The organism is Cyclobacterium sp. 1_MG-2023, from assembly GCF_030546805.1.
Taxonomy (GTDB): domain Bacteria; phylum Bacteroidota; class Bacteroidia; order Cytophagales; family Cyclobacteriaceae; genus Cyclobacterium.
In genome coordinates this window covers 1-40512 of sequence record NZ_JAUOPC010000023.1, presented here as the reverse complement: position 1 = coordinate 40512, position 40512 = coordinate 1, and the positions used below count along the sequence as shown (strand labels likewise).

The following is a 40512-nucleotide window of genomic DNA, read 5'->3' as shown; positions in this document are numbered from 1 at the left end:
AATTTCCCAACCCCGGAGCGGGTTGAACGAGTGAGTCCTCGAAACGGTATGTTCAACACCTTCAGTGTTGAGAGTAGGGTAGTTTCATCTTCCCGTAGGTTGCCACCCACAGTTATTATTGTTCAGATCTTTCAGGTCTGTTCTCTCCTTGGCGGCAGCGGGACTTCAAAAATTAGAAGTCATAGTTGGATTTTTATTTATTGCGCTGAGAAAGCGAAATAGTTTACTACAAAAGTTAATTTAGAAGCATCCAACTCTCCCTTTCTATAAAGGGGGCTAGGGGGATTTTATGAGCATATTCAATTTAAGACAAATCGATTTAGGCTGTTATTTCAGTAACTCTTTCCAGTGGCGGAACGAAGTCCAAACTGCCGGTGGCTGAGCGGAGCCGAAGCCATAGGTTAACGTGTCCATAATACCTACTCCTTCGGCTCCGCTCAGGAACCGGTTAAAGCGCTGACCGTGTGAAAAATAGGTATAAAAATGAAATTGAATTTATTACCCAGAATCAGATCAATCCTTAAAAAAAATCCATAATTCCCGCGGCTGAGCTATGTCGAAACCTGGTACTATTGCGAAATTGAATTCCGGCGGCTGAGCGGAGTCGAAGCCATAGGTTAAGGTGTTCATAATACTTACTCCTTCGGTTCCGCTCAGGAACCGGTTTCAGGTTATTGGATAGAATTGAAGTCGTCAAAGCAAGATCGTCAAAGCGAACCATTTTGGAGGGGCTGATCAGGGAAGGGGTGTGGCAATCTAAACTCCGCTTTTGGGATTTTGTTTCCTGTAAATAATAAAAAAAAAGAGTATAAAAGAAATCCTTTATTCTAATAAGGACCTTTTATACTCTTTGCATCAAATGACTAATGAAACGGAAAGTGTTGCAGCTTAAATTAGCAAACTTTTTTACTCCCAATTCAGACATTTCGTCATTTCAAATATTTACTTGGCATTGGCCAGCATGGTATTGAATATTTCCAGTTGTTCTTTCATGGCAGCTACCCTATCTGCAGGGGATGTGCGTGCTTCCAATAGAATCCAACCTTTATAATTCATGTCTGAAAACAACTTCATCAACTCTTGGTAAGGGTAATTCCCCTCATTTAACTCACGGATATGAACCGTGTCACCAAACCATTTTTTAACTGAGTTGAAGTTGGCTTCCAATCCCGGGGCCATTAAATCTTGGTCGTTAGAATTCCAGCAAACCTTCACACTTTTTTCAGTTACCTGATCAAATATAGCTTTCATATTGGGCAGTTGCTGGGTTAATTTCCCATGAACTTCCACCCGAACCAATTGTCCCAGGTCACTGGCTGTTTTTCCTACTTCGTTAAGGGATTGGGCTATTTGCGCAATGGTTTTCTCTTTGGAAACCTCTGCAGGCAATCCGTTAGGCTTTACCTTGATTCCGCTGGCACCAATGTCTTTACATAGTTGAAGATAATTTTTTGTCCCTTCGATGTTTTCTCTGACTTGAGCTTGGTCAGTATAGTGATAAGCATAGTTTGAACCATAGCCTAAACATTTTACAGGACTGTCTTTAAAGCGCTTTTTTACTTCCTTTCTTTCTTGAGCAGAAAGGCTTGTTTCTACGCCATGTGCATGTTCGGTACGTAATTCCACACCTAATAACCCGGCTTCTTCACAATTAGCCAGTAGGGTAGGGAGATCCCAGTCTTTTCCCCATTGATAGGTTACCAGGCCAAGATTCATTTTGGGTTTTTTGGCAAATACTGCAGCAGGTTCTAAAAAGGAGAGTCCTATACCTGCAGCAAGGCTTTTTTGAATAAAGCTACGCCTTGATTGATTATTATCCATTGGGATGAGTTAAGTATTAATGGTTTTTTGAATTACTTTTTAGCGTATTCATCTGCCAAAGCATTGATTTCACTTTCGCTAAGGTGTCCTGAAGTAACTATCAAACGGTATTTGAAAGTAGCTTTTTCTCCTTTTTTCAGGGAGTAGTTCAATTCATCCTTGCCATCAGAAAGTGCTTTTTGACCAAGGGTATTGGCTGAAAACAAACCATAGTCTCTGGCATGCCAGTAGGTAGGATAACCGGGGTTTTTTGGGTGATCGATGATGATAAGTGAAACATCTTCACCTTTAACTTCACTGGATAATTCCATCCACCTTGCTCGGGTTCCCCAAACATCCCCTCCTGTAATTCCTTCAGAACTTTTATAGTCGCCTTTCACGTAAGTATTGTCCATTTTGTCTACTTTGGTTGCAACTCCATGGGAATCCATTAAGGTAGTAGGTTTTTCTGATGGCAATTCAAGCTCTCGGGCAACCCTTATGGCAAACATACCTTCTTTATTATCTGTAAATTTAACCTCATCTACCAGCGCTTTTAATGTGGTGGTTCGGTCAATGATTCGAATATCTTTACCTGCAGTGAAGGTGAAAGTGGTTTTTTCTTCCAATAAAGAAGTGTTGTCCGGAGCGTTCCAAAGTGAGTTGGTTACCAAGGTGGCTTTACCATTTCCACCTTTTGCTTTTTTAATAGACTGGTGGGCAATTGCACCATAGCCATCTTTTTTTGAAGCAGGAATTGCTTCTGAATTGTTCCAGAAATCAAGTCCGTTCACATCTCCGTAATTCAACCAGATACCTACGTGATGAGGATGATCGGTTCTGTCCCCTTCTTTATTAATCATAGGATAACTTCTGGTTAGCATATTTCCGTCCGGAGAAATTACCGGCCAAAGAACGGGTTTCATCACATTGTCCGGGTAGATATATGAGGTGAAAAGCTTACCGTCCACCATTACATCTACTTTCTTCTCTGATTCGTTTACTTCAATTTCAATGGGTTCTTTGTCTTGTTGACCGAAGCTAAGAAAATTGCTACTCATCGCCATTATTGTTACTAATGCTATGTATTTCATTTGATAACTTTGTTTATATCTGAAATATTATTTTTATTCCCTTTACAAGAAAAACCTGTCAGGATAATTTTTCCTGGCAGGTTTTTCAAAAAAGGCAATCAATATTTTAATTTATGATTGTTTAAACCTTGTCTGGAACTTCAAAACCTGGTCTGTAATTACGTGTAAGCATGGCATCTGCTTCCGGATCATTGACAAAAGTCTCAGATTTTGGATTGAACGTCAATACACGATCCAATTGATAAGCTATATTTCCTAAGTGAGCCAACCCTGAAGACAGGTGAGCTGTTTCTACAGGGCCGTTTAGGATGGAAGCATCATGCTTACGAACTGCCTCAATAAAATTAGCAAAGTGACCGTCAGTTCCACCGGCTCCACGATCCATTTCTGAACCTGATTTTCCGCCATCGCTGCCTGATTTTCCAGGTGTTCTGTCTTTTCCAAGGAATGTTTGGTATTTATCGTATCCATCAACTACCAAATAACCTTTGTCACCATAGAAAATATTACCTACAGTAGCTCCATCTTCAGCATTGGTACACCATGGTCTTACTTCAAACTGAATGATTTTGTTCTCATCAGGATATTTGTACACAGATGTCAATACCTCCGGTACTGTTTTGGCATCATCCCATAGGAATTTCCCACCCATGGAAGTGATTTTAGTAGGTAGTCCTACATCCAATCCCCACATACAAAGATCTGTTTCGTGGATTCCTTGGTTACCAACATCTCCATTGCCATAATCAAAATTCCAGTGCCAGTTGTAGTGCACAAGGTTTTCTGTAAATGGAGTTTTTGGAGCCGGTCCTGTCCATAAATCATAATCCAATCCTTCTGGTACAGGAGAAAATCCTTTGTCACCAATGCTCGGTCTCCATCTAAAAACTAGTCCCCTGGCCATGTAAACATTGCCAATATAGCCATCACGGATCAGTTGAATGGCTTCCTGAACAGCAGGAGAACTTCGAAGTTGCACACCATGTTGTACGATACGATCGTATTTATGGGCTGCTTCTACCATTTTTCTACCTTCCCAAATATTATGAGACCCGGGTTTCTCCACATATACATCTTTCCCTGCTTGACAAGCCCAGATAGTAGTCAGTGCATGCCAGTGATTTGGGGAGGCAATACTGATAACATCAATGTCTTTGTCATCCATTACCCTGCGCAGATCCTGTTCAAGAACTACATCTGCATTGTATTTTTCTTTAAAGCTTTTTTGACGTTCCTTAAGAATATTCATGTCAGGATCACAAAACGTCTTGATTTGAACATTTTTTTGTGACATAAAGCCTTGGATATGGCTTTTCCCTCTACCATTTAAACCTAAAACTGCCGCATTAATCCTGTCATTGGCTCCAAATACACTTGAAGGTACAATGGTAGGTGCTATAAGGGCAGCTGAACCGGCTACTGCTGATTTCTTAATAAAGGATCTTCTTGATGATTCCTTATCCATATTCAAAATTGGTTTATTATTGAAGTTATAACTAATTAGACCCTTTAAATTAATAAATTCCCCTGACGAAATGATGACATCAGGGGAATTAATTTATTAAAGGTAACTTTTATTCACCAATGGCTCTCATAGGGTCCTCATTGGGAGCCCCTGCAGGTTGAACCACATGAACCAATGGTTCAATATTGTCTTCTGCACCATTGTAACCGGTAGTTTGGTTCAAGGTCGCATCCACATTACCTACTAGGTATGGCTGATAAACAGGCCAGTAAACATGCATAGGATCCATGGTGTATTTGGTGGTGTTATAAGTAGCCCATGGCACTTCATCTCTAAAGAAAGTGTTTTTTTCCATCATTCTGTCATAGTAAAAACTATCTGCTGAAATGGATTTTTCTATATCCGAACCTGAGATAGAGTAGGTCTTGCCATTGTAAGCCATTTTACCACTCTTGGCAAAAATCACTGAAATACGAACCAACTCATCGTGTCGGTATTCTTCACCGAATAATTCCCTGTTTCTTTCGTCGAGTACAGCACCAATTCCGTCTGTCTGAACATCAGCAACAGTATACATGTCGATTGCATTGGCTCTTTGGCGGATGGTGTTGATGTCTTCCGCTGCGCCGGCAAAATCGTCTTGCCATAAGCGTGCTTCAGCCCTTACCAAATAAGCTTCGGCAATTCTCATGATGTACATGTCCATTTTACCTCCATCTTGTCTGTCAGGCCTGTCTTGTTGATTTACAGAGTAGAATTTGTACCTCGGATAACCATACCAGCACCTGATGGTATCCTGGCAAGTTAAGTTCCCATTGTCATCATACAAACGAAGGGGCTCAAGATAATATTCACTTCCGTCTTCCAATAGAGAAGGGTTGTCGTACAAAACATCCTCCATTTCAAACCAGTTCAAGTCTTTGTGACGGTAATCTTGTTCGTCAATTTTCCCTTTAAAGTTCCAGATGTCATATTGAGAATAATTGGTAGGTCTGGCAAATCCTTGACCTCTACCCCATTTTTTCATCATTCTACCTCTTTCGTCGCTAGTAGATTGCTGTACATCAGTACCGGTTCTGGTAGTACCAGGCTCCCAAACCCCAAGGTTTGTACTTACAAAGTTTGGTCCCCATGCTCTGATTCTTGCAGATCTTCCTTGGGTACCTAAAATAAATGGTTCATTGACGACCAACCAGATTCCTTCAGGATTACTGGATTTTTGGGCACCTTTGTCCATGTGTAGGTAATTGACAGCATCTGCAGAGGCGTAACCACTTCTTCCAGGGAGAGGATTTCCTGTATTTGGGTTAACTGTATTGGCTACTTCTACTTCAGAAACATCAGATGGAATCATATCGTCTGTGAAAAGTTGTGATTCACCGCCATTGATTACATCATCCATTAATTGTTCTGCATCGGCAAAACGTAAGTTGAGCATATAGTACTTGGCCAATAGGATTCGTACAGCATCCTTAGGTGCTTGACCTATTGCAATCTGGCTTTTGGGTTTTACATGCTGTACCGCATATTCCAAATCCACAATCATTTGATCCCAAATCCCTTGCATATTAAAGGCTTTAAAATCTCTTCTTGCACCTTGGACAACGTTTAATGGGAAAGCTACATTGCCAAAGTCCATGGTCAATTGCATATAGAAGAAAGCCCTAAGAAAATAGGCAGAACCTAACAAGTGATTTCTCTCAGGATCATTGGCTCCACCGTCCCATTCCGGGATATCGATAAAATCAATTACAGTATTGGCTTTCTTGATATGGTCATAGTTGTCTGCATAAAATGACCTTGCACGACCGGCATCATTGTTTCTGCTATTTGTAGGTGTAGCGTACACACGTAAATCCACAAATGCATCCGGTTTATCAGTAGCAGAAACTACTGAGGCATCACTCATATTACTGTTGAACATCAGTTCTCTTGTGTCTCCATTCCATTGACTGAAAACCCCAAGATATGCACCATCTAGTGCAGTCTGCAATCCTGCGGGATCACTAAAGGTACTTTCTGGAATAAGAAACGACTGGGGTTCCTCATTCAGAAATTCATCACTACAGGAGAATGACAGTAATAGGAATACAGGGAATATTATTCCTTTTAATATATTTATCTTTTTCATTTTTTTCTTTTTTAAATTTGTTTTTCCAAAACTTCAAGTGTAATTGGTTTTAGAAAGTTACATCCAAACTAAATGAATAAGTTCGAGGCATTTCTCTGGCAGATTCAGGATCACCTAACTCTTTGATCCAAGGGGTGAAAACTGCTACGTTTTCAATATTTACTGCTAGTCTTACCCTATTTGCTTTTACTTTTTCCAAGATATTTTGCGGAAGGCTATAACCTACGGAAATATTTTGAAGTCTTACATAGGATTTACTCAACCATGCGCTACCACCACCTAAATTAATGGAGTTGATTCTGGCAAAGTCATTTTGCCCGTTTAGTGGAGTCCAATAAGGAATATCGTACCAGTTGTGGTTTTTGATGTACTGTTGTGAATTATTGAAAGGTTCAGAAGTCCCTCCTTTATAGCCTAGTCTGGCAAGGAATATTACACCCATATCAAAACCTTTGTATTCAAAGTCGTTTCTTAAAGTGATGTACCAAGGGTTGTTGGTTAAGCCAAGGAATACCTTGTCATCAATGTCAATGTCACCATCACCATCTTGATCTACAAACCTAAAATCACCTGGAAACAAACCATACTCTGCAGCTTCTGCTTCTTCTCCCAGTTGGTATACACCATCTAGTTCCCAATCCCAAATGATATCCTTGTTTTCACCTATAAACCATCCGTTTTGTAAATCGTCAGCTTCTTTCATTACTGTATTTCCTTCACTATCGGTAGTTTCAGTAGGGGCATTTCCTAAAGTAGTGATTTTGTTTGTCCGATAAGTAACATTAAATGCAGAAGTCCAAACAAAATTGGCAGTAGAAACATTGATGGAGTTTAATCCCAAATCAAAACCTCGGTTTTGTAAGTTGCCAATATTGGTTTTAACAGATTCAAAACCAGTTAGCTCAGGTAATTTTTGATCCAAAAGTAAATCTCTGGTTTCTGATTGATAAGCATCAAATGAACCGCTTAACCTATCACTGAAAAGCCCAAAATCTATACCTACATTAAAAGAACCTGTTCGTTCCCAAGAAAGGTTTGGATTAGCTATTCTGGTGATTTCTGTATAAGGTGTAGGAATATATCCGCCATCATAGTTTAGCATGATTCCATTATCTAATTTTGGATAAGCATTATATGCTTCCAAACCACTACTGTTTCCATTTACACCATAACTTAACCTTAATTTCAAGTAGTTAAGGGTTTTGCTCTGCATAAAGTCTTCATTACTAATGGTCCATGCAGCAGATACAGAAGGGAAATTACCATAGATGTTTTGCAAACCAAACCTAGAGTAACCATCCCTTCTGACGGACGCAGAGAAGTTGTATTTGTCGCTATAAGCATAACTTACCCTGCCCATTAATCCAGTTCTGGAATTTGTTTCGTCATAAGAAGACATGGTTGGGTTAAGTCCCAATTGCATGGCTCCATAGCCTAGAGCAGCTGTCGGTGAGAAATTGTTTGTATAAGCAACAGTTTGCCAGCTCTTACTTTGCTCAGCATTGTACAAGCCTGTAAAGTTGACCCTGTGTTCCCCAAAAGACTTGTCCCAATTTAAGGTAGTATTAGACTGCCAGGAGAAGAAATCATCGTATTGTCTCTCAGCTTTATCTACGGCCTCTTGAGGATTTCCTTTTTCATCTAGGTCAAATCTTTTATAAACATCAAACCGAGGAGTATAATCTGTCCTTAATGTAAAGTTTCCCGGTAAGTTAACAGAAGCATACAAGGTAGGATTAATCATAAACCTAGAATAACTTCTTGTATTCCAAGAAGGCGTTTGGTATGGATTACTGATGTTTGAGCCTGCAGCCTGATCAGTTAGGTTTTCTCTTGTTCTTGGCATGCCATTTTTCCATGGTTGGTCATAAGGAGAAAAAACCCTATAACTTCCACTGCCTACAGGTTCTTGACCTTCGTTTTGATAAGTAAAAGAAGCGTTTGCTCCAATGGTGAAAAACTCTGCCAAGTTGACATCCAAATTCAATCGGGAAGTGATGGTTTCAAATGATTCACCTATTTGAACGGACTCTCTGTTGCTATACCCCAAAGAGTAAAAATAAGACACCCTTTCATTTCTTCCGGAAACACTTACATCATAATCTTGTCTGACGCCTGTGTGAAACAAGAAGTCTTGCCAATCGTAAGAAACACCATTCTGGTAATTCTCAATTTCATTTTCCCAAAAACCAAAATTATTTACCCTAGCAAGATTGATTGCATTTGGGTCTGTCTCACCGGGGATACCATTAGCTGCCAACCAATCATCTTGGTATTGGGCATCAATGCTGTAATAATCCCTAAACCTGGTCCAAGGCTCGGTAATGGTATTGGTAATCGACTCATTCATATCTGTCAACCAATTCAATACGTCATCTCCTCCTTTATGGGTTTGCTGTCTTCTTGCTCCGGTTACCAGTCCAATTCTAGAACTAAAAGAAATTTGTGGTTTGCCATATTCACCTCTTTTGGTAGTGAAAATAACAACGCCATTGGTTGCTTGGGAACCATATACGGCGGCCGCACTTGCATCTTTCAAAACATCCACACTTTCAATGGTGTTTGGATTGATCTCTGCAAGGTCACCACGGAAAATTACTCCATCTAATACAATAAGTGGTTGGTTAGCCGCTCTTTCTTCTTCCTTGTCACCATCTCCATCCAAATCGGCTTTAATTGAAGCGTCTCCTCGCACATTGAAACTAGGAATATTTTTTGCACTAGTAGAGTAACCCACACTCAAACCCGGTACTGTTGTTCTTAAGATTTCAGAAACTGAGGTAGGTTTGTATTTCATTACCTCTTCGGCCTGCACGTTGATTACAGCTCCGGTAAGGTCTTTCTTCTTTTGCGTACCATAACCAATAACAACCACTTCATCCAAGGCTTGGGTACTCATGGTAAGGGTTACATCTATGGTAGATTGATTGCCAACTTCTACAGTTTGGCTTTCAAAACCAATAAATGAAATAACAATAGATGAATTGTCCGGTACGGTGAGGGTGTATTTACCGTCTAGATCGGTTGCGGTGCCTATGGAGGTTCCCGGAACAGAGACAGTGGCACCAGGAATCGGCTGGCCATTGTTGTCTAATACGGTACCTGATATCGTAACATCAAACAAGTCTGCTACTTTCGTTTTGCCTACTTTGGAAATAGAGGCAGTCGATAATGCGTTTTGTTCGATGTTTTTTAAGTTGTTGTCCAAACTTGTTTGCTGAGCCATTAAGCTCCCTGAAAACAAGCAGAACGATAAAGTCGCTAGTGATGATATCGGTTTCACCACTAGTCGCGTGAGTAGTTTTCTTTTCATAATGGATTATTGTTAATTGTTTTAGATTCAAATGGGAATCCTTACTTATATTTGGGTTTTGGGCAATTTTATTTATTTCATTGGCAAATAGTTTGGTGATGAACGGTTAAATATTTATATAAAGTAACAGATAAAAGTTTTGTTTAAAGCTTTGTTTAAGCTTTTAAGCAAATTATTTATCGTGTTTCTCTGTTTTTATACATAAAAAGACAGGTTTAACGTTCTATTTGGCTTATTTATAATTATTTTCATTATCGCATATTAAAAATTTTTTTCTCTTAAAAAAAATAATAGTTAAAATTTATATAAAAGCATTTTCGACCTTGATTTTCAAGTCAGATAAGGATAAATCTGGCCTATTTTCAAATGTAAGTATTGTCATTTTATTATTATTCATTCAAAATTGATGAGTTCATGTCATCGATATCACTTTTTGTTGATTTTTATGTCTGTTTTTGCAGGTGAAATTAATGCTGAGGTTCAGGTTTTTTGTTTGAGTATTTAGCTATGGTAAGTATGGATTGGCTTGTAGCGAATGGAGATTAATTTGGTTTATGTCTATAATACATGGGTACTTTCACAAGTGGATACTTGGTCTAGACACGGAAAATTTTGAGAATTCCTTCAGTACAGGACAGGTATTAAAATAAAATGTTCGAAGAAATCACCACCCTCCTAATAATGGAGTTAGGAGGGGGGTACTGTAGGTTTTACCAAAACCTAACACCTATGGTGGGATAGAAGGTGTTCAGGTTATTGGTGCCTACCAGACCTACTTGTATGGAAATGACCTGGCTGACTTGCCTTCTGTAGAAGGCTTTAATGGTGGTTTGGTCAAAAAGCTGGCTTTTCTCATCATTCAATAGGTAGCCAATCCCTATCATGTTTTTATTATTGGATTTCGGATTGAATAGTTCCCAACTGAATTCTGCATTCAAAAACCAATTGTGATTGACCGATACCTTGTTTTCAATTTTTTCCGGGAAAAAAACGGAATTGGTAATCGATGCTCCAATATCGAATTTTCTCCAGGATATTTTACTCCTAAACCCAATTTCGGGGGTAAAATAGCCTCCCGTATAATCTAGCCCTACAGGAAAGGTTAACTCTAGTCGGTCTGCATAAGGGACATAATTTTTTTCAATGTTGAGAAGCACCCTGTCCAGACTGGTCTGAGGGAATGCTTCGGCTAACCTATAGGTAATGGTTTTAAATTCTGGGAAATCAGTTGCCTTTTTTAGAATGGGTTTGAATTTTAATGTCAAATCCTCCGGATTGTGCTCCTCGGAATTGAATAATAACAAGAGTTTCCCTTGATTGGGCAATTCAAAAGCAAGCGAATCAGTAACCGGCCAATCTTCGTCCATCCAGTCTTGGGTGTTTTTGGGCAATTGGTTTTCTACATCCTGAGCAAGGATTTCAAATTGGATTGCGCATAGCAATGCCATTAAAGACAATTGGAGTAATCTTTTCATAACTTAAGAATTTAGAATATTAGTTTTTTGATTTATTGAATTTTACTTGTATTGTGGCCGTCGGGTAATTGACGTTTTCTACTTGTATTTTTTCTTTTCTACCAAAAGGAGAACCGCCTGATCTAGGTTTTTCCGCTTCCCAAGTGATTTTTACTTTATGGTAAGTTTTTATATTGTCTGCCATTGGCCGGTAGATACTTGCTTTGTCAATGGTGTGTTCTTTTTTTAGTTGGAACGGGCTCAATACAATTGGCGCTACCTCTATGGGTATTATTTTCTCACGTTTCAAAGGGGAAGAAATGGCCACCTTTGAAGGAGGGAGTTCATTCATTGTTATTTCTTCACTGGTCTTGGACAGTGGGTTTGAAGGTTTCCTTGTAGCCGAACCTTCAGGAGAAGTGGACACTGTTTTTTCTGTAAGCAAAGGTTTTTTTTCATCCACCTGAGCGGGAAAGAAATAAGCAATACCGGAAAAAAGCATGAACATGGCAATGGCCGCTGCGCCTAAGTAATACCAGATTACCGGCCTTTTCGGTTCCTCAAGCCTTTTTTCAATCTGTCCCCAAATCTCAGCATTAGGCTCCCTGATGGGAAGTTTTCTGCTATTTTCTTCCAGCTGTTTATCGAAGGTTTTCCTCTCTAAAATCTTATTCCAAAGCTCTGGGTTGGGGTTGTGTGTCTTCATGCCTTTAGGAGCTTAGTGATTCTACTTTTAAGTAATGATTTGGCATAATGCAACTGCGATTTTGAAGTGCTCACTGTGATACTAAGTAGGTTTGCCGTTTCCTTATGCGAATAGCCTTCCACTGTCGTGAGTAGAAAAACAGCCTTGGCACCTGAAGGAAGACTTAGTATGGCCTGATCCAAAATTTCTGCATCAAACCAAGAGTCGAAAGCTTCGGTGGTCTCCATATTTTGATTTTCTACCGGTTCAAAATAGATTCTCTTTTTGCTACAGTGTATCGCTTTGCGTACGGCTATGGTCTTCATCCATGAGATTAAGGCTTCAGGGTTTTTTAGTTTTCGAATGTTTTGAAAAACTTCTACATATACCTCTTGTAAGATGTCATGCGCCTCTTCCTCATTACCGATTATTCTGTAGCAAGTTGAGTACAACATGCCTTTGGTCATTTCAAATAACTGAAACTGAGCATTTCGATCATTTTGGTTGATCTTTTTTATTAGTGTCGCATCTGGCTTTGGTATACTCATTTTTCGTCCGTATGTATAAAAGAGTCAGAAACCCGGCAAAAGGTTGGAAACGGAAGGTAAAATATTTTATAATATTATTCTGAGAAGAATCAAGTTAACATTTTTCCCCTGAGGGTTCATTAACAAGGCTTTATAAAGTATCTTTTTTCAGAAAAAAGAACTTGTTTTTCGTATCACTGTTCAACCCCATCCGGGGTTGTGGTAAAGGTAGGTAACAGCTTTTCCGTGAGTTGCCACTCACGGTTATTATAGTTCAGGTCCTTCAGACCTGGGATTTGTGAGGTAATTGATGCTAACGCAATAGTTTTACAAACAAATTCAATCTTACGAATTCAAAGAAGCCTATAGGGCTTTAACAACAATAGCCATGGGTGCATACCCATGGACGGCCAATACTCGATTAATTCCTCAACCCCAACGGGGGTTGAGCAGGGTTCTTTCAATTTTTTAAAGTAACAGATGGTCTTCCGGATGTACTTTTTTTGATAATAAGGACTAGATGCAATCTACTCCTAGTAGGGTATAACTTATTGACCTAGACTGAGTGTAGGTACTATCATAATAAACAAGAAGTATCAGAAATTTTTTATCTTTACGGTACCGGAGAGGAAGCATACAGTGATCGTTCACTTGGATGTTTACCTTGTGTAGTGCCGACTTGATCGGCACTACTTTTTTCAGCTTTTTCAAAGCTGACCGGAGAGGAAAACACCAGCTCCTGTTCTATGGATATTTTTGGTTGAAAGTTTTCTTCAAAGGATGTGTTATTTTTCCATAAAGCAAATAGCGTGGTTAATATTTTCTTTTGAACAGCCACATAGCTTTTCATTTTCAAACCATGCTTTTCGAAAGTTCTACTGAAAAGATTGCAAAAAGGGTTGACTTGATAAGTGACAGCTTGGAATGCTGGCATAAACATCGCCCGTCTGATTCTTGAATTACCTTTTTTGGAAATTTTAGTTTTTCCGTTGTGTTTTCCTGATTGGTTTTCAACTACATCGTATCCTGAATAACTTACAAGCTGCTTTGAATTTTCGAACAACTCAAATCCATTGGTTTCGGCTAATACTATGGCTACAGTCAAAATCCCAACACCTTTAATTGAGCTGAGGTGTTGGACTTTTAACCATATTTCTTTCTCGCACTGGAGGTGTCTGTTGATTCCTTCCTCAAGCTGCTCAAGCTGTTTATCGATCATTTTGATCATTTTTTCCAATTGCTTCTCCACTGCCTTTGAAGGATACATGCAGTTTTTCATTGCATGAAGCTGATTTTTAGAAACTGTCTTTTGCTCCTGCAAGCTTTGATGGTGTCTAGTCATTGCTCTAAGCTCATAGAAAAATTTACCGAAAGGTGACCAATTACCTAGGCATTGCTCTGCTCCCATCTGCGCCAGTCCTTTTGCATCAATACTGTCATTTTTAGACTTGTTACCCAACGACCTGAGATAATTCTTTGCTTTATTAGGTAAGACTACAGACACTGCATATCCCGTTTCAAAAAGATTTAAAGCACATGACTCATGGTAATTCCCTGTCGCTTCCATGCAGATCACCAAAGGAATTTCTACTTCTTTTTTATTTTTTCTGATCCAAGTATCCATGGATTTGAAACCAGCTTTCGAATTGGAAAAGGTCTGAGTTGACTTTATCGTAACTTTTTGGCTGGTGTCTATACATGACAAACAGCCATTGATGAATTTACTGGAAATATCCAGCCCGACAGAATATTTTAACATGGGTTTTAAGGTTAAAAAAACAGGTTCCCCTCTTAATCTTTACTCATAGTTATGGAACATTGAAGGATTCCTTCATGCTTGGGTACTATTCAGACTCTAAGAGGAAAAATAAAGGTGTGCTTCCTACACCACAGTATCAGCATGGCTGTACTTAGTTTGCAAATCTGGCTACACCTTTATTCTGTTTTTGGTTCAGTTTAAAGATATGAGTTTGCAACTAAACTCAAATATTCGGCACTATTTGAAATTGGAAAAGTAGATTCAATCAATTCCTAGTGTAGTTGTGGGCAAAAGTGAACTTGTTTTTCGCAACACTGTTCAACCCCATCGGGGTTGTGGTAAAGGTAGGTAACAGCTTTTCCTTGAGTTGCCACTCACGATTATTATTGTTCAGGTTCTTCAGACCTGGGATTTGTGAGATAATTGATGCTAACACAATCGTTTTTCCAACAAGTCCAGTCTCACGAAACCAATGAAGCCTAAAGGGCTTCAACAACAATAGCCATGGGTGCAAACCCATGGATGGAGAATGCTCGATCAAATCCTCAACCCCGGCGCGGGTTGAACAGGGTTTTTTCAATTATTTTTTTGGTATGGGCACTACCTGAGTTGTAAATCCTATATTAAAAATACTCTCGGTCTATAATTCTTTTGTTTCCCTTAAAATCAAAAACTTCCAATCTGTTTACCTCTTCTGGTAAGGCTACTTTTCTACTTGATTGGGAAAGAAAACCTGAACCATAATAAAATTCATGTTTGCCGACTAAGCCTTTTTCACTATACATAAACATATAACTATCTTGGGGAGCCGGAGCAAACACGGGCCAATTTAATGATGTATCATGATGAGTAAAAACCCTTAGACTATCCCTATTTTGGGAGGAGACGTATAAAGGGACACCACTTTCTCTTGTTATTTTTACCAAAGCTTTGGCATCTCTGGGCACAATAAACCCACTCTCTACAGCGGATTTAACTTCAAATTGTCCACTTCCACTTCCCTTAAGCCAGAGGCCAACTGAGGCGTCATATCTTCCTGCAAAAACTTCATTGCCGTAATTATTCCCAACAAGTAAAATGTCCAGATTTCCATCCCTATCAACATCAGTAGGTACCATCCCATTTATTGGGGCTATCTGGGCTTGGATGGGTAGTTCCTGAACTCGGAATTTACCTCCTTTAAGGTTCTCTATATAACTGCTTTCCATCCAATTGGCTTCCAGTTTTATAGCGTCTTCTAATTCTTCCGGTTCAAAAACTTCATCCAGACCTGAATTTCCATAATCCTTAAAGTTGCTAAATCGCTTCCTGAAAATGGGGCTCTGTCCGTAGAGGTCATTCCAGAAATGTACAGGGAAAGGTTTGAAAGTGCCTTTCTGGTCTTTGAAATAGGCAAAAAGGACCGGGTCAATGCTCTGGTTTTTATCAAAATCTTTGGCGTAGAGGGTAAGTGGTTTGGACGGTGAAACACCATAAAAGTTATTTTTCCCCAAATTGCCTACCACATAATCGGTATCCCCATCTCTGTCAAAATCACCTGCAATTATACTGTTCCACCAACCTGTATGATTTTCCAAACCGGAACCTTCTATTTTTTGTAGGGAATTTCCTGTATGCTTAAAAACCTCAATGTTCATAAATTCTCCAACCACCATTAGGTCAATCAGTCCATCGTTGTCAATATCTGTCCATAGGGCATCGGTAACCATCCCTATGTCTTTTAGCCCGGGGGCTAAATCATCCGTGACATCAATAAAACCATTGCCTGTATTTTTCAATAAAAAGCATTCTCCGGGAAGTGGGTATTGTCCTTGGGCAGATCTTCCTCCAACAAATAGGTCAAGAAAACCATCTGCATCCATATCGGCAGCCCTGACCACAGTGCCAGAAACATGCATTTCGGGCAATGCATTTTCGAGAAGTTTAAAATTACCCTCTCCATCATTTATATAAAGCATATCCTGATAAACGGCTTCTCCTACTGCATATTCATTGCTACCACTGACCACATATAAATCCAAGTCACCATCATTGTCCATGTCGAAGAGCGATAAACCCATGTCTTCAGCGAGATTCTCTTCAGGATTAAAGGAAGGCTTTAGTTCAAAGTATGTCGCATCAGATTGCAAGAAAGCCTTTCGGTTGTAACCTGCCGCACCTCCAATTATCAAATCCTCCTGCCCATTTCCATTGATGTCTCCTACTGCCATACCAGGTCCAAATTGAGACAGTTTATGAGGTAAAGTTCTTTGTAGATTAAAATCTATTTTATCCCTTTCCTGATGTTTGTAAAGTGGGCCTGATTGCTGACTTATTTCTTCCAGTATCGGATTTTTTTTCGATGCAGCAAAGGGAAAGGCAAGTGCTTTGGGATCAATAGCTTTTGCCTGACGTATATCTACTGTTATCACTTGATTGACAGCGGGGTTTTCAATAGTTTCCAGCCTTTGATCTGGCCATAGAACTTCAAGACTGGCTATTTGATCTTTGTCTCCCAAACCAAAATGTACAAGATCCTCAACGGAGGACATGTATCCCCTGCCTATATATTGTTCATTGTAAAGAATGCTTCCATCTGCAAAAGTTAATTTAATTTTTGCGCCGATGCCACTAGGGTTTTGCGCTGTACCGGTCAATTTCACCCTTAGGTAATGGGGTGTCTTTTCAGAAGGCCTATTATTGAGCTGATTCTCAAAAATAAAGGCTTCTTGGTTGATATTGTTGACCACATAATCTAAATCCCCGTCCTGATCAAGGTCTACATAAGCCGCACCATTTGAAAATGATGGAATATCGAGCCCCCAGTTTTCACTTTCACCGGAAAAAGTTAGGTCACCGTTATTTTTAAAACCGTAATTAGGGATTTTCACAACAGGTATGGCATTCAATAACTTTTCTGTGCTAGCAGTATTTCCCATGTCATTCCGGAAATTGGTGAAATCCTTATCTGTGATATCTCTTGGATAACCATTGGTTACGAGCAAATCCCTGTGCCCATCGTTGTCCACATCTACCAATAGTGGAGACCAGCTCCAGTCGGTTTGGTGAATGCCGGCCATAAATCCAATTTCACTGAAAGGCAATCCATGTCCGTTGTTTAAATGTAGCATGTTGCGGATATACTGATATTGATATCCCCATTTTTCGTTGTTTATGTATTTCTGATAAGTATTTTGACTTATGGTCGTTTTCATTCTGAAATTGCTTTCGGCAAGCATATCCAAGGTTACTATGTCCTGCAAGCCATCGTTATTGATGTCTGCAATGTCCACACCCATGGAAAAGTGACTTTGGTGGCGGATATATTCCTCAATTTGGTTGGTAAAAGTTCCGTCTCCATTATTTAGATACAAAATATCATTAGAAAGGTAATCGTTACTGATATAAATATCCGACCATCCGTCTGCATTGAAATCAGAGATGGCCAATCCTAAGCCATAACCTTCCAATTTGATCCCTGCTTCCAAAGTCACATCGGTAAAAGTTCCATCTCCATTGTTTCGATACAACCTGTCATTGTTTCCAGCAGATCCATCCGTGATTTTGTCCCTGAAAACACCCGGAAGGGCGGTAACCAATATGTTGTTCAGCACATAAAGGTCTAAATGTCCATCGTTGTTATAATCAAAAAATGTGGCCGACATGCTGTACCCCATGTCATTGAGCCCATAAGATGCTGCCATCTCCTTAAAAATGGGTATTCCATTGTTATCCAGCCCTTGATTTACAAAAAGCATATTTGCCCTTTCCAAGGAATCCTTTTTTATTGCCGAGGTAACATAGATGTCCATCCACCCATCTTCATTAATATCCACTACCGCCACTCCCGTACTCCATCGATCTGCCGCAGCCATACCTGAAATATCAGTCACATCCCGAAATTTCATGCTTCCTTCGTTGAGGTACAACTTGTTGTTTACTTCATTTCCGGAGAAGAACAGGTCAGGTAAGCCATCATTGTTGAAATCTCCTACTCCTACTCCGGCACCATTGAAAATAAACTCTTCGGTTATGATGTTAAAGGAGTCTGTTTCCTGAATTATATTTGCAAAGTCAATGCCGGTAGATTCTGGTGCCAATTTTAAAAATAAAGTTTCTTTTTCTTTATTACAGGCAAAAAGAGATGAAAGCAATAGCAGGAAAATTAAGGGTTTTATTAATTGCTTTTTTGTAAAAACAGGTTTCATAAAGTGAAATTATAGCTGAACAGCAAATCCTACTGTTGGTTAAAATGGTAAATGACAATGAAATCTACAATCGAATAATATGAATTAAAAACTTTTTTAGTAATGTCAGTAGGCAAATTGAAACATTTTGAAAGTCTTTTGATGATGGGTAAAGTGGATGGCTCAATGTTAAAAAAAATAATTATGGTTGAAGGCCTACCTGTGCTGTAGGAGTATTCATTAATTTGGTTTAGACCGGGGTTCAGTTTAATGTAAAAAAGAGCCACAATCGATGTGGCTCTTTTATTATTCACTTTAAATTTGATCAATAACCTGTGTTTTGATCTGCATTGCTCAAAGCAGAGTTATTGTCTATTTCTACCAAAGGAATGGGAAGAAGGTCATTTTTGTCCTGGAAACCATTAATGGGTTCTGAAGGCAAGACCCCTTGTCTTCGCCATCTTCTGATGTCTCTATTTCTAATTTGCTCACCGGCCAATTCAACTCTTCTCTCATGCATGATGGCTAGCCTCATCTCCTCTTTACTTCCGGTAGGGTAGAGGTTAGTAGGGTAAAGCGGCATGTCCACATCTGCCCTTTCTCTAGTGCTATTAATATAGGGTAGGGCTGCTGCCGGGCCGGCCAATTCATTTTCAACTTCAGCCATCATTAATAACACATCAGCGTACCGAATAACCCTAAAGTTTATTCCGGATTGTACATCTTCATTTTCCCTTTTATAAATCATTTGGTATTTTCTCCAACTAGGACTTTCTGTATCACCTTGGACTTTTTCTTCGGTAAGTACACTTTGACCATTGTTATAGGAGTCGCCGATTCTGTAGAAATTGTACGACCCACGAGGGTCATCCTTTGCTGCACCATTCTCAACAGTCTCGAATTCGTTTACCAATGATTCGGAAGGAATAACATTTCTCCATGCGGTAGGGCCGTATTCCTGTCCACGAAAGGTGACTTCTGCAATGTTACTTCCATCACCATTCCATCCTCCTGCATTACCGAATTCTTCTGAAAATTGTACCTCCCAGACAGATTCATTATTGTTTTCATTCTCCTCTTCAAAGTTGTCCATGTATCTATCAACCAGGGTGTATTCTCCTGAGTTTATAACTTCCAAGAGAAAAGGCCTTGCAGCTGCAAAATCCGCTCTGAAAAGATGAGCTTTGGCAGCCAAAGCCTGAGCGGCACCCTTTGTAGCTCTTCCCACACTTTCACCACTATAGGCGCTTTTCAGGGGTAGTCGATTGATCGCTTCTTGTAGGTCACTAAAGATAATGTTGTATACTTCGTTTTCAGGTGATCTTTGTAAACCATCCGGAGATGTGGCTGAAGAAGTCATCAATGGGATTGGACCCCATAAACTAACCAATTCAAAATTGGCCAATGCTCTAAGAAAATAAGCTTCACCGATTACCCGGTTTCTTAAATCCTCAGTGATTTCATCTACGGCATTGTCGGCATTTTCTAAAACCAAATTGGCCCTATGGACCACCCTATACCAACCTCTCCAATTGGAATTAATTACCGAGTTGGAAGCATCAAAGACATGATTCAATACCTGAGCTCTTTGGGCTTCTAGTTGTGGACCACCTGATTGGCAATCATCAGAAAGCAAATCCTGTAAAAAGAAGTATTCTCTATTGTAAAGGTTATTTGCCTGAATGCTGGAATATACAGCATTGACTGCAGCTTCTAATTGGGGGCCTGTTCTGTAAAACGTTTCAATCCCTAATTGATTGGGGTTTGCCGGATTCAGTTTATCTTCATTGCAAGATACAAATCCCATAAAAAGAAATAAAGCACTTAAAATATATCTCGTTTTCATATTGTTTATCGTTAATTAGGTTTGATTAAAAAGTAAGTTGTAGTCCTGCCATTAAGGTTCTGGCTGCAGGAAACTGACCATAATCAATACCTGTTCCCAAGGTAGAATCCACTCCCGTTCTTACTGCGATTTCCGGATCATATCCTGAATAATTGGTAAGGGTAAATAGGTTTTGACTGGATAGATATACCCTTATATTGGAGATGTAACCTTTGCTAAATGACTCCAAAGCTTGACTAGGGATGGTATAACCTATAGATAGATTTTTTAAACGGAAATAAGAGCCGTCTTCAATCCACCTTGAACTTGCTCTCGCATTTCTATTGGGATCGCCTGAAACTGCACGTGGGAAATCATTGGTAGGATTTGTTGGAGTCCAGCGATCCAAAACACCCACTCCGGCATTGAAAAGCCTGGTCATACCTTCTGTATGAAACCTCAACAAGTTGAAAATTTCATTTCCCTGTACCCCTTGCATGAAGAGGGTCATATCAAAATTCTTGTAGTTAGCGGATAGGTTCAATCCATAGGTGAAATCAGGTAAATAATGTCCCAATTTAGTCCTGTCTGCATCTGAAATGGTGCCATCTCCGTTTATATCCTTAAACCTAATATCACCTGGTGAGGCATTGGGTTGTTGGCTAATATCATCACCTTGCTGGAAAATCCCATCCATTTCCCATCCGTAAAAATAAGCAATTGGCTGACCTTCTTCAGTAAATGTCATTTGATCACCTTGAAAGCCCGGGCCAAAGATGGTGTTTCCTGATCCCAATGAGGTAAGCTCATTGTTTACAAACCCAATGTTTCCGTCTATGGAAAATTGTAAATCACCTGAGTACTTCCTGTATCCGGCAGTAAGTTCCAAACCCTTATTGGACACATTTCCTACATTGGCAACTGGTGCACCATCATAGCCTAGTGATGGAGGAATGGGAACACCTAGAATCATTCCTTCTGTGGTGTTATCATACCATTCAAGGGAAAAGTTAACCTTGTCATTCAATAGGCCCAAATCCAATCCAATGTTTTTCATAATGGTGGTCTCCCATCTTAGATTAGCATTGGCAAGACTAGATATGGTGCTGCCTCCTTGTAATGAACCAGCAAAATTGTAAAAGAAGTTACTGTTGATCGTTCCCTGATATACATAGTCACCTATTCTATCGTTTCCGGTTTCGCCATAACTTGCCCGTAATTTCAAATCACTTACTGCAGTCATGTCCGCCATAAATGATTCTTCACTTAACCTCCAACCTAAGGAAAGAGATGGAAAAGTCCCCCATTTATTGGAGGGGCCAAATCTAGACCCTCCGTCCCTTCTTACAGAGGCACTAATTAGGTATTTTTGTCCATAATCATAATTAATCCTTCCAATATAACTTATTAAAGCATATTCTGTTTTGTTTCCACTTGTGGTTTGGTTTTGGATTCCTTGCAATACACGAACATCATTGGTTAAATAATTTTGACCGTTTCCTGTTAATCCTGATTGTTTAAAGGTTTGTTGCTCCAATACTGCCAATGCACTAATGGTATGCTTGCCAATCGTCTTGTCGTAAGAAAGTTGGTTACTGATCAAGGGAGATACAAAGGTGGTCCTATTTTGCTGAATGGATGCAAAAGGTTGGAAATTAAAATCCCCGGCATCAAACCTAGGGGTGTAAATATCCTGTGTGCCGATGCCAATATCCAGCCCCACCAAAAACTTGTATTTTAAACCGTCATAAAGGTCCACATTGATGTAGCCTGTTCCAAGGATTTTAAAATCTTGCTGCCGGTTGGTTTTAAGCTCTGCATTCAAAACAGGATTTTCGGGATCTGATCCATCTACCCTGTCAGGAGACCTGAATCCTCCTAATCTGCTTGCATCTCTCACCGGTATATAAGGAACTTGCTTTACAATATGCTCTATTTGACTTCTACCTCCTGAAAAAGGTTCATTGGCTCGGTCTGAATAGGCAAAGGTTAGGGTTTGACCGATACTGATCCTGTCATTAATATTAAAATCCGTATTGCTTCTAAAAGAAACTCGCTCAAAATCGGTTCCTCTCATGATGCCTTCTTGTTTGAAGTAGCCTACTGAAACATTGTATAATACAGATTCATTACCACCTGAAATGGCAATGTTATGGTCTTGAACAGGGGCGGACCTAAACATTTCAGCCTGCCAATCTGTGTTCACATTAGCGAATTCTCCCAGATCGTCAAATCTTTGAGGAGCAGGTTCACCTCCATTGGCCAAAAGGTCTCTACCAAAATCAAGGTATTGATCTCTATTGAGAAGGTCAAGTTGTTTCCAGGCTGTTTGTGTACCATAGTAGGAGTCTACAGTAACCTTTGCTGTACCTATTTGGCCTTTTTTGGTCGTGATTAATACCACACCATTTGCAGCCCTAGAACCGTAAATTGCGGCAGCTGAAGCATCTTTTAATACTTCTATGGATTCAATGTCTGCAGGGTTGATTTGATTGAGACCTCCCGCCGGCACCCCATCAATTACGTACAGGGGGTCGTTGTTTCCTACTGTACCGATACCTCTGACCCTGACAATGGGACTAGTTCCGGGAGCACCTGAATTGGTTACACTTACCCCTGCTGCTCTTCCCTGTAGTGTAGAAGCTAAATTTGGTACAGGTAATGCCCTGATTTGCTCACTGCTTATCGAGGAAATGGCCCCTGTCACTGTAGCTCTTTTCTGGGTACCATAACCCACCACCACCACTTCGGAAAGTGCCGAGAGTTCAGGTTCCAATGACACATCTATGATACTGTTGTTGCCAACCACTATCTCCTGAGTCTGAAAACCAATAAAAGAAATAGAAAGTATAGCATCTGAGGAGGGTACTTGAATAGAATATTTACCTTCTATATCAGTTGCAGTACCTTGGGTACTTCCTTTTATCAAAATGTTTACACCGGGTAAAGTTTCTTGCGTATCCGAAGAAGAAACGGTTCCCGTAATGGTTCGTTGTTGGGCATTTAAGGTTTGAAATGAGAGAATTAAAGCCACAAAGGCGACAAAAAATTGTCCTGAAAATATTTTTTTCAGGTACAATAATGGGTATTTGGTTTGATACATATTAGTTATTTTAGGTTTAATGAAATTGAAATTTTGGGCACTTAGTGATTTTACATAGGCTTAGGTTTTAAAAATTTATAATTGGATATTTTTATTATGGTATAATAATCAATGGAATTATATCTACCTCACGAAAAGAGGAGTCCTCTCCATTACACCAAGAAATTCTTTTCTTATGGACATCTTTATTACCTGAAACATTTCTATTATACGTCAAAAACAAAATCGGTAGACAGCAACTTGTATAAAGGCTTTTGCCACAGTTTAGCACCTTTAACATACCGATGAAAAACAGAATTTTAAATTAGAAACGATCTTAGGAACTAATCTATTAAAAATTATTTAATTTACTATTTAGTTTTATGGAAAATCAATTGGGAATTATACCTGTAGTCTGTTATTTTCCCCCATGTCCACACACCATTGAACAGTACCAAACCCATTCTATTTTACCCTTTGACAGGTTAAGTATTTTTTTAAACAATCTTTTAAAGCGTCTAAACGTTATCCATAAACATGTCTATTGATAATTAGGAGTAGATGCAATCTACTCCTAATGTGTTAGCGTAAAGAACTTGTTTTTCGATACACTGTTCAACCCCATTCGGGGGAGTAATAAAGCTAGTTACCAAACTGTCCGTAGGTAAAACCCACGGTTATTATAGTTCAGGTCCTACAGACCTGGGATTTGTGGGGTGATTGATGCCATCGATTAATCTTTTCAAAAAGTTTATTATAACGAAACCAAAGAAGCCTGACGGGCTTCAACAACAATAGCCATGGGTGCATACCCATGGACGGCCAATACTCGATTAATTCCTCAACCCCGACGCGGGTTGAACAGGGTTTTTTCAATTTTAAAGTAACAGATGGTCTTCCGGATGTACTTTTATTTTGATAATAAGGAGTAGATGCAATCTACTCCTGGTGGGGGACTTGATAGCAAATAGTTATTTAGATTTATGGTTCAATCCTATTGTAAGTAAGTCCTGTACCACCCACTTATTGGTTGGAATTAACATTAGGATGTTCTTAGATGGATGACTATTGAATTTCTATTTTCGATTCTAGCGTTTTTTAACTATTTTCGTTGGATAACATTATTGTTTATATGCTCGTTTATCAATACTAGTTAAGGGAAGCTATAAAGCCAAAGCATTATTATAATATGAAGCAGCTAACGATCAATATCGCAGACAATAAATTTGAAGTTTTCCTAGAGTTCATCAAAACCCTGGATTATGTGAAGGTGGAAGATAGCGAAGAAAAAGCATTGGAAGAACTGCAAAATAGTCTGATACAAGTAAAACTAATGAAGGAAGGAAAACTACCCAAGCAATCGACTGAAGACTTCCTCAATGAGTTATAAGGTAATCCCTACGCCTGAATTTAAAAAGCTGGTTAAAAAGCTGGTTAAAAAACTGGCCAAAAAGTACCCTCCCCTAAGAATAGATATACTGTAACTAATTGATAATCTGGTCGAAAATACGGAATTCCTCTAGGACATAACCTTTATAAGATTCGGATGAAGATATCTTCAAAAAATAAAGGGAAGTCTGGAGGAGCAAGGGTGATCACCTTTATTGTGACCGAAGACAGGGAAGTTTATTTGTTGCACATCTATGATAAGAGCCAGCTCGAAAATCTGACCAAGGAACAGATCATCGAATTGATCAATAATGCTGGGTTGTAAATTAGCAGTAAACCTTTGGTTGTAATCCAATGTGGTACATTGATTTTTCCAAATATTTTGCGCCTTAAAGTTTAGATCATCGAAGGATTATACGGGGTTCTTATAGTTTTTTAAAACAACAGATGCTCTTCCGGATGTATTTTTCTTATGATAATAAGGAGTAGATGCAATCTATTCCTAGTGTAGTGGCAAAAAAGGCGGAATCATTCAAATAACTAAATTTTTATATCAATAAAAAATTAGTTATTTTTATTGAATAATTAGTTACAGCCTAGTAAGGGAAATGGACTAAATTTATGTTTATTGATTTTATACCCTAACTCCCCGTGAATTTATTTAGTTATTTGAGATGAATTGTTTTTGAATGAGGATTATTTTTTATACAGTATGTTGCCTTTTATTTTCCAGTTGCATTACAGAATATACTTTGGACGGATCAGAGGATTTTGAGGAGCAATACAGTGTCAATGGGCTAATCAGGCCAGGTGTTCCAGCATCAGTTTATATTCATAAAGTTGGCGATTTGGGAAAAATGGAAACAATATCTGATCCGTCCAAACTTAGGGTTTGGATTACTTGGAATTGGGAAGGTGAGGAAAGAATCGATTCTTTACAGTTTTCGGTAGATTACTTTGAAGGAGATGCCGAACTCAAGTCCAATACTACGTATCACCTAAATGTACTTCTTCCTGATGGAAAATTGATAAAAGCCGCAACTAACATTCCTTCACCGGCTCCTTCCTATGATGTTTATTTAAAATTCCCGGCTGGCTTTGTTCAGTTGGATAATATTACCGGACCATTTTCCAGGTTTGTGTTGACGATGCCTGATTCATTGATTGAGACTAAATATTATGAATCCATGCTTTTGCAGGTAGAGGAGAATGATGTGTCAAAATTTAAAATACAGTACTGTCGAAACGATGATACAGCGACATTAATCGAAAATTTGCCCTCAAATTACCTGCCTTATTTCCTTTTCCAAAACAACAAAGGAGACAAGCTTCCCATGACCTTAAATTTTGATAGCGTTAAAGCTAATCCTTTTTCTAATAGATTTATTTTTCGACTATCCTCCGTGTCCGAACAGTATTTTAGGTATAAAAAATCTCTACTTCAACACCTGGATGTCTTGTCTCATAATTCTGAATTTGACGCCCCCATGCTATTTTTCCCTGATATTTTTAAAGAGCTGCAACCTGTTTATTCCAATATTGAGGGTGCTGAAGGCGTTTTTGCCGGCTACAACCCTACCGATCTTTCTGTAACCTGCAATCTGTCCGGCTATGAGTGTATTTAAAACTGCGATTACAGGTTTTCTTTGCCTAATGAGTATCAGTTTATTGGCGCAAACCACTACGCTAAAGGGAAAAGTCAAAGATGCCGAAAGTGGAGAGGTATTGATAGGAGCAGCTATATATGATACTTTATCCGAAACCGGAACCTTTACCAATGATTTCGGTTATTTTCAGTTGTCTTTGCCTGACGATTCCGCAGGAGTTCTCCGAATAAGTCATTTAGGTTATGAAATGTTTGTTCTGGAATACACTACAGCCGACACAAAAAAAATGCTTTCGGTGGAATTAATTCCTCTAAACCTAAATGAAGTTGTGGTGCAGGCAGAACGCTTGGTAGCAATAAAATCAGGATCTGCGATCACTATAAATGATCCCTCCGAACTTTCCTTACCAACCTTAAAACCTGAGATTGATATTTTAGATATAATAAAAAATCAACCGGGAGTTCAGCAAACGCTGGAAGGGTCTACTGGGTTTTCTGTACGTGGTGGAAATCCTGACCAGAACCTCGTGGTAATGGATGGTATCCCCGTATATAACGGAGGACATTTTGGTGGTTTTGTGTCTATTTTTGATCCTTTTGCGATAAGTAAGCTCACTTTTTATAAAGGTGGTTTTCCTGCCAGATTTGGAGGAAGGGCTTCTTCAATACTGGATGTCCATCTCAAGCAAGGGGACATGAACGCCTATCATGGGGAATTTCTGATCGGGCCATTGTTCAGTAAACTTGCTCTGGAAGGGCCTATTAAAAAGGGGAAATCCTCCTTTTTGGTGTCTTTTCGTAAGTCCAATGTTGATCTAGTTCTTGGTTCTTTATATTTAATCAACAAACCTGAGGAAAGATATGGCTTGAAGTTTCATGATTTGACTGTAAAACTAAATCATCAATTTAGTGAAAAAAGCAACCTTTATTTTTCCTTTTATCAGGGAAGGGATAGGATTTGGGAAAAGCTGGACAGAGATTATTTTTCCGGAGACCAACCTGCAAATTTTTCCTTCAACCGAACCAACTCCTGGGGTAATTTATTTGCCAATCTAAGATGGGGGAAGGTTATTGGAAATAAACTTCATTTGAACACATCGGTAGCGCTTTCAAGTTATAATTATGATTATTCCCAAGAGGACCATTCTACAAGAGAAGAGAGTACCGATATGAGAAATATCAATAATTATGGGGTGGCTGTAAAAGATTACCTTTTCAAATCAGAATTGGAATATTACCTAAAGAAGAATGTCCAAGTGGATGTGGGTGGTCAATTGATTTTTCATGACTTTACGCCAGTAGATACTTACAGGTATCAACTGGATCAATCCGGTTTTGGAGCAACAGAAAGGCAAGAAAATGTAAATTTAAATGCCTTCGAGGCCTTTGGTTATGCTCAGGCCTCCATTCACAATAAAAAAAGAAACCTTCATTTTAGGCCCGGACTGAGATTTGGGGTTTACGCTATAGATGCCAGCAATTTTTTTTCACTTCAGCCTCGAATAATGTTAACCTATCAAGTCCGAGAGGATATAGGAATGGAATTGGACTACAGCAAATCTTTTCAGCCGGTGCACTCGCTTAATTCTTCCGGCACCTCTCTGGAACCGGATATTTGGATTCCTGCCACCAGGAAGTTGGCTCCGGTAGAAAGCCATACTGTTTCTTTTTCAGTGACAAAGAACCATAAAAATTGGTCAGCAAGTGGCGGTTTGTTCTATAGAACGCTCGAGAATTTAATTGAGATCAACAGAAATAATGGTTTGTCCATAGCAACCACCGAATGGGAAGAGTCAATATTGGGTGGGGGAGAGGGAAGTGCTTATGGCCTGGAAATTGCGGGTGATAGACGTTTTGAGCGGTTGCTGGTTTCAGCCAATTATACCTTTAGCAGGTCATTCCGAAAATTTGACCTGATCAATAATGGTGAAAAATTTCCATTTATCTTTGACCGGCCACATGCTTTTATTCTGGAAGGCAGCTACAAAATATCTTCCCGTTCATCCTTATCATTGCTTGGAACCATTCAATCTGGTCAACCTTTTACCCTAACCAATAAAAGCAATTTTCTCATAACAAATGCCTATTTCAGCAATTTAGCTGGAGCTGATATTGCTAACAATTATGACTTGAATACTCCCTTTCCTGTATTTTTTCAGGAAACGTTGGTTACAGAAAATATTAATGCGCTAAGAATGCCAATCTACCACCGAATCGATCTGGCTTATTCAAATAAAAAAAGATGGAAAAATGGGTTCTTACGAGAATGGAATGTTTCTGTATACAATGTAATGAACAGAAAAAACCCCTATTTTATTTATTTGAATGCCAATAGCAATGGTTTTGAACAATTTACCCTGATGCCTATTTTGCCTTCCTTTAGTTATAAATTAAAATTTTAATTTCCATGAAAAAACTACCTAATCTTTTTTTCAAGTACCTTATCTATTCCCTATTAATTTTAATGATTGGCTGTGGAGAGGATTTTGAACCTAACTTTCTAGAAAAACCAGATTTAACGATTCTTCCCGGAGAGGAAACACAGCAAGTATTAATTGGCCAGGAAATAGTTTATGACATATTGCTAACAGGAGAGGATACCAAGTTCACATCGCTTACTGTAATATTGTCTTATGGTGACGCAACAGAGGAGTACAAACTGGTAGACAATGAAATCGATGATTTTATCGAAACTCCCTTCAGTGAAAAGTTTTCCTTTCAGCCCACTCAGGAGATGGTTGGAAAGCCGGTTACCTTACAATTTAGCTATATGATAGCATTAACAACCAATTCAGGTGGTGAGGTATTCTCCGAAAAGAGTAAAACTATCAATGTACTTGTTGAGGAATAGGCAAGGTATTGATGTTAGATGAAGACATGATTCCCTTGGCTAAGCATTTAGGTTAAACTTCGACCAGGCTTTGAAAATGGTATTTGTTAAAAACTTTTACCACATTAATTATTAAACCAATCCTAGAAGTAGGATCAATCTACGACTAGGCTTATAGCGAAAGTGAACTTGTTTTTCGTATCACTGTTCAACCCCATCCGGGGTTGAGGAAAAGGTAGGTAACAGCTTCTCCGTGAGTTTCCACTCACGGTTATTATTGTTCAGGTCCTTCAGACCTGGGATTTGTGAGATAATTGATGCTATCGATTTAGTTCTTTCGAATAGTCCATTATAACGAAACCAAAGAAGCCTGTAGGTCTTCAATAATAATAGCCATGGTTGCAAACCTATGGACGGTGAATTTCCCATCATTTCCTCAACCCTGACGCGGGTTGAACAGGGTTCGTTTAATTTTTTAAACTAGCAGATGGTCTTCCGGATATACATGTCTTTCAATAATTAAGGAGAATTATACCTGTAGTCTGTTATTTTCCCCCATGTCCACACACCATTGAACAGCGCCAAACCCATTCTATTTTACCCTTTGACAGGTTAAGTATTTTTTTAAACAATCTTTTAAAGCGTCTAAATGTTATCCATAAACATGTCTATTGATAATTAGGAGTAGATGCAATCTACTCCTAATGTGTTAGCGAAAAAGAACTTGTTTTTAGACCCACTGTTCAACCCCATCCAGGGTTGAGAGAAAGGTAGGTAACAGCTTTTCCGTGAGTTGCCACTCACGGTTATTATTGTTCAGGTCCTTCAGACCTGGGATTTGAGAGGTAATTTATGCTATCGATTTAGTTCTTTCGAATGGTCCATTATCACGAAACCAAAGAAGCCTATAGGGCTTCAACAACAATAGCCATGGGTGCAAACCCATGGACGGCCAATACTCGATTAATTCCTCAACCCCGACGCGGGTTGAACAGGGTTTTTTCAATTTTAAAGTAACAGATGGTCTCCCGAATATACATGTGTTTCGATAATTAAGGAGTAGATGCAATCTATTCCTAGCAGAGAGGCTTGATAGCAAATAGTTATTTCGGTTTATGGTTCAACCCTATTGTAAGTAAGTCCTGTACCTCCCACTTATTGGTTGGAATTAATATTAGGGATGTTCTTAGATGGATGACTATTGAATTTCTATTTTCGATTCTAGCGTTTTTTAACTATTTTCGTTGGATAACATTATTGTTTATATGCTCGTTTATCAATACTAGTTAAGGGAAGCTATAAAGCCAAAGCATTATTATAATATGAAGCAGCTCACGATCAATATCGCAGACAATAAATTTGAAGTTTTCCTAGAGTTCATCAAAACCCTGGATTATGTGAAGGTGGAAGATAGTGAAGAAAAAGCATTGGAAGAACTGCAAAATAGTCTGATACAAGTGAAACTAATGAAGGAAGGAAAACTACCCAAGCAATCGACTGAAGACTTCCTCAATGAGTTATAAGGTAATCCCTACGCCTGAGTTTAAAAAGCTGGCTAAAAAGTATCCTTCCCTAAAAACCGACTTACAACATCTGATTGAAACCTTGGTCGAAAACCCTGTATTAGGTATTCGTCTTGGACATAACCTTTATAAGATTCGGATGAAGATATCTTCCAAGAATAAAGGGAAGTCTGGTGGAGCGAGAGTAATCACCTTTATTGTGACCGAAGACCGGGAAGTTTATTTGTTGCACATCTATGATAAAAGTCAGCTCGAAAATCTGACCAAGGAACAGATCATCGAATTGATCAATAATGCTGGGTTGTAAAGAAGCAGAAAACCTTTGGTTGTAATCCAATGTGGGACATTGATTTTTCCAAATATTTTGCACCTTAAAGTTCATCCCCCTAGAGGGTTGTTCAGGGTTCATTCAATTTTTTAAAGTAACAGGTGGTCTTCCGTATATACATGTCTTTCGATAATTAAGGAGTAGATGCAATCTACTCCTGGTGGTGATAATTAAGTGTATAGGTAAGTTGTGAAAATGCAAATTTGTATTTATATAATATTATTGTAAACCTCTAAAATGAAAATGTAATTAGATAAATTGCAATTGTAGGTTGCTAAAATGGAAATGTAAGTGGGGAAAACGCAGTTGTAGGTGGGGAAAACAGAAATGTAAATCGCTAAAATGCAAATGGTGGTGGGAAAAATAGAAATGTAAGCTGCTAAAACGCAATTGTAAGATAGAAAAACCAAAACCTAAGAGGCATTTCCATTTTAGCAATGGTGATTTACCCAAGCGTGTTTTTGCTTCGGTTTCCAATTCTTTAATAATTGATGCATCCTCGGCATAATAACTGAGAAGCAACCTGAACCTTGGCTAAGGTTTTAGTGCAGACCGTTTATCAAATTTAGGCATGCCCAAATTGATCTAAAAGCGTCTATTGTAGGTCTTTCGTTTAAATATGATTAATTTAATTGCTGTTTAATTCAATCCAGATTAGGTAAGAAAATCCCGGTTCTTATAAGGAAGTGATTGCAATTGGTAATAGAAAAGCAATTGCCTATTTCGGGTTCAATACAATTTTAAAATATAACAATAGCACATACAGGTCCATTGGGTCATGTGGTACAATTTTAATTTACTATGCATCTAAAACATTTAAAGGGATCCATTTGGTTTTTACTGCCCCTGCTCATTTTCTCTTGTAAAAAAGAGTCCGAATTAGGAATCAAGGACCTAGCGGCCAATGAGGACGTGGCCAATTTTATGGAAAATTACAAGGGTAGAGGTGTATTGACCGACAGCCTGGCAACCCCTACGGCTCCCGAAGATGTGCTAAAGGATTTCACTATTCCGCAAGATTTGTCTTTGGAATTGGTGCTTTCAGAGCCTGAAATTGCTCAGCCCATACAGGTTAGTTTTGACCATAAGGGTAGAATGTGGGTGGTGCAATACCAGCAATATCCTTACCCTAAAGGTTTGAAAATTACGGCCATTGACAACCATACTCGGGTGAAGTTTGATAAAAAATTGGACCCGCCACCGGCAGGAGCAAAAGGAGCAGATAGGATTACCTTTTTTGAAGATACAGATGGGGATGGCAAATACGATAAAAGCACAGATGCCATCTCGGGTTTGAATATTACCACAGGTGTAGCCCTGGGAAGAAAGAAAATATGGGTGCTTAGTCCTCCTTTTTTATTGGCCTATGCGGATGAGAATGAGGATGGATTACCTGAAGGCGATCCTGAAGTACATTTGGAAGGTTTTGGTTTGGAGGATACCCATGCGGTTGCCAATAGCTTAAGATGGGGGCCTGATGGTTGGCTATATGGAGCTCAAGGAAGTACGACTACCGCCAATATCAACTCAAAAGTCACTAAAAACGTAGCTTTCCTTGGCCAGGCGATCTGGCGTTACCACCCAGAGACCAATGTCTTTGAGCTTTTCTCCGAAGGTGGAGGCAACAATGCCTTTAATGTGGAATTCGATCGGAAAGGCAGGATATTTTCAGGAACCAATGGCTATGACAGAGGCCCTTACTACAAACAAGGCGCCTATTATATCAAAAGCTGGGGCAAACATGGGCCCTTAACCAATCCTTATGCTTTTGGCTACCTGCCCAATATGCCTTTGGAAGGAGAAAAGAAAAGATTTACCCATTCATTGATCAAATATGAGGGAGCGGCTTTGCCAGCCCATTACAATGACCTAATGTTTGCGATCAATCCCTTGCATAATTTCATTCAGCTGACGGCATTTACAGAGAAAGGTTCCTCTTTTGAAAATGTGGACAAGGAAATCGTTTTGTCCACCACGGACAAATGGTTTAGACCTGTGGATATCAAATTAGGGCCTGATGGGGGTATTTATATTGCAGACTGGTACGATAGCAGGTTGTCCCATGTGGATCCAAGAGATACTTGGCACAAGACCAGTGGAAGAATCTACAGGCTAGGCCCCAAGAATGGAGACAAACACATTCAATCCTTTGATATAAGCAGCTATTCCAATGAGGAATTGGTGCAATTGCTTTCCCATGAAAACAAATGGTTCCGTCAGGAAGCCTTGAGACAGTTTGGCGACCGGAAAGATCCAAGCAGTCTACCGTTATTGATCAATTTGTTGGAAACAGGAAATGAACAAGAGGCATTGGAAGCCCTTTGGGCCATTAACCTTACAGCGGGCATAAGCGATGAAATCGGCAAAATGGGACTGAATCACAAGGACCCTTTTGTAAGGATGTGGACGGTAAGGCTGCTTGGCGACAAGCAATCCCTTAGCCCAGCCATGTTCCAGGAACTTCAAAAACTAGCAACAAAAGAGTCACATCCAGAGGTGAGGTCACAACTGATGGCATCAGCCAAAAGACTGCCTTCCAAGCAGACTTTTTCACTTATAGAAAACTTGCTGAATAACCATGAGGATAGCGAGGATCCTGATATACCATTATTGACATGGTGGGCTCTGGAAGAAAAAGCAACAACAGATAGAGAAGGGGTATTGGCCATGATGGCCGATGATAAAATATGGCAACATCCAATTATGGAAAAGGTACTGCTAGGCAGATTAATGCAGCGGTACATTATGGAAGGTGGTGCGGAAAACTTTGCCATGGCTACCCAATTATTGGAAGAAGCACCTTCATCCAAACATGTCAAAATATTGATTGAAGGACTACAGGAAGGTTTGTTAGGAAGAGAGATGGTTACCCTTCCAGATAATTTGCTGAAAATATTAGAGAAAAACAACAAGGAATTGGGAGACTCTCCGCTTACCCTGGCCTTAAGGCGCAGGGAAGAAAAAGCCTTGGCAGAAGCATTGAAGATCATCAAAGATCCTAATGCAGAAATCGGATTAAGGTTGTCCTATATTCAGGTCCTGGGAGAAATCAATCAGGATGAAGTGGTTCCTGACCTTTTGAATCTGGTTAAAAATGGCCAATCTTCTCCTGTCATCAAGCAAACTGCTTTGCATGCCTTGCAATCCTACAACCAAAAGGAAATTGGAGAACAACTGTCAAAGGCATATCCGGGATTCAGGGACAATGTCTATGTGAGGGAAGCTGCCATTTCTTTGTTTGCAAGTCGAAAGGAATGGGCGATGGACTTTTTCAATGAAATCGAACAGCCCAAAACCATAAGCCCCGATGACGTAGAGTATCACCTTGCCAGACGATTCAGGTTACTCCAGGATGAGCAAATCAACGAAAGAGCTGACAGGATATGGCCGAGCAGTAAGTTGTTGACTTCGGAAGAAAAGACCAAAAGAATCAATGCTTACGGAAAGTTGATTGGAACAGGTGAGCAGAATGTAAAGAAAGGGCGAACACTCTTTTTGAGCAATTGTGGTTCCTGTCACCAACTGAATGGAGAGGGTGGGGTCTCCGGTCCGGAGCTTACCGGCTATGATCGATCCAACCCTGATTACCTGCTATTGCATATTGTTGATCCAAATGCAGACATCAGAGAAGGGTATGAAGTTCAAAGAATTGTAACTACTGATGGACGTATTCTCGAAGGAAGGCTAAAATCACAGAGTGGAGGAACGATTACCATTGATCCACCACTAGGGGGTAAATCTACCGTTTTGTCTCAGGAAAGAATTGCAGCCATGGAAGTACAGCAAACGACCTATATGCCAGAGCGGATATTGGAACCCCTTTCAGATGAAGAAATCAGTGACCTTTTTGCCTATTTGATGCAGGTTAAATAATTGTAAACCCAATACTATTTTAATATGATAAATTCCGGTAAAAGGAGAAAGTTTTTGACGGTAGCAGCTGCAACATTGGCTTCATTTGCCGGGACACAGCAGTTGTTTGGGAAGTCTACAGTTGACCTTTCTTCTAACTTAAAGGGTGAGGAAACTAACGTAAAGCATTTTGGTGCTAAAGGAGATGGCAAAACAGATGACACAGCAGCGATCCAAAAAGCAGTTGCCACAACAGGGAATCGTTTGATTTTCCCAAAAGGTCATTATAAGATTTCTAAAACCATTTTAATTGATCTGGCAAAAATGGGGTACGCCAGCATTAGGGGAAATGGTGATGCACAGGTGATTATGGCTGGTGCCGGTCCGGCATTTAAAATTGCAGGGACTCATTTTGGCTCAGCTGATCCTGAGGGATTTGATAAGAAGGTTTGGTCTTCAGAGCGCATGCCTTTAGTAGAAGGTTTGTCTATAGAAGGACAGCATAAAGCGGCTGTAGGCATTGAAGCCATAGGCACCATGCAGTTGACCATCACAAGGGTACAAGTAAGGCATACCCTTCATGCCATTCACCTGAAAGAAAACAACAGGAATTTAATCATTGCTGATTGTCACCTTTACGAAAACCATGGCATTGGCGTCTTTTATGATGGGGTCAATTTGCACCAATCCAATATTACGGGAAGCCATATCAGTTATAACAAGGAAGGTGGAATTGTCACCAAAGGGGGCAATATCAGAAATATACACATCACAGGCTGTGACATAGAAAGCAATATGGGTTCAGACAAAGCCCCCACTGCGAATGTGCTGATCGATTGCTCAGGTAGTGCAGTTGGAACCGCAGAAGTAGCCATTACGGGTTGCACCATTCAGCATAACCGCAATGCGCACAATTCAGCTAATATTCGAATCATTGGAAAAGATCCATCGGGAATTGGCAGTGAAAAAGAGCGCTGGGGAAATGTAACCATCACCGGAAATGTGCTGAGTGATGTGATGGTAAATATTGACTTGCAATATTGCAGGGGAGTGGTGGTTACCGGAAATACCATTTGGCAAGGCTATGATTACGGCTTATTGATGGAGGGCTGTAGCAATGTAGTGTTTGGATCAAATTTGTTTGATGCCAATGCCAATTATCCCTCCGGGACGCTACCATCCAATAAGTTATTGGTCACCAATAGTGAAGATTGTACCTTCTCAGGTGTGCAGGTTTATGGTTCCAAGGACAGCCTGGGTCTTGTTGTGCGTGATTCAAAGCGTATAAATATAGGGAATTGTAGCCTACTGAGTTGCGAAAAAGTTGGCCTCTTGTTGGACAATGTTACAGATAGCAAGGTTTCGGGATGCATGATTACCGCCTTAAACCCAAATGATAGTTCCTTTGAACCCATTCAAACCATTGGTGGACATGGAAATAAAATAACGGATTAGCCTCAGAGGTTTAAACAAAATCGAATAAAAAATGCATGTGATTTGCTTTTCAAAGAGTAGGATTTGGCTTGTTATTTTATTCTTGATGACAGGAATCCCTGGAAAAATTTTAGGTCAAACTGAAAATGAATTCCCTTTTCAGGCGCGTTTGTTGGACGAGAAATTTGACTTGCCCAATACCATGATGAAGGGAGTAGGGGAGTTTTTGGACCAGGCCCTTCAGAAAAGCAAGGCAACAAGAAATGATTTTTGGCAAAGGGATTTTACAAGTTCTGAAGCTTTCAATCAATCAATTGCTTCCCAAAGACAGGAATTGCAGGAGATTTTAGGGCTTATAGACAAGAGATCGGCTCCTTTTATGAGCTACCAGGAAAGTGGAGCGCTCGAACCCTATACTTTCGAGAATGAAAAATACACCATCTCTGCAGTAAAATGGCGGGTATTCGATGGAGTGTATGGGGAGTTTTATGCTGAAGGTTTGTTGATCAGCCCCAAAGGGGAGACCAAAGCCAGGGTGGTCTATGTTCCGGATGCAGCCACAGCACCGGAGGTTGTCGCGGGTATGACAGGAGAAGGTGAAACAGGTTTTGGTAGGGCTGCACATATGGCAAGAAATGGGGTTGAGGTGATGGTTCCTGTTTTACTTAACCGAAAAGACACTTTTTCAGGAAGTTCTATACAAGGAAAATTCACCAACCAAACCCATAGAGAGTACATTTACAGACAAGGCTTTATTCTGGGCAGGCATGTGATAGGCTATGAATTGCAAAAAGTATTGGCAGCAGTAGATTGGTTCCAAGCAAAAAATGAGCGGACAGGGAACCCACTGAAAATCGGTGTGGCCGGACATGGAGAAGGAGGGATGTTGTCCCTTTATGCGGCGGCCTTGGATTCTAGGATTTCTGCTTCATTGGTAAGTGGTTATTTTGACCAAAGAGAAAATATATGGAAGGAGCCAATTTATAGAAATGTCTTTGCCTTATTGAAAAAATTTGGGGATGCCGAGCTGGCGGTCATGAGTTGGCCGCAAAAGTTAAACATTGAAGATTCTTTGTATCCGGAAGCTTCAGGCCCACCGGCACCATCAGCCGGAAGGACTGGTGCTGCTCCTGGAGTCTTATCAATTCCGGAACTTTCTTCGGTGAAGGCAGAGTGGCAAAGGGCAGAAGCAATGCTTCCCAAAGGCAAAAGTAACCTTCGGTTTTTTGAGGGACGCAATGCTTTAGGAAATGGTGAGCAATCAGATAAATCCCTGTCAGTGTTTCTGAAGGATTTGGGGATAGAAGCTGAATTAAATGAAAAGAATACTTCTTTATTAAGCAGTGGCTTACCGAGTCATTGGCTTAATGTTGAACACAGGCAAGAAAGGGCTGTAAGAGCTATGGAAAACCATGTGCAGCAACTTATTCCCGCTTCTGAGACTATCCGGAACACTACTTTTTGGCAGACCCTTGATAGCAATTCGGGAGATTTGAAAGCCATAAAATCAGCCCATAGGGCAAGGTTATGGGAAGAATTAGGGAAGTTGCCCGATCCGAATGTGCCAAACAATACAGAAGCGAGATTTTATGCGGAAACAGAAGGTTGGACAGCCTATGAAGTGAAACTGGATGTTTGGGAAGGAGTTTTTGCCTGGGGGATTTTACTGGTGCCAAAAGGAGTAGACCTAACAATGCCTTTGGCGGCTGTGGTTACCCAGCATGGCTTAGAAGGTTTACCCAAAGATGTTTTGACCAAAGATAAGACTGAAAGGGCATATAAACCCTATAAAGGATTTGCTTCAGACTTGGCAGATAGGGGCTATGTGGTATTTGCCCCACACAACTTATATTGGGGTCAAGATAATTTTAGGGTATTACAAAGAAAAGCCAACCCATTGGGTTTGTCCCTTTACTCTATCATTACAGGTCAGCACCAATGTATTGTAGACTGGTTAGGTCAGCAGGATTTTGTGGATTCGGAGAGAATTGGGTTTTATGGCCTGTCTTATGGCGGTAAAACAGCCATGCGGGTTCCAGCCCTGGTTGAAGGTTATGCATTGTCTATTTGTTCAGGCGACTTTAATGAATGGGTGCGAAAAGTAGCAAGCACAGATTATGAGGCTTTCAACAGTTATCCCTTTACCGGAGAGTATGAAATTCCTGAGTGGAACCTGGCCAATACATTCAATTATGCTGAAATGGCAGCCTTAATTGCTCCCAGACCATTTATGGTAGAAAGAGGCCATAAGGATGCGGTTGGAACGGACAAATGGGTGGCTTATGAGTATGCCAAAGTCAGAAGGCATTATGCGAATATTCAGCAGGAAGGTTCCACCAAGATTGCTTATTTTAATGATGGACATACCATTAACGGGAAGGAAAGCTTTGCCTTTTTGGACAGGTTTTTGAAAAATGCTAAATGAGTTTGTATTGTAGGGTATTTAGTGACGAATCCAATCAACCGAACCCTGAGCGGAGTCGAAGGGGTAGGCATTACGCGTACGCAACCCTTAGGCTTCGGCTCCGCTCAGCCACCGGGTAGAGCGTTCACTCAGCCACCGGGGAACTACAATAGGTTTACAATTTACGTAATAACCCCCCCCCTTGGTCCCTCCGCCGCGGCGGAGGGATTTTGTGCTTTCAGGAATGATAGTGTTTTTACTAACTTTACATTAAGTCAGCTCGTTTCAAAGGAACAATTCAGCCATAAATTCCCATTTCCGCAAATCCCCCTGATAATGGGGTATGGGGGATGGGTATATTACTGTTTATCAGTGTGTTATTTTGTCAGAAAGTCATCCATATTACCGGACCCTGAGCGGAGCCGAAGGGGTAGGTATTGCGCGTACGTAACCCTTAGGCTTCGGCTCCGCTCAGCCGCCGGGTATTTAATTCATTCAGCCGTTAGGTATCGGCTCTGTCTGCACAGCCACCGGGTATTGAGATCACTTAGCCGTTAAGTGTCGGCTTCGCTCAGCCACCGGGGAACTACAATAGGTTTACAGTTTACGTCAAAAATCCCCCTTGGTCCCTCCGCCGCGGCGGAGGGATTTTGTGCTTTCAGGAATGATAGTGTTTTTACTAACTTTACATTAAGTCAGCCCGTTTCAAAGGAACAATTCAGTATTAAATTTCCATTACCGCAAATCCCCTGACAATGGGGTATGGGGGATGGGTATATTACTGTTTATCAGTGTGTTATTTTGTCAGAAAGTCATCCATATTACCGGACCCTGAGCGGAGTCGAAGGGGTAGGTATTACGCGTACGCAACCCTTAGACTTCGGCTCCGCTCAGCCGCCGGGTAGAGCGTTTACTCAGCCGTTAGTTATCGGCTCCGCTCAGCCACCGGGTAGAGAAATTAAATTCCCCTATAACCGGGAGGATCAATGCCTTGAGCCCTTATATAGGCAATGGCTGCTCCTCTATGATGCGTCGTATGGTCATCCAGCAATCCTACCATTTGTCTACGGGTGATTTTTCCGGCAAAAGAATCTATTTTTTCTGATAACTGTGCCTCAGAGAGAGAAGAAATGGTTTTTTTACCATAATCATAAGCCTTGGTGATAAACTCTTTCATCTCAGCTTTGGTTTGCGGTTTTGCTGAAGCATCGAAATCCATTTCACCACCGAGCAAAAACCCTTTGGAGATATTGGCTGCAGCCGCACCTATGTGCGTGATTTGCTCCCTGAAAGACATGGCAGATTCATGGAGTTTGTCGTCTAACTTGTCATCAGGCATTTTATCAATGGCTTCAAGGGTAAAAGCCTTGCTGTTTTCCCATTTGGCCAGAAACTCTTCCATGGTAGTTTGGGCATGGCTACTCGCCATTCCAATAAGAAGAAAAAGAGCGGTTAGTAGAATGTTTGTTATTTTCATCGTTTTTGGGTTTGGGTAGAATCTAAAGTTCGGGAATTATTTTTGTATTTCTATGGGCTGTCCAATTATCTCAAGCTTATACTTTAAAATGTTTACGTCAAAAATCCCCCTTGGTCCTTTCGCCGCGGCGGAGGGATTTCGTACTTTCAGGATTGATGGATTCGTTAATAACTTTCAATTGAGTCAGCCCATTTCAAAGCATCCAATTCAGCCATAGAATCCCATTTCTGCAAATCACTCTTGACAAGGAGAAGGTACTGGTAGTACGTTACCCTAAGGCTTCGGCTCCGCTCAGCCACCGGGTATTGAGTTCACGCAGCCGTTAGGTATCGGCTCCGCTCAGCCACCGGGTATTGAGTTCACGCAGC

23 protein-coding genes are annotated in these 40512 nt (G+C 40.1%); 10 read left to right on the top strand and 13 right to left on the bottom strand.

Translation table 11 applies throughout. The features are described 5' to 3' along the window. Nucleotides 1-942 precede the first annotated feature (942 nt). From Q4534_RS23015 to Q4534_RS22960, 12 genes are all read right to left on the bottom strand, one after another. A complete protein-coding gene (locus Q4534_RS23015) occupies nt 943-1821 on the bottom strand; it encodes a sugar phosphate isomerase/epimerase (RefSeq protein WP_303615512.1) in 879 nt (292 codons plus the stop codon). Nucleotides 1822-1853: 32 nt separating this feature from the next. Next, nucleotides 1854-2894, bottom strand: a complete 1041-nt coding sequence (locus Q4534_RS23010; protein WP_303615511.1) for a PmoA family protein — start codon at nt 2892-2894, stop codon at nt 1854-1856. Nucleotides 2895-3015: 121 nt separating this feature from the next. Further along, entirely contained in the window at nt 3016-4359 is a 1344-nt protein-coding gene (locus tag Q4534_RS23005; protein WP_303615510.1) for a Gfo/Idh/MocA family protein, read from the bottom strand. Between the two features lie 109 nt (nt 4360-4468). Beyond that, the gene (locus Q4534_RS23000; RefSeq protein WP_303615509.1) at nt 4469-6490 is read right to left on the bottom strand and encodes a RagB/SusD family nutrient uptake outer membrane protein; all 2022 of its coding nucleotides are present in this window, start codon (nt 6488-6490) and stop codon (nt 4469-4471) included. 49 nt (nt 6491-6539) lie between these two features. Then, entirely contained in the window at nt 6540-9803 is a 3264-nt protein-coding gene (locus Q4534_RS22995) for a SusC/RagA family TonB-linked outer membrane protein (RefSeq protein ID WP_303615508.1), read from the bottom strand. Nucleotides 9804-10513: 710 nt separating this feature from the next. Further along, entirely contained in the window at nt 10514-11278 is a 765-nt protein-coding gene (locus tag Q4534_RS22990; protein WP_303615507.1) for a hypothetical protein, read from the bottom strand. Nucleotides 11279-11297: 19 nt separating this feature from the next. Then, entirely contained in the window at nt 11298-11963 is a 666-nt protein-coding gene (locus Q4534_RS22985; RefSeq protein WP_303615506.1) for a hypothetical protein, read from the bottom strand. Next, nucleotides 11960-12490: an RNA polymerase sigma factor gene (locus Q4534_RS22980; protein WP_303615505.1), complete on the bottom strand. Its 531-nt coding sequence runs from the start codon at nt 12488-12490 to the stop codon at nt 11960-11962. Before Q4534_RS22980 ends, Q4534_RS22985 begins: the two co-directional genes overlap by 4 nt. Before the next feature lie 592 nt (nt 12491-13082). Continuing rightward, nucleotides 13083-14228: an IS110 family transposase gene (locus tag Q4534_RS22975; RefSeq protein ID WP_303615504.1), complete on the bottom strand. Its 1146-nt coding sequence runs from the start codon at nt 14226-14228 to the stop codon at nt 13083-13085. A 623-nt stretch (nt 14229-14851) separates the two neighbouring features. Continuing rightward, nucleotides 14852-18415: a VCBS repeat-containing protein gene (locus Q4534_RS22970; RefSeq protein ID WP_303615503.1), complete on the bottom strand. Its 3564-nt coding sequence runs from the start codon at nt 18413-18415 to the stop codon at nt 14852-14854. A gap of 304 nt (nt 18416-18719) precedes the next feature. Beyond that, the gene (locus tag Q4534_RS22965) at nt 18720-20240 is read right to left on the bottom strand and encodes a RagB/SusD family nutrient uptake outer membrane protein (protein ID WP_303615502.1); all 1521 of its coding nucleotides are present in this window, start codon (nt 20238-20240) and stop codon (nt 18720-18722) included. A 25-nt stretch (nt 20241-20265) separates the two neighbouring features. Continuing rightward, on the bottom strand, nt 20266-23322 hold the full coding sequence (locus tag Q4534_RS22960) for a TonB-dependent receptor (RefSeq protein ID WP_303615501.1): 3057 nt from the start codon (nt 23320-23322) through the stop codon (nt 20266-20268). Nucleotides 23323-24490: 1168 nt separating this feature from the next. On the opposite strand from Q4534_RS22960, the gene Q4534_RS22955 reads away from it, so the two are divergent. From Q4534_RS22955 to Q4534_RS22910, 10 genes are all read left to right on the top strand, one after another. Next, the gene (locus tag Q4534_RS22955; protein WP_048640128.1) at nt 24491-24691 is read left to right on the top strand and encodes a hypothetical protein; all 201 of its coding nucleotides are present in this window, start codon (nt 24491-24493) and stop codon (nt 24689-24691) included. A gap of 156 nt (nt 24692-24847) precedes the next feature. Continuing rightward, the gene (locus Q4534_RS22950; protein ID WP_242067759.1) at nt 24848-25015 is read left to right on the top strand and encodes a type II toxin-antitoxin system RelE/ParE family toxin; all 168 of its coding nucleotides are present in this window, start codon (nt 24848-24850) and stop codon (nt 25013-25015) included. A gap of 364 nt (nt 25016-25379) precedes the next feature. After that, on the top strand, nt 25380-26315 hold the full coding sequence (locus tag Q4534_RS22945) for a DUF4249 domain-containing protein (protein WP_303615500.1): 936 nt from the start codon (nt 25380-25382) through the stop codon (nt 26313-26315). Further along, nucleotides 26302-28698, top strand: a complete 2397-nt coding sequence (locus tag Q4534_RS22940) for a TonB-dependent receptor (RefSeq protein ID WP_303615499.1) — start codon at nt 26302-26304, stop codon at nt 28696-28698. The genes Q4534_RS22945 and Q4534_RS22940 overlap by 14 nt, the downstream gene beginning before the upstream one ends. Nucleotides 28699-28703: 5 nt before the next feature. Further along, nucleotides 28704-29147: a hypothetical protein gene (locus Q4534_RS22935; RefSeq protein WP_303615498.1), complete on the top strand. Its 444-nt coding sequence runs from the start codon at nt 28704-28706 to the stop codon at nt 29145-29147. A 1301-nt stretch (nt 29148-30448) separates the two neighbouring features. Next, a complete protein-coding gene (locus Q4534_RS22930; RefSeq protein ID WP_048640128.1) occupies nt 30449-30649 on the top strand; it encodes a hypothetical protein in 201 nt (66 codons plus the stop codon). Continuing rightward, the gene (locus tag Q4534_RS22925) at nt 30639-30956 is read left to right on the top strand and encodes a type II toxin-antitoxin system RelE/ParE family toxin (protein ID WP_303615497.1); all 318 of its coding nucleotides are present in this window, start codon (nt 30639-30641) and stop codon (nt 30954-30956) included. Before Q4534_RS22930 ends, Q4534_RS22925 begins: the two co-directional genes overlap by 11 nt. Nucleotides 30957-31778: 822 nt before the next feature. Further along, nucleotides 31779-34850 carry a PVC-type heme-binding CxxCH protein gene (locus Q4534_RS22920; protein ID WP_303615496.1) on the top strand — a complete coding sequence of 1024 codons (3072 nt, stop codon included), beginning with the start codon at nt 31779-31781 and terminating at the stop codon, nt 34848-34850. A gap of 24 nt (nt 34851-34874) precedes the next feature. After that, nucleotides 34875-36284, top strand: a complete 1410-nt coding sequence (locus tag Q4534_RS22915) for a right-handed parallel beta-helix repeat-containing protein (protein WP_303615495.1) — start codon at nt 34875-34877, stop codon at nt 36282-36284. A gap of 85 nt (nt 36285-36369) precedes the next feature. Beyond that, nucleotides 36370-38688, top strand: a complete 2319-nt coding sequence (locus Q4534_RS22910; protein ID WP_303615494.1) for a prolyl oligopeptidase family serine peptidase — start codon at nt 36370-36372, stop codon at nt 38686-38688. 937 nt (nt 38689-39625) lie between these two features. Here the strand turns inward: Q4534_RS22910 and Q4534_RS22905 are convergent. Beyond that, nucleotides 39626-40144, bottom strand: a complete 519-nt coding sequence (locus Q4534_RS22905; protein ID WP_303615493.1) for a DinB family protein — start codon at nt 40142-40144, stop codon at nt 39626-39628. Between the last annotated feature and the right edge of the window lie 368 nt (nt 40145-40512).

Coding starts and splice junctions, on each gene's coding strand:
- Q4534_RS23010 (WP_303615511.1), bottom strand. CDS start 2,894: ATGAAATACATAGCATTAGTAACAATAATGGCGATGAGTAGCAATTTT.
- Q4534_RS22945 (WP_303615500.1), top strand. CDS start 25,380: ATGAGGATTATTTTTTATACAGTATGTTGCCTTTTATTTTCCAGTTGC.
- Q4534_RS22960 (WP_303615501.1), bottom strand. CDS start 23,322: ATGTATCAAACCAAATACCCATTATTGTACCTGAAAAAAATATTTTCA.
- Q4534_RS22950 (WP_242067759.1), top strand. CDS start 24,848: ATGAAGATATCTTCAAAAAATAAAGGGAAGTCTGGAGGAGCAAGGGTG.
- Q4534_RS22980 (WP_303615505.1), bottom strand. CDS start 12,490: ATGAGTATACCAAAGCCAGATGCGACACTAATAAAAAAGATCAACCAA.
- Q4534_RS22905 (WP_303615493.1), bottom strand. CDS start 40,144: ATGAAAATAACAAACATTCTACTAACCGCTCTTTTTCTTCTTATTGGA.
- Q4534_RS22930 (WP_048640128.1), top strand. CDS start 30,449: ATGAAGCAGCTCACGATCAATATCGCAGACAATAAATTTGAAGTTTTC.
- Q4534_RS22955 (WP_048640128.1), top strand. CDS start 24,491: ATGAAGCAGCTAACGATCAATATCGCAGACAATAAATTTGAAGTTTTC.
- Q4534_RS22910 (WP_303615494.1), top strand. CDS start 36,370: ATGACAGGAATCCCTGGAAAAATTTTAGGTCAAACTGAAAATGAATTC.
- Q4534_RS22990 (WP_303615507.1), bottom strand. CDS start 11,278: ATGAAAAGATTACTCCAATTGTCTTTAATGGCATTGCTATGCGCAATC.
- Q4534_RS22920 (WP_303615496.1), top strand. CDS start 31,779: ATGCATCTAAAACATTTAAAGGGATCCATTTGGTTTTTACTGCCCCTG.
- Q4534_RS22970 (WP_303615503.1), bottom strand. CDS start 18,415: ATGAAACCTGTTTTTACAAAAAAGCAATTAATAAAACCCTTAATTTTC.
- Q4534_RS22975 (WP_303615504.1), bottom strand. CDS start 14,228: ATGTTAAAATATTCTGTCGGGCTGGATATTTCCAGTAAATTCATCAAT.
- Q4534_RS22940 (WP_303615499.1), top strand. CDS start 26,302: ATGAGTGTATTTAAAACTGCGATTACAGGTTTTCTTTGCCTAATGAGT.
- Q4534_RS23005 (WP_303615510.1), bottom strand. CDS start 4,359: ATGGATAAGGAATCATCAAGAAGATCCTTTATTAAGAAATCAGCAGTA.
- Q4534_RS23015 (WP_303615512.1), bottom strand. CDS start 1,821: ATGGATAATAATCAATCAAGGCGTAGCTTTATTCAAAAAAGCCTTGCT.
- Q4534_RS22915 (WP_303615495.1), top strand. CDS start 34,875: ATGATAAATTCCGGTAAAAGGAGAAAGTTTTTGACGGTAGCAGCTGCA.
- Q4534_RS22985 (WP_303615506.1), bottom strand. CDS start 11,963: ATGAAGACACACAACCCCAACCCAGAGCTTTGGAATAAGATTTTAGAG.
- Q4534_RS22935 (WP_303615498.1), top strand. CDS start 28,704: ATGAAAAAACTACCTAATCTTTTTTTCAAGTACCTTATCTATTCCCTA.
- Q4534_RS22995 (WP_303615508.1), bottom strand. CDS start 9,803: ATGAAAAGAAAACTACTCACGCGACTAGTGGTGAAACCGATATCATCA.
- Q4534_RS22965 (WP_303615502.1), bottom strand. CDS start 20,240: ATGAAAACGAGATATATTTTAAGTGCTTTATTTCTTTTTATGGGATTT.
- Q4534_RS22925 (WP_303615497.1), top strand. CDS start 30,639: ATGAGTTATAAGGTAATCCCTACGCCTGAGTTTAAAAAGCTGGCTAAA.
- Q4534_RS23000 (WP_303615509.1), bottom strand. CDS start 6,490: ATGAAAAAGATAAATATATTAAAAGGAATAATATTCCCTGTATTCCTA.